At 59.9% G+C, this 57,074-nt stretch carries 50 protein-coding genes and 1 pseudogene (2 of these 51 only partly in view); 23 read left to right on the top strand and 28 right to left on the bottom strand.

Going from position 1 to position 57,074, the window contains the following annotated elements; translation table 11 throughout:
- The 4 genes in view from ccmI to FHT76_RS10070 are tightly spaced (each overlapping or abutting the next) and all read left to right on the top strand, a layout consistent with a single transcriptional unit that may run on beyond the window.
- A protein-coding gene (ccmI, locus tag FHT76_RS10085; protein ID WP_183751790.1) for a c-type cytochrome biogenesis protein CcmI crosses the window boundary here: on the top strand, positions 1–359 show its 3' end. The gene continues 763 nt to the left of window position 1, outside the view; the window shows 359 of its 1,122 coding nt (coding positions 764–1,122); its start codon lies beyond the left edge, outside the window; the stop codon is at positions 357–359.
- On the top strand, positions 356–808 hold the full coding sequence (gene ccmE, locus FHT76_RS10080) for a cytochrome c maturation protein CcmE (RefSeq protein ID WP_183751788.1): 453 nt from the start codon (positions 356–358) through the stop codon (positions 806–808). The genes ccmI and ccmE overlap by 4 nt, the downstream gene beginning before the upstream one ends.
- Positions 805–2,793, top strand: coding sequence for a heme lyase CcmF/NrfE family subunit (locus tag FHT76_RS10075; protein ID WP_183859564.1), 1,989 nt, complete (start codon positions 805–807; stop codon positions 2,791–2,793). Before ccmE ends, FHT76_RS10075 begins: the two co-directional genes overlap by 4 nt.
- Complete coding sequence (locus tag FHT76_RS10070) at positions 2,790–3,245, top strand: cytochrome c-type biogenesis protein (protein WP_183859562.1); 456 nt, start codon at positions 2,790–2,792, stop codon at positions 3,243–3,245. Before FHT76_RS10075 ends, FHT76_RS10070 begins: the two co-directional genes overlap by 4 nt.
- Position 3,246: 1 nt before the next feature.
- Here FHT76_RS10070 and FHT76_RS10065 read toward each other — a convergent pair whose 3' ends face one another.
- Positions 3,247–4,425 carry an MFS transporter gene (locus FHT76_RS10065; protein ID WP_183859560.1) on the bottom strand — a complete coding sequence of 393 codons (1,179 nt, stop codon included), beginning with the start codon at positions 4,423–4,425 and terminating at the stop codon, positions 3,247–3,249.
- A 220-nt stretch (positions 4,426–4,645) separates the two neighbouring features.
- Between FHT76_RS10065 and FHT76_RS10060 the strand changes: the two genes are divergently transcribed.
- The 4 genes from FHT76_RS10060 (at position 4,646) to FHT76_RS10045 (ending at position 11,526) form a co-directional block, all read left to right on the top strand.
- Complete coding sequence (locus FHT76_RS10060; RefSeq protein ID WP_183859558.1) at positions 4,646–6,208, top strand: Do family serine endopeptidase; 1,563 nt, start codon at positions 4,646–4,648, stop codon at positions 6,206–6,208.
- Between the two features lie 68 nt (positions 6,209–6,276).
- Complete coding sequence (locus FHT76_RS10055; RefSeq protein ID WP_405049258.1) at positions 6,277–7,032, top strand: response regulator transcription factor; 756 nt, start codon at positions 6,277–6,279, stop codon at positions 7,030–7,032.
- Positions 7,029–8,432 carry a HAMP domain-containing sensor histidine kinase gene (locus tag FHT76_RS10050; RefSeq protein ID WP_183859556.1) on the top strand — a complete coding sequence of 468 codons (1,404 nt, stop codon included), beginning with the start codon at positions 7,029–7,031 and terminating at the stop codon, positions 8,430–8,432. The genes FHT76_RS10055 and FHT76_RS10050 overlap by 4 nt, the downstream gene beginning before the upstream one ends.
- Before the next feature lie 136 nt (positions 8,433–8,568).
- On the top strand, positions 8,569–11,526 hold the full coding sequence (locus tag FHT76_RS10045; protein ID WP_183859554.1) for a bifunctional [glutamine synthetase] adenylyltransferase/[glutamine synthetase]-adenylyl-L-tyrosine phosphorylase: 2,958 nt from the start codon (positions 8,569–8,571) through the stop codon (positions 11,524–11,526).
- On the opposite strand, the gene FHT76_RS10040 is transcribed toward FHT76_RS10045, so the two are convergent.
- Entirely contained in the window at positions 11,523–13,841 is a 2,319-nt protein-coding gene (locus FHT76_RS10040) for a PAS domain-containing sensor histidine kinase (protein ID WP_259126790.1), read from the bottom strand. The genes FHT76_RS10045 and FHT76_RS10040 overlap by 4 nt on opposite strands.
- A gap of 182 nt (positions 13,842–14,023) precedes the next feature.
- Complete coding sequence (gene pepN, locus FHT76_RS10035; protein ID WP_183859550.1) at positions 14,024–16,672, bottom strand: aminopeptidase N; 2,649 nt, start codon at positions 16,670–16,672, stop codon at positions 14,024–14,026.
- 349 nt (positions 16,673–17,021) lie between these two features.
- On the opposite strand from pepN, the gene FHT76_RS10030 reads away from it, so the two are divergent.
- Both FHT76_RS10030 and FHT76_RS10025 read left to right on the top strand, forming a co-directional pair.
- The gene (locus FHT76_RS10030) at positions 17,022–17,951 is read left to right on the top strand and encodes a DMT family transporter (protein ID WP_183751768.1); all 930 of its coding nucleotides are present in this window, start codon (positions 17,022–17,024) and stop codon (positions 17,949–17,951) included.
- 210 nt (positions 17,952–18,161) lie between these two features.
- Positions 18,162–19,013 (top strand): hypothetical protein, encoded by an 852-nt coding sequence (locus tag FHT76_RS10025; protein ID WP_259185583.1) that lies wholly within the window; start codon positions 18,162–18,164, stop codon positions 19,011–19,013.
- A gap of 91 nt (positions 19,014–19,104) precedes the next feature.
- Here the strand turns inward: FHT76_RS10025 and FHT76_RS10020 are convergent, their stop codons facing one another.
- The 6 genes from FHT76_RS10020 to FHT76_RS09995 form a co-directional block, all read right to left on the bottom strand.
- Positions 19,105–19,296: a hypothetical protein gene (locus FHT76_RS10020; RefSeq protein WP_016553323.1), complete on the bottom strand. Its 192-nt coding sequence runs from the start codon at positions 19,294–19,296 to the stop codon at positions 19,105–19,107.
- A 149-nt stretch (positions 19,297–19,445) separates the two neighbouring features.
- On the bottom strand, positions 19,446–20,315 hold the full coding sequence (locus FHT76_RS10015) for a uracil-DNA glycosylase family protein (RefSeq protein WP_183859546.1): 870 nt from the start codon (positions 20,313–20,315) through the stop codon (positions 19,446–19,448).
- Between the two features lie 59 nt (positions 20,316–20,374).
- Positions 20,375–21,667, bottom strand: coding sequence for an Hsp70 family protein (locus FHT76_RS10010; RefSeq protein ID WP_183859544.1), 1,293 nt, complete (start codon positions 21,665–21,667; stop codon positions 20,375–20,377).
- A gap of 168 nt (positions 21,668–21,835) precedes the next feature.
- A complete protein-coding gene (locus FHT76_RS10005; RefSeq protein WP_183859542.1) occupies positions 21,836–24,952 on the bottom strand; it encodes an efflux RND transporter permease subunit in 3,117 nt (1,038 codons plus the stop codon).
- Positions 24,949–26,229 (bottom strand): efflux RND transporter periplasmic adaptor subunit, encoded by a 1,281-nt coding sequence (locus tag FHT76_RS10000; protein WP_259185581.1) that lies wholly within the window; start codon positions 26,227–26,229, stop codon positions 24,949–24,951. Before FHT76_RS10000 ends, FHT76_RS10005 begins: the two co-directional genes overlap by 4 nt.
- Positions 26,230–26,439: 210 nt before the next feature.
- Positions 26,440–27,228, bottom strand: a complete 789-nt coding sequence (locus tag FHT76_RS09995; protein ID WP_183859538.1) for an SDR family oxidoreductase — start codon at positions 27,226–27,228, stop codon at positions 26,440–26,442.
- Between the two features lie 247 nt (positions 27,229–27,475).
- On the opposite strand from FHT76_RS09995, the gene FHT76_RS09990 reads away from it, so the two are divergent.
- On the top strand, positions 27,476–29,140 hold the full coding sequence (locus FHT76_RS09990; protein WP_183859536.1) for an electron transfer flavoprotein-ubiquinone oxidoreductase: 1,665 nt from the start codon (positions 27,476–27,478) through the stop codon (positions 29,138–29,140).
- A 9-nt stretch (positions 29,141–29,149) separates the two neighbouring features.
- Positions 29,150–29,665, top strand: coding sequence for a GNAT family N-acetyltransferase (locus FHT76_RS09985; protein ID WP_259185580.1), 516 nt, complete (start codon positions 29,150–29,152; stop codon positions 29,663–29,665).
- A gap of 85 nt (positions 29,666–29,750) precedes the next feature.
- Here the strand turns inward: FHT76_RS09985 and FHT76_RS09980 are convergent, their stop codons facing one another.
- Positions 29,751–30,656 (bottom strand): DMT family transporter, encoded by a 906-nt coding sequence (locus tag FHT76_RS09980; protein WP_183859532.1) that lies wholly within the window; start codon positions 30,654–30,656, stop codon positions 29,751–29,753.
- Positions 30,657–30,801: 145 nt separating this feature from the next.
- Here FHT76_RS09980 and FHT76_RS09975 point away from each other — a divergent pair, with 145 nt between their 5' ends.
- Complete coding sequence (locus tag FHT76_RS09975) at positions 30,802–31,275, top strand: Lrp/AsnC family transcriptional regulator (RefSeq protein WP_183859530.1); 474 nt, start codon at positions 30,802–30,804, stop codon at positions 31,273–31,275.
- 31 nt (positions 31,276–31,306) lie between these two features.
- On the opposite strand, the gene mgtE is transcribed toward FHT76_RS09975, so the two are convergent.
- Together mgtE and FHT76_RS09965 are read right to left on the bottom strand one after the other, a co-directional pair.
- Positions 31,307–32,683, bottom strand: a complete 1,377-nt coding sequence (mgtE, locus tag FHT76_RS09970) for a magnesium transporter (RefSeq protein WP_259126795.1) — start codon at positions 32,681–32,683, stop codon at positions 31,307–31,309.
- 282 nt (positions 32,684–32,965) lie between these two features.
- The gene (locus FHT76_RS09965; RefSeq protein ID WP_259126797.1) at positions 32,966–33,979 is read right to left on the bottom strand and encodes a zinc-binding alcohol dehydrogenase family protein; all 1,014 of its coding nucleotides are present in this window, start codon (positions 33,977–33,979) and stop codon (positions 32,966–32,968) included.
- Between the two features lie 104 nt (positions 33,980–34,083).
- Between FHT76_RS09965 and FHT76_RS09960 the strand changes: the two genes are divergently transcribed.
- The gene (locus FHT76_RS09960; protein WP_183751740.1) at positions 34,084–34,482 is read left to right on the top strand and encodes a helix-turn-helix domain-containing protein; all 399 of its coding nucleotides are present in this window, start codon (positions 34,084–34,086) and stop codon (positions 34,480–34,482) included.
- Here FHT76_RS09960 and FHT76_RS09955 read toward each other — a convergent pair.
- The gene (locus FHT76_RS09955) at positions 34,456–35,670 is read right to left on the bottom strand and encodes an MFS transporter (protein WP_183751738.1); all 1,215 of its coding nucleotides are present in this window, start codon (positions 35,668–35,670) and stop codon (positions 34,456–34,458) included. The genes FHT76_RS09960 and FHT76_RS09955 overlap by 27 nt on opposite strands.
- Before the next feature lie 313 nt (positions 35,671–35,983).
- On the opposite strand from FHT76_RS09955, the gene FHT76_RS09950 reads away from it, so the two are divergent.
- Entirely contained in the window at positions 35,984–36,928 is a 945-nt protein-coding gene (locus FHT76_RS09950; protein ID WP_183859522.1) for a diacylglycerol kinase family protein, read from the top strand.
- Positions 36,929–37,011: 83 nt separating this feature from the next.
- On the opposite strand, the gene FHT76_RS09945 is transcribed toward FHT76_RS09950, so the two are convergent.
- Complete coding sequence (locus FHT76_RS09945; RefSeq protein ID WP_259126799.1) at positions 37,012–38,394, bottom strand: glutamine synthetase family protein; 1,383 nt, start codon at positions 38,392–38,394, stop codon at positions 37,012–37,014.
- 52 nt (positions 38,395–38,446) lie between these two features.
- On the opposite strand from FHT76_RS09945, the gene FHT76_RS09940 reads away from it, so the two are divergent.
- Positions 38,447–39,814 carry an aspartate aminotransferase family protein gene (locus FHT76_RS09940; RefSeq protein ID WP_259185579.1) on the top strand — a complete coding sequence of 456 codons (1,368 nt, stop codon included), beginning with the start codon at positions 38,447–38,449 and terminating at the stop codon, positions 39,812–39,814.
- A 9-nt stretch (positions 39,815–39,823) separates the two neighbouring features.
- On the opposite strand, the gene FHT76_RS09935 is transcribed toward FHT76_RS09940, so the two are convergent.
- Positions 39,824–41,320 carry a glycosyltransferase family 39 protein gene (locus FHT76_RS09935; RefSeq protein WP_183859516.1) on the bottom strand — a complete coding sequence of 499 codons (1,497 nt, stop codon included), beginning with the start codon at positions 41,318–41,320 and terminating at the stop codon, positions 39,824–39,826.
- Positions 41,313–42,329 (bottom strand): glycosyltransferase family 2 protein, encoded by a 1,017-nt coding sequence (locus tag FHT76_RS09930; protein ID WP_183859515.1) that lies wholly within the window; start codon positions 42,327–42,329, stop codon positions 41,313–41,315. Before FHT76_RS09930 ends, FHT76_RS09935 begins: the two co-directional genes overlap by 8 nt.
- A 69-nt stretch (positions 42,330–42,398) precedes the next feature.
- Here FHT76_RS09930 and FHT76_RS09925 point away from each other — a divergent pair, with 69 nt between their 5' ends.
- Positions 42,399–43,361, top strand: a complete 963-nt coding sequence (locus FHT76_RS09925) for a lysylphosphatidylglycerol synthase domain-containing protein (protein WP_183859513.1) — start codon at positions 42,399–42,401, stop codon at positions 43,359–43,361.
- On the opposite strand, the gene FHT76_RS09920 is transcribed toward FHT76_RS09925, so the two are convergent.
- From FHT76_RS09920 to FHT76_RS09905, 4 genes are read right to left on the bottom strand one after another with little or no spacing between them, the layout of a single operon-like run.
- A complete protein-coding gene (locus tag FHT76_RS09920) occupies positions 43,332–44,573 on the bottom strand; it encodes an RNA polymerase sigma factor (protein ID WP_183859511.1) in 1,242 nt (413 codons plus the stop codon). The genes FHT76_RS09925 and FHT76_RS09920 overlap by 30 nt on opposite strands.
- A 3-nt stretch (positions 44,574–44,576) precedes the next feature.
- Positions 44,577–44,936 carry a YciI family protein gene (locus FHT76_RS09915; protein ID WP_183859509.1) on the bottom strand — a complete coding sequence of 120 codons (360 nt, stop codon included), beginning with the start codon at positions 44,934–44,936 and terminating at the stop codon, positions 44,577–44,579.
- Between the two features lie 4 nt (positions 44,937–44,940).
- Positions 44,941–45,300 (bottom strand): YciI family protein, encoded by a 360-nt coding sequence (locus FHT76_RS09910; protein WP_183859507.1) that lies wholly within the window; start codon positions 45,298–45,300, stop codon positions 44,941–44,943.
- Positions 45,301–45,310: 10 nt separating this feature from the next.
- Positions 45,311–45,670, bottom strand: a complete 360-nt coding sequence (locus tag FHT76_RS09905) for a YciI family protein (RefSeq protein WP_183751713.1) — start codon at positions 45,668–45,670, stop codon at positions 45,311–45,313.
- A 149-nt stretch (positions 45,671–45,819) separates the two neighbouring features.
- Here FHT76_RS09905 and FHT76_RS09900 point away from each other — a divergent pair, with 149 nt between their 5' ends.
- A complete protein-coding gene (locus tag FHT76_RS09900) occupies positions 45,820–46,038 on the top strand; it encodes a hypothetical protein (RefSeq protein WP_183859503.1) in 219 nt (72 codons plus the stop codon).
- A gap of 9 nt (positions 46,039–46,047) precedes the next feature.
- On the opposite strand, the gene amn is transcribed toward FHT76_RS09900, so the two are convergent.
- Complete coding sequence (amn, locus tag FHT76_RS09895; RefSeq protein ID WP_183751710.1) at positions 46,048–47,544, bottom strand: AMP nucleosidase; 1,497 nt, start codon at positions 47,542–47,544, stop codon at positions 46,048–46,050.
- Positions 47,545–47,639: 95 nt separating this feature from the next.
- Positions 47,640–47,816, bottom strand: a complete 177-nt coding sequence (locus FHT76_RS09890; RefSeq protein ID WP_016553349.1) for a hypothetical protein — start codon at positions 47,814–47,816, stop codon at positions 47,640–47,642.
- 154 nt (positions 47,817–47,970) lie between these two features.
- On the opposite strand from FHT76_RS09890, the gene FHT76_RS09885 reads away from it, so the two are divergent.
- Positions 47,971–48,669, top strand: coding sequence for a glutathione S-transferase N-terminal domain-containing protein (locus tag FHT76_RS09885; protein WP_259126802.1), 699 nt, complete (start codon positions 47,971–47,973; stop codon positions 48,667–48,669).
- A 52-nt stretch (positions 48,670–48,721) separates the two neighbouring features.
- On the opposite strand, the gene FHT76_RS09880 is transcribed toward FHT76_RS09885, so the two are convergent.
- Positions 48,722–49,060: a DUF2147 domain-containing protein gene (locus FHT76_RS09880; RefSeq protein ID WP_183751706.1), complete on the bottom strand. Its 339-nt coding sequence runs from the start codon at positions 49,058–49,060 to the stop codon at positions 48,722–48,724.
- A gap of 437 nt (positions 49,061–49,497) precedes the next feature.
- Between FHT76_RS09880 and FHT76_RS09875 the strand changes: the two genes are divergently transcribed.
- Positions 49,498–49,764, top strand: coding sequence for a sel1 repeat family protein (locus FHT76_RS09875; protein ID WP_183859496.1), 267 nt, complete (start codon positions 49,498–49,500; stop codon positions 49,762–49,764).
- 141 nt (positions 49,765–49,905) lie between these two features.
- Here the strand turns inward: FHT76_RS09875 and FHT76_RS09870 are convergent, their stop codons facing one another.
- Together FHT76_RS09870 and FHT76_RS09865 are read right to left on the bottom strand one after the other, a co-directional pair.
- A complete protein-coding gene (locus FHT76_RS09870) occupies positions 49,906–51,018 on the bottom strand; it encodes a pyridoxal phosphate-dependent aminotransferase (RefSeq protein ID WP_259126804.1) in 1,113 nt (370 codons plus the stop codon).
- Between the two features lie 94 nt (positions 51,019–51,112).
- Positions 51,113–51,508, bottom strand: a complete 396-nt coding sequence (locus FHT76_RS09865; protein WP_016553354.1) for a hypothetical protein — start codon at positions 51,506–51,508, stop codon at positions 51,113–51,115.
- 289 nt (positions 51,509–51,797) lie between these two features.
- Here FHT76_RS09865 and FHT76_RS09860 point away from each other — a divergent pair, with 289 nt between their 5' ends.
- On the top strand, positions 51,798–52,244 hold the full coding sequence (locus FHT76_RS09860; RefSeq protein WP_259126828.1) for a host attachment protein: 447 nt from the start codon (positions 51,798–51,800) through the stop codon (positions 52,242–52,244).
- 37 nt (positions 52,245–52,281) lie between these two features.
- Here FHT76_RS09860 and FHT76_RS09855 read toward each other — a convergent pair.
- Positions 52,282–53,147: pseudogene (locus FHT76_RS09855) on the bottom strand (LysR family transcriptional regulator).
- A gap of 298 nt (positions 53,148–53,445) precedes the next feature.
- The gene (locus tag FHT76_RS09850) at positions 53,446–53,778 is read right to left on the bottom strand and encodes a hypothetical protein (protein ID WP_183753822.1); all 333 of its coding nucleotides are present in this window, start codon (positions 53,776–53,778) and stop codon (positions 53,446–53,448) included.
- Positions 53,779–54,107: 329 nt separating this feature from the next.
- Between FHT76_RS09850 and FHT76_RS09845 the strand changes: the two genes are divergently transcribed.
- The gene (locus FHT76_RS09845; protein ID WP_183751689.1) at positions 54,108–54,545 is read left to right on the top strand and encodes a glyoxalase superfamily protein; all 438 of its coding nucleotides are present in this window, start codon (positions 54,108–54,110) and stop codon (positions 54,543–54,545) included.
- A 63-nt stretch (positions 54,546–54,608) separates the two neighbouring features.
- On the top strand, positions 54,609–55,976 hold the full coding sequence (locus FHT76_RS09840; protein WP_259185578.1) for an MATE family efflux transporter: 1,368 nt from the start codon (positions 54,609–54,611) through the stop codon (positions 55,974–55,976).
- Positions 55,977–56,270: 294 nt separating this feature from the next.
- On the opposite strand, the gene FHT76_RS09835 is transcribed toward FHT76_RS09840, so the two are convergent.
- On the bottom strand, positions 56,271–57,074 hold the 3' portion of the coding sequence (locus FHT76_RS09835) for a helix-turn-helix transcriptional regulator (protein ID WP_183859488.1). The gene runs 30 nt beyond the window's last position; 804 of the gene's 834 nt are visible here — the last part of the coding sequence; its start codon lies off the right edge, out of view; its stop codon occupies positions 56,271–56,273.

Genomic DNA, 57,074 nt, shown 5'->3' with positions numbered 1-57,074 from the left:
CACCATGGCTGCCGCTGGTCGCCGAGCACGTTGCCAAGAATGGCGGCGCGGCACCGAACGCACTAGGCAACCCAACTGCGGCGGACGTTGCGGCTGCCGAGGGCATGAACGCCGGCGATCAGCAACAAATGATAAAGGGCATGGTCGAAAGCCTTGATGCCAAGCTTACCGAAGACCCGAACAATCTCGAGGGCTGGTTGCGGCTCGTTCGCTCTTATGCCGTATTGAGGGACAAGGATCGTGCGGTTGGAGCTCTGAAACGCGGATTGGCAGCGTTTCCCGCAAGCAGCGAGCAAGGCAAGAAGCTGCTGGCGGTGGCGCGAGAGCTCGACATCGCGACAGAAGGAATGACGGAATGACGCGCAAGCAGAAGCGCTTGGCAATCATCGCTGGCGGCATGAGTTTCATCATTGCCGCCGTGCTGCTCGTCATGTTCGCCTTCAGCCAGTCCGTGGCCTATTTCTATATGCCGGCAGATATAGCCAAGAACCCGGTGCCGCCGGGAACCCGGATTCGGCTCGGCGGTCTAGTCGGTGAGGGCAGCATCATCCGCGGCGCCGGATCGACGGTGCAGTTTGCCGTGACCGACGCGACCGGCGATCTCGTCCGGGTGCGATATACCGGCATTCTCCCGGATCTTTTTCGCGAGGGGCAGGGAGTGGTAACCGAGGGCCGCTTCGAAACCGGCAGCGACGTATTCACGGCCGATACGGTCCTCGCCAAGCATGACGAGAAATACATGCCGAAGGAAGTCGCCGACAAGCTGAAGGCGCAAGGCCTTTGGAAAGAAGGGGAAGCAGTGCAATGATCATCGAGATCGGCCACTACGCGCTCATCCTGGCGCTTGCGACAGCACTTGTCGTTTCCGTCGTTCCGATTATCGGTGCAAGGCGCCTTGACCGCGCGATGATGGATGTGGCCTCCGTCGGCTCCCTGGCAATGTTCGCGCTGGTGGCCTTCTCCTTCGCCGTGTTGACCTACGCTCACGTCGTCTCCGACTTTTCGGTGGCGAACGTCTGGGAAAATTCGCACTCGCTGGTGCCGTTGCTTTTCAAGTTTTCCGGGGTTTGGGGCAATCACGAAGGCTCGATGATGCTCTGGCTGCTGATCCTGGTGCTCTTCAGCGCTTTGGTGGCTGCCTTTGGGCGCAACCTGCCCGACACGCTGCGGGCGAATGTGCTTTCTGTGCAGGCGTGGATTTCGGTGGCCTTCATTCTCTTCATCCTCCTAACCTCCAACCCGTTCATGCGTCTGGATCCTGCACCGGCCGAGGGGAAGGATCTGAACCCTGTCCTGCAGGATGTCGGTCTCGCGATCCATCCGCCGCTGCTTTATCTCGGCTATGTCGGCTTCTCGGTTTGCTTCTCCTTTGCTGTGGCAGCTCTCCTCGAAGGCCGCATCGATGCCGCCTGGGCGCGTTGGGTGCGACCCTGGACGCTGGCCGCGTGGACGTTCCTGACGCTAGGCATCGCCATGGGTTCGTACTGGGCTTACTACGAACTCGGTTGGGGCGGCTGGTGGTTTTGGGATCCGGTCGAGAACGCATCGTTCATGCCTTGGCTTGCCGGGACGGCGCTGTTGCATTCGGCGCTTGTCATGGAAAAGCGCGAGGCCCTGAAGATCTGGACGGTCCTGCTCGCGATCCTGACGTTCTCGCTGTCCCTGATGGGCACCTTTCTTGTGCGATCGGGCGTTTTGACCTCGGTGCACGCCTTTGCCAGCGATCCTTCGCGTGGCGTCTTCATCCTGTGCATCCTGTTGATCTTCATCGGCGGGGCGTTGTCACTGTTCGCGTTCCGCGCGCCGCTGCTCTCGGCGGGCGGCCTGTTTGCGCCGATCTCTCGCGAAGGGGCGCTTGTCCTGAACAATCTCATTCTGACGGTCGCTTGCGGCACCGTCCTGACCGGCACGCTCTATCCGCTGCTGCTGGAGACGCTGACCGGCGATAAGATCTCGGTTGGACCGCCTTTCTTCAATATGACCTTCGGCTTGCTGATGGCACCGTTGCTGGTCATCGTTCCTTTCGGCCCGCTCATGGCATGGAAGCGCGGTGATTTGCTCGCTGTTCTGCAGCGGCTCTATCTGGTCGCGATCCTGGCCTTCATTGCGGCAGTCGCGTTCTTCTATGTCGAGCACGGCGGCCCTGTGCTTGCCGTGGTTGGGCTGGCCGCAGGGTTATTCCTGGTCTTCGGGGCGATTGCTGATCTTTGGTATCGGGCTGGCGTGGGCAAGGTCGCTGCGTCCGTTGCCTGGAAACGCCTGGCCGGCCTGCCGCGCTCGGCGTTCGGGACGGCGCTCGCTCATGCCGGGCTCGGCGTTGCGGTCCTCGGCATCGTCGCGGTCACCACCTTCGAAACCGAACATGTCATCGAGATGAAGCCCGGCCAGGGCGTCGAGGCGGGTGGTTACTTCGTGCGCTTCGACGGTATGAAGCCAGCCACAGGACCAAACTACAGTGAAGAGCGGGGCCACTTCACCATCAGCCGCGGCGGTGTCGAGGTTGCTGATGTCTGGTCGTCGAAGCGCGTCTACACGGCGCGCCAGATGCCGACGACCGAGGCCGGGATCCTAACTTTTGGGCTCAGCCAACTCTACATGTCCCTCGGCGATGTGACGAACGATGGCGGCATCGTGGTGCGCATCTGGTGGAAGCCTTTCATTCTCTGCATTTGGGGCGGCGCGGTGATCATGGCGACCGGCGGGTTCGTTTCGCTGAGCGATCGGCGACTGCGCGTCGGCGCGCCGAGCCGAAGAGCAAAGCCCGCGCGTCCGGCGATGGAGCCGGCAGAATGATCCGGGCTATCCTCCTCGTGCTGGCAGTGCTTCTTTCCTCCGTTCCTGCGTTTGCCGTCAATCCGGATGAGGTTCTTGCCGATCCGAAGCTGGAGGCGCGGGCGCGCGCGATTTCGGCGGAACTGCGCTGCATGGTCTGCCAGAACCAGTCGATCGACGACTCCAATGCCGAGCTTGCCAAGGATTTGCGCCTGCTGGTGCGTGAGCGGCTGACCGGTGGTGATACCGACGAGCAGGTCGTGAACTACATCGTCTCGCGATACGGCGAGTTCGTGCTGTTGAAGCCGCGCTTTGAAACGAAAACGATCCTGCTTTGGGGCGCGCCGATCCTGCTTGTTGTCGCAGGCGGCATCTCGCTGATCGTCTTCGCGCGGAAGAGGGCAGGCAGACCGACAGGTTCCAAGCTGACCGCCGAAGAGCAGGCCCGCTTGAGTCAATTGCTCGACGAATGACCTAGAGCCGTCCCCGGAGTCGGTTGCGCACTACGGACGCAACAAGCACTGCGGTAAACATCAGAACCACGCAGCCGGCCGCGATTGGCCCGGCCGACGGGGAGTATAGATCCATCACCGCGCCGACGGACGATGAGCCCGCAGCGCTACCGACGGCATAGGCAAGGGCGAAGGCCGCACTTCCCGCGACAAGCGTATCGCCGGCGTAGCGCTCGCCAAGGATCGTCAAGGCGCAGGTATAGAGCGAAAAGCTCGCCGCGCCCATGATGCCGAACATCACCAAAATCGCTGCCTGCGACTGAAGAAACGGGATCGCGATGAAGGTTAACCCCGCCAGCAAGCCGGAGCAGATGGCGACGCCGAAGCGCGAGGTCTTGTCGAGAAACCAGCCGACGACCGGTTGGGCAAGGGCGGTCGGCAGCGCAAGCACGGTCACGCTGATTGCGGCGAACGCCTCGGAATAGCCGAGGCGGACGAAATAGACGGGCATAGCCGCGATTGCGGCAATATCGGCGAATGCGAATGCGACCACCATGCAGATGAGCATTGGCGCGGTTCTGACAAAGGTGAAGAGCGCCCCCGATGCGGCCTGCTCGGGAAGCGTCCGGGCTCTCCGAGTGAGGATGATGGTCAGGAAGGCGACACAGGCGACGTAAACGGCAAGCAGCGCGAAGGCAAAACCCTGTTCCGTCCCGAAGATGGGGATCACGAGCGGGCCGGCTGCAAAACCGCCGCACATGCCCGCGCCATAGAGACCGGAAACGCGCCCGCGCAGGCGATCTGGGCAGGCGGTGTTCAGCCAGGCTTCGCTCAACATGAAAATCAGGCTGACGAAGAAGCCGAGACAAAAGCGGGCGATGCACCACACCCAGAAAATATCGAAAGTCGCGAAGGTGGCGAGGCTGATGGCACAGCCGATCAGTCCTGCGACGATCAGGCGATCGCCGCGCACCTTTCGCGACAGCCACGTCACCGCGAAAGTTGCAACTGCAAGGCCCGCCGCGAAACAACCGGCGTTGAAACCGATAAGGCTCGGCGAAACATTGCGATGCTCAAGGACAAGGGAAATCAAGGGATAAGTCAGGCCCTGCGCAACGGCAAACGCAGTGACCCCGAAGATAACGGCGGCAAGCGCGGCGGTATCCGGCGCAAAATCTTCCACCGTGACCACATGGGCCATTGTCTCGTCCTCCCCGGTTGTGGGAAGGAGGATTATCGGCTTCCCGCGCATTAGTCGAGGGCGAGAATGCTGCTGCCGATTGCAGCGCCTCTGTTGCACATTACGAATTTTTCATCGCTCGGACAGTTCGCAGTAAGGTGTGTCGTCCTATATCTTTGGTCATCAACCGATCCGATCACTAACGATCCTGTAGATGTTGAAGTCAAAGAAGGTGCCACTCATGTTCAAGAATATCAAAGCTCCGTCGCTCAATACCGCGCTGAAGGCTTCGACCGTCGCGGGTCTTGCCGCTGCGGTGCTTGCGACCGGTATTCCCCTCGAAATCACACGTTCTTATGCAGAGGCCGTAAAGGTTCAGGCGCCGTCCGTTCCGAGCTTCGCGAATGTTGTCGATGCCGTTTCGCCGGCAGTCGTTTCCGTGCGTGTCGAAAACCGTGTGAACCCGGTGTCCGATGACGACGCCAATGGCTTCGCGTTCGATTTCAACGGCCGCGGCTTGGATGATCTTCCGGATGCCCTGAAGCCGTTCTTCCGCCAGTTCGGTGAGCAGGGCCAGCAGGGCCGCCGCGGTCCGCAGGGCCATCATGGCCCGCAGGACGGCAAGGGTCGCCTGCGTCCGGTTGCCCAGGGCTCCGGCTTCTTCATTTCTGAAGATGGCTACATCGTCACCAACAACCACGTCGTATCTGACGGCGCGGCATTCGTTGCCGTCATGAATGATGGCACCGAACTCGATGCCAAGCTGATCGGCAAGGATCCCCGTACGGATCTCGCCGTCCTCAAGGTCGATGGGAAGGGCCGCAAGTTCACCTACGTCAACTGGGCTAATGACGACGGCGTTCGCGTCGGCGACTGGGTTGTCGCGGTCGGTAACCCGTTCGGTCTCGGTGGTACGGTGACCGCTGGTATCGTTTCGGCCCGTGGTCGCGACATCGGCTCTGGCCCGTATGACGATTATCTGCAGGTTGACGCTGCGGTGAACCGCGGTAACTCCGGTGGCCCGACCTTCAATCTCAATGGCGAAGTCGTCGGCATCAACACCGCGATCTTCTCGCCGTCCGGTGGCAGTGTGGGTATTGCGTTTGCCATCCCGGCGTCTACGGCCAAGGATGTTGTTGCTGACCTGATGAAGGACGGCCAGGTATCCCGCGGTTACCTCGGCGTCCAGATCCAGCCGGTAACCAAGGACATCGCTGACTCGCTCGGCCTTTCCGAGGCAAACGGCGCGCTCGTGGTTTCCGCTCAGGCTGGCACGCCGGGTGAGAAGGCCGGCATGAAGGCAGGCGACGTCGTGACGGCAGTCAACGGCGAAACCATCAAGGATGCCCGTGATCTCAGCCGCCGTATCGGTGCGATGACGCCAGGCAAGAAGGTCGAACTGTCCGTCTGGCGATCCGGCAAGGCCCAGTCTTTGACGGTCGAACTCGGAACTCTGCCTGCTGAACAGAAGGATGCTTCCGCTGATGACGGCGATCAGGCACCGGAAAGCCAGGCTCCTGCTTCGGAAAAGGCACTTGCTGATCTCGGCTTGACGGTCGGTCCTTCCGACGATGGCAAGGGCCTGCAGATCACCGGTATCGATCCGGACTCCGACGCTGCCGATAAGGGCATCAAGGAAGGCGAGAAGATCACCTCGGTCAACAACCAGGAAGTCTCGAATGCCGACGACGTCGTCAAGGTCCTGAACCAGGCGAAGAAGGATGGCCGCACGCGGGCACTCTTCCAGATCCAGTCGAAGGACGGCAGCCGTTTCGTTGCTCTCCCGATCAACGGCCAGGGTTAATCCTCCCAACCCTGACAGAGTGGGAGCCGCGCCTTCTGGGCGCGGCTCTTTTCGCCAATATCCCTGGGATGATTGCAATGACCTCTGTACAACAGGAAGAAGCTTTGAGCCTTGCCGAAACGCAACCGGCAGGTAATGTCGGCCGCATGAAGATTCTGATCATAGAAGACGACCTGGAAGCAGCGGTCTATCTCACCAAGGCGTTTCGTGAGGCTGGCATCGTGGCCGATCACGCAAGCGATGGCGAAAGCGGGCTCTTCATGGGCTCGGAAAACACCTACGATGTGATCGTCATCGATCGCATGCTGCCGCGTCGGGATGGTCTCTCCGTCATCAGCGAATTGCGCCGTAAGGGCATCCATACGCCCGTTCTCATTCTCTCTGCCCTCGGTCAGGTCGATGACCGTGTGACTGGCCTGAGAGCTGGTGGTGATGACTATCTTCCAAAGCCCTACGCGTTCAGTGAGCTTCTCGCCCGGGTCGAGGTGCTCGGTCGCCGCAAGGGCACACCGGACCAGGACGTTATCTATCGTGTGGGTGACCTTGAGCTCGACAGGCTTGCGCATGAGGTTCGCCGCGGCGGCAAGGAAATACCGCTGCAGCCGCGCGAGTTTCGTCTTCTCGAATATCTGATGAAGAACGCCGGCCAGGTCGTCACTCGCACGATGCTTCTCGAGAACGTGTGGGACTACCACTTCGATCCGCAGACCAACGTCATCGACGTCCACGTTTCGCGGTTGCGGTCCAAGATCGAGAAGGATTTCAGCCAGCCGCTTCTCAAGACCATTCGCGGCGCGGGGTATATGATCAAGGACGAGGGATGAACCGTTTCTGGTTTCTCTTCAAGTCCACGGCAGTCCGCCTTTCGGCACTCTACATCCTGCTTTTCGCCATCTGCGCCGCGACGCTGGTCTTCTATGTCACGGCAATGTCCGAGCGGCTTCTGACGAATCAGATCCGCGAAGCAGTTCAGCAGGAAGTCGATCAGGTGAAGCGGGCCTATGACGCCGGCGGTATGAACCTCCTCCTGCGCACGATGGAACGTCGGGCCCGTCAGCCGGGCGCCAATCTCTACATCATCGCCGGCCCTTCCGGAGATATCCTCGCCGGCAACGTCGCATCCGTGCAGCCTGGCGTGCTGGATGAGGAGGGGTGGACATCCTTGCCCTTCATGTACCAGCGCTACGCCGAGAGCGGTCTTAGCCGACGACACATGGCAGTCGCCAACATCTTCGTGCTGGACAATGGACTGCGATTGCTGATCGGCCGCGACCTCGGCGAGCCGGAAGCCTTCCGCGGGTTGGTGCGGCAAGCACTGATGATCGCGCTGGCGATCATGGGTCTCGGCGCTATCATCATCTGGTTCGGCATCGGTCGAAACGCCCTGAAGCGGATCGACCGCATGTCCGATGCGAGCAAGAAGATCATGGCCGGTGATCTCTCGCAGCGTCTTCCCGTCGGCGGCTCCGGCGACGAGTTCGATCGCCTGTCGGCCTCACTCAACGCGATGCTTGGGCGGATAGAGAAGCTGAACGAAGGCCTGCGGCAGGTATCCGACAATATTGCGCATGACCTGAAGACGCCGCTGACCCGGCTGCGCAACAAGGCCGCCGACGCTCTGGACACCACGGACGGCGAGGTTCGACGTGTCGCGCTTGAGGGGATCATCTCCGAGTCCGATCAGTTGATCCGCACCTTCAATGCCCTGCTGATGATTTCGCGCGTCGAAGCCGGTTCTGTCGCCGCTGAAATGTCGGCTGTTGACTTGTCGGCCATCGTTTCAGATAGCGCCGAACTTTACGAACCCGTCGCCGACGAGGCGGGGCTGGCACTGACGTCATCGATCGAGGCCGATATCGAGGTAAAGGGTAACCGCGAACTGATCGGACAAGCGATCTTCAATCTGATCGACAATGCCATCAAGTATTCCTCGGATCCGGACGGCCACGGCGATATCACGCTGAAGCTACTCCGCCGTGCCGACGGCATCTGCCTTTCCGTCGCGGATCGTGGCTCAGGCATTCCCGCGGAGAAACGGGAAGATGTGCTGAAGCGCTTCGTGCGGCTGGATGAAAGTCGCTCCAAGCCCGGCACTGGTCTCGGCCTCTCCCTGGTCGAAGCCGTTATGGAATTGCATGGCGGGAAGCTGGAACTCTCCGATACCGATCCGCAAAATCAGGAGAGGCGAGGTCTCACGGTTAGCATGATCTTTCCAGCGAAGTAACATCACCGGAGCACGACCGCTGCGGATCGAATTCGGTGTTGGCCATCGCCTCCGCAGGCCCTACCTTAGATCGTAATTGCCGGAAGTTGCTGTGATTCTCCCCGGCGTTTTTCCGATCTGGTCGCCAGGAGGGTGCATGCTGACGAGTTCCAGGCATAGCCTCGTTGATGTCGCCGAAGGGCTCTTGAAGCCGCTGAACAAGAGCGAACTTAAGCTCGCGCAGGCTGATCTCCAGCGGATCAGCAAAAGCGAGCCTAGCGTGGCCGAGATCCTTAAAGCGGACGGCGCCCTTCGCGACTTCATCACAGCCGCGCTCACCCTGTCTCCCTATCTGCGTGACATTGCGAATATCGACACCGCGATCCTTTCCGCCGCGATTTCGGAACCTCTGGAACCCGAGATCGAAGCGCTGATCGCTGAAGCGAGGGCCTGCTGGAAGCCGGGAGCAACTGGTGAGTTGCCGACCGAAGCCGACGTGATGAGCCGTTTGCGGATCATCAAGCGCAAGGTCGCGTTTCTTGTCGCCCTCGCGGATCTCGCCCGGATATTCGACGGTCGGGTGACCACCGCGTGGCTGAGCCGGCTTGCGGAGGCGTCAGTTGCTGCGGCGATCGACCACCTCCTGCTCGCGGCTCACGAAAGCCGCAAGGTCACGCTCAAGGATGTCGCCGCTCCGAGTGAGGGGTCAGGGGTAATCGTCCTTGGCATGGGCAAGCTTGGAGCCTCTGAGCTCAACTATTCCTCCGATATCGATCTGGTCGTGTTCTTCGACGAACAGGCAGGGATCGTCCCGGATCCCGACGACGCGATCGAGATCTTCCCGCGATTGATGCGACGGCTGGTAAGGATCATGCAGGAGCGCACAGCGGATGGATACGTCTTCCGCACCGACCTGCGACTGCGGCCTGATCCAGGCTCAACGCCGCTTGCAATCCCAGTCGACGCGGCGATGATCTATTACGAGGGCAGGGGGCAGAACTGGGAACGCGCCGCCTTCATCAAGGCGCGCGCCGTGGCTGGCGATATCCAGGCGGGCGAGCAGTTTCTACGCGGGCTCGTTCCGTTCGTCTTTCGCAAATATCTCGACTACGCGGCAATCGCCGACATTCACTCCATCAAGCGGCAGATTCATGCTCACAAGGGGCATGGCGCTATCGCGGTGAAGGGGCACAACGTCAAGCTCGGTCGCGGTGGAATCCGAGAGATCGAGTTTTTCGCGCAGACGCAACAGCTGATCGCCGGTGGCCGGATGGTGGCGCTGCGTTGCCGTGGCACCGAAGAGACGCTGGCTGAGCTGACAAAGGCTAAATGGATCGATGAGGACACGCGCGACGAACTGACCGAGGCCTATTGGTTCCTTCGTGACGTTGAGCATCGGATTCAGATGGTGCACGACGAACAAACGCATCTCCTCCCTGAGAGCGAGACTGATCTGAAGCGCATCGCCTTCATGATGGGGTTCGACGATACGTCGAGTTTCGCCGCCCGCTTGGTTGAGGTCTTCAAGACGGTCGAGCGGCGTTATGCGCGCTTGTTCGAACAGGAGACCAAGCTTTCCACGGAAACCGGCAATCTGGTTTTCACCGGCCAGGGTGATGATCCCGATACGCTGAAGACACTACGCAATCTAGGCTTCGAACGACCGTCCGACATCTCCCGGGTTATCCGCACATGGCACTATGGTCGCTACAAGGCGACGCAGTCCGTTGAGGCGCGTGAGCGGTTGACGGAACTAACGCCGCAATTGCTCCGCGTATTCGGCGAAAGTAAACGCGCCGATGAGGCGATCCTGCGCTTCGACAGCTTTCTCTCGGGCCTACCCGCAGGCATTCAGCTGTTTTCCCTCCTTGGCAGCAACCCGGCGCTGTTGTCGCTCATCGTCAACATCATGTCCTCGGCTCCGAAGCTAGCGGAAGTGATTGCCGCCAAGCCACATGTCTTCGACGGCATGCTCGATCCCGGTCTGATGGCGGAACTGCCGACGCGCGCCTACCTTGCCGAACGCATCCGCAGCTTCCTCGCGCCCGCGCGATACTATGAAGAGGTGCTCGATCGGCTGCGCATCTTCGCCGACGAACAGCGTTTTCTCATAGGCATCCGGCTGCTAACCGGTGCGATCCGCGGCGCCATGGCTGGCCGCGCCTTCACGCATCTCGCCGATCTCGTCGTCGAAGCGGCGCTCGATGCCGTCATGAGGGAGATCAGGACGGCTCACGGCGACTTTCCGGGTGGCCGCGTGGCGGTCGTCGGCATGGGCAAACTCGGCAGCTTCGAGCTGACCGCCGGTTCTGACATCGATATCATCCTGCTCTATGACTACGACGATGAGGCGGCCGAATCCACAGGCCCCAAGCCGCTCGATGCAACCCGCTATTTTACGCGTGTGACCCAACGGTTGATCTCGGCACTGTCTGCACCGATGGCCGAGGGTGTACTCTATGAGGTCGACATGCGCCTCAGGCCGTCGGGAAACAAGGGGCCCGTTGCTACCCGCATCAAGTCGTTCGAAAAATATCAACGGGAAGAGGCGTGGACCTGGGAACACATGGCGCTGACCCGGGCCCGCCTCGTGTGCGGTGACAGGGAACTCATCAGCGAAGCCGAACGGATTATCGCTGACGTGCTGCTTTCCAAGACCGACGCGCAGAAAATCGCCAAGGACGTATCCGAAATGCGGGCCTTAATCGAGCAGGAAAAGCCGCCGGCGAGTATCTGGGATCTGAAGCTTATTCCGGGGGGGCTGATCGATATCGAATTCATCGCGCAATATCTGCGGCTGGTGGCCTCCACGAGCGGCATCGCTATTGAGGACGATGATTTCAATACGGCGGGACAAGTGAAGCTCATCGGCGCTGAGCTGATGGACCGCGATGACATGGAACTCTGCCTCGCGGCGCTTTCGCTCTACACGGATATTTCGCAGCTCATCCGGCTCTGCATCGACGGCCTGTTCGACCCGAAGGAGGCACCGGCCGGCCTCACTGATCTTGTCGCCCGGGCAGGCGATTGCCCTGATATCAAGACGCTGGAGGGAGAGATCAAACGGCTCTCGAAAGCCGTCAGGAAGATATTCCAGACGGTAGTGAAGTCTTAGCGGCCGTCATTCGGGATGTGCAGGGAAATGACGGTGCCGATCGCTTCGCGCGACCGAATTTTCATCTTGCCCCCGTGCAGCGTCGTCAGCGACCGCGAGATCGCAAGGCCGAGGCCAGAGCCGCCTTTGCTCTTCGCGTACTGGTTTTGCACCTGCTCGAAAGGCTGGCCGATCTTGCCAAGCGCGGCGCGGGGGATGCCGATGCCGGTGTCTGCGATGGTCAGCATGACACCGCTGTTGGTGCGGCGCGTCCGCACGGCGATGCGACCGCCTTCGTTGGTGAACTTCACTGCATTGGAAAGCAGGTTAAGCAGGATCTGCTTCATGGCCCGGCGATCGGCGGTCAGGCGCATGCCATCACAAATGCGTTGTTCGACGAAGATGTTCTTCTGTGCGGCAGGGATTGCCGTGAAACGAAGGCTTTCCTCGATCAGCGGCGCAAGATCGATCGTTTCACACTCGAGCTTCATATGACCGGCTTCGATCTTCGACATGTCAAGAATGTCGCTGATGACGTTGAGAAGATGTTTGCCGCTGTCGTGGATGTCGCGGGCATATTCATTGTACTTCGATGAGCCGAGCGGGCCGAACATTTGGTCTTGAAGTATCTCCGAGAAGCCGAGGATGGCGTTGAGCGGCGTGCGAAGCTCGTGGGACATGTTTGCCAGGAACTCGCTTTTTGCGCGGTTGGCCGCTTCGGCGCGTTCCTTCTCGACCAGATAGTTGGAGTTCGCGACAGAGAGCGCGGCTTTCTGGCTTTCCAGAGTCTGGCGGGACGAGGAGAGGTCACCGATCGTTGCCATGAGCCGGCGCTCGGAATCGCGCAGGCGTTCCTGGTTGCGCTTCAATAGCGTGATATCGGTGCCGACCGAAACCATGCCGCCGTCGCGCGTGCGGCGCTCGTTGATCTGCAGCCAGCGTTCGTCGGCAAGCTGCACTTCGGTCGTCCGCGAGTAGCCCGAGCCATCCGCATCGGCGATGCGGCGTTCGATCACCGGACGCGCGGCGGCGGCGTTGACGACGCTGCGCTCGGTGCCGGGAACCAGGACGCTATCGGGGAGGCCATATGCCTGCTGGAAGTGCGCGTTGCACATGACAAGGCGGTCGTTCTTGTCCCAGAGAACGAAAGCTTCCGATGTGCACTCGATGGCGTCCGCCAGCCGCTGATCGGCCTCGGCATAACGCTGCGCGAGACGATGCTGCTCGGTCACGTCCATCGCAATGCCGATCATGTGGACGCGGCCAGAATTGGTGCGGATCACTTGGGCGCGGGCGCGCATCCAGACGTAATGACCGCCGGCGTGCCGCATGCGGAAGATCTGGTCGACCTGACCGGCATCGCCGCGAGCAATCGACCGGGCAATTTCGTAAACGCCGCCGTCATCCGGATGCATCAGGCGGGCTGCGTCGCTGAAGCACATCGTTCGGTCCGAGCCGGGAAGGCCAAGCATCTCGTACATCGAGCGCGACCAGTAGAATTCGCGGCGGTCGAAATCGAAGTCCCAGAGGCCACAGCGGCCACGCGACAGTGCCGTCTCGACGCGGAGATTCGACTCCAGAAAGATGTCGTCGGCGTCGCGGGCACGCTTCACCTGCATGTAGTAGGCGTAGAGAATGACGAGCAGAATCGACGAGATGCCGGCAAAGAGCGTTACATTGAGCGTAACCTCATCTCTCCAAAGCTGGCTGATCCGTTCAAGGGACGTCGCCGCGATGACATATCCGCCGGAGTTTCCGATGAGGGTGATTTCCGCATAGTGCGGAAGCCCGCTGATCGTTGTCTCGATGACGCCGGCGCGATCGCCAAACCGGCGAACTGCCGAGACTTCGGAGAAGAAATCACCGACGCTGGCACCGAGGTAAGCCGAGCCGGCGGCGGTTGCCGCAAACACCTTGCCGCTTGGCTGAACCAGCAGCACGAAGGCATCATCGTCCAGCCGGTCCTGCGGCAGGAAACGTGCTAGGCGCGCCTGCGCCTGCATCACATCCGCAGTTTCGAATATCTGGTTGGCGTCGGCGAAAGCCGCAGCAGCGGTTGCGGCGGCAAGCGCTGTGGAATGGCGGGCGGCGGCTTCCGTGCGCCCGTATTCGGAAACCATTCCGAAGAAGTGCGATGCCGCTACAACCGTAAGGAAGGCTACGATCAGGATCGGAATAATTCGCTTCAGGACGATTTCGACCTGCGATAGGTTGCGCGAGGACGAGGAGGAAACGGTGGAGCGTCGAGCTGAAAAGCTGTCCCGCCAGGCCAGGAGGCCGTCGAAATCGACACGCAGCCGTCCCTCGGCTGCGGTTGCCCGCCGCACGTTCATCATCTCTTCAGCCTTGATCCCTCGTGTGATTCGCAGCGCCGCTCGCTGGAACTAACTCAATGAATCACTGGTGATTCGCCTTGTCCAGAGGAAAAGGTAAAAATTTGTTAACTGATTCAAGATGCTGAATTTTCTATAGCGGCCAGATTGCCGCTGAGAGCGTCGCAGCGGCAGCCGACGGCAAATCATCCCTTTAGGGTGCGCTCGACGATGTCGCGAACGTCGGTCGAGAGCTCCGCGGTCCGTTCAATTTCCAACAGGGAGGCGCGGGCGTGATCCTGTCGAACTGGCTCCAGAGAGCGCCAGGAACGCATCGATGTCAGGATGCGGGCCGCCAACTGAGGGTTGCGCCGGTCGATGTCGAGGATCTCACGGGCTAGGAATGCGTAGCCTTCGCCGTCGGCCCGGCCAAAGCCGGTTGGATTGGCAAAGGCAAAGGTGCCGATCAGCGAGCGGACGCGGTTGGGATTGGTCCTCTTGAACAGCGGGTTCTCCGTCAGCTTTTGCACTCGGTCGAGCGTGTCGGCACCCGGTATGGTGGCCTGGACGGAAAACCATTTGTCGACCACCAGTGCGTTCTCTGAAAAGCGATCCTTGAAGGCCGACAGCGCTTCGGCAGCTTCCGGGCTGTCCGGGAAGCGATGCGCAAGAAGCGTCAATGCATGCAACAGATCCGTCATGTTGTTAGCAGCATCGAAAGCAGTCTTCGCGCGTGCCGGTGAGCTTTCTGCATATGACAGGTAGGTCAGCGCGGCGTTGCGCAAAGCGCGGCGACCGGCACTGGTCGCGTCTGGGCTGAAGGCACCCGGCGTTGTCATGGAGTCATAGAGCGCGAGGAACGTATCACGTCCGGCGTCAGCGACTTGCTTCATCACCGCCTGGCGCCCGGCATGGATCGCATCCGGATCGTTGTTGCCTCCAAGCTCGCGGGCGATATCGGCTTCGCTCGGCAGGGCCAGGGCTTGGGCGCGGAAGGCCGGCTCAAGGCTTTCGTCGGCGGCGGCGGCGACGAGCGTGTCGATGAAGGTTGTTTCGGAACTGACTGACTTTCCTTCTCGGGTATCACGTGCGGCGTTGAGCAGGTTCGGAAGCGCAAGACCAGTCAGGGCCTGCCAGCGCGCGAAATGGTCCGTCTCGTAGCGGGCAAGCAGCGCCAAATCGGCAGGCGACTGATCGAAATGGAGATTGATAGGCGCCGAGAAGCTGCGATTGATCGAGACTACAGGCCGCGTCTGGATGTCGTGGAATACTGACGTTTGCGTACGCTCTGTGAGATGCAGGACGCTGCTAGTATATTCCGCACCGTCGACGGAAGTCGGCGTGATCGCCGCTCCGTCCTCAGCGAAGAGCTGCAAGCTCAACGGTATGTGCATCGGCTTCTTGTCGGACTGACCGGGCGTCGCCGGGATCATCTGCTCCAACGAAAGGCTGAAAGTCTTCGCGACCGCATCATAGGCGCCCGATACCGTGACGAGCGGCGTGCCGGCCTGATGGTACCAGAGCGAGAACTGTGTGAGGTCGCGCCCGCTGGCGTTCTCGAAGCATTTGACGAAGTCCTCGATCGTCACGGCTTGGCCGTCGTGCCGGTCGAAATAGAGGTCCATACCCTGCTTGAAGGTGTCCCTGCCTAGCAGCGTCGCGATCATGCGCGTGACTTCGCTGCCCTTCTCGTAAACAGTGGTAGTGTAGAAGTTGTTGATCTCGCGATACTTCGTGGGCCGCACCGGATGAGCGAGCGGACCCGCATCCTCCGGGAACTGCTCGGATTTCAGGTGGCGGACCTCCGCGATGCGCTTGACGGGGCGTGAGCGCTGGTCGGCCGAGAATTCGTGATCGCGATAGACGGTCAGGCCTTCCTTCAGGCATAGCTGGAACCAGTCACGGCAGGTGATTCGGTTGCCGGTCCAGTTGTGGAAATATTCGTGGGCGATGATCGCTTCGATGTTGGCATAGTCCCCGTCGGTGGCCGTTTCCGGATCGGCCAGGACGTACTTGTCGTTGAAGACGTTGAGACCTTTGTTCTCCATGGCGCCCATGTTGAAATCGGAGACGGCGACGATCATGAAGATGTCGAGATCATATTCGCGTCCGAAGACCTCCTCGTCCCACTTCATCGAGCGCTTCAATGCGTCCATTGCGTAGGCGGCGCGCGGCTCCTTGCCGTGCTCGACATAGATTTTCAGGGCTACCTCGCGGCCGGACATCGTCGTGAATGTGTCTTCGATGACGCCGAGATCGCCAGCGACCAGTGCGAATAGATAGCTTGGCTTGGGGTGCGGATCGAACCAGGCGGCAAAGTGCTTACCTTCGCCATAGCCGGCGCCACCGAGGAAATTGCCGTTCGACAGCAGCAGCGGATTGGCGGCCTTGTCGGCAATGATGTTGACGGTGAACGGCGCGAGCACATCGGGGCGGTCGGGAAAATAGGTGATGCGCCGGAACCCTTCGGCTTCGCACTGGGTGCAATAGATACCGCCGGTGCGATAGAGACCCATCAGTTGGGTATTGGCCTCGGGGTTGATGATCGTGGTGATCGTCAGTTCAAAGGGCTCGGATGCCGGCAGGGCGCGGACGGTCAGCCTTTCAGGCGTGACAGTGTATTGATCTGCCGGCATTTCCATCTGGTCGAACAGCAGCCCGGAGAGCGTCAACTCATCACCGTCGAGTACCAGCGGCGCCTTGGGATCGACGCCTTCTCGGCGATGGAAAATCAGTCGCGCCTCAACCTTGGTTTCAGTGGGATCGAGTTCGAAGGTAAGATCCACGCGTTCCAGAACGAAGTCGGTGGGCTGGTAGTCTGCCAGATTGATGACCTGGCCGGTATCTGTACGCATGGTGTTCCCTGAAGGCCTTGAGCGGGTGAGTGCTTCGTATGCAGAGTAAGTACTCCGCCACAAATTTTGACGGGCATGATTACATTAAAGTCTGAACCAAACTTAAAGCGAAATCGCGGCAAAGGAAGATTTGAAGGCGCTGGAACCGGCTAAATTTGGGCGAATCGACAAACGGGATTTTGAGGTCACTACGGGCGCGAGCGCGGCGTCGCAGGGCATTGGCTTCATGGGAGGTTCGCAAGTTTTCCAATTTTCTGTCTGTTCATTCAATGCGACGGCTGTCACAGTCTCGGTGCGTCGAGTCTGGCGCGTCCTCCTGCATCAAACTAGCAATCCAAGAGTTCAAGACATGCGATCGGCTATCGGAAACCCGATGAGGGGCATTGCGTTCAAGGTCGGTTCGGTCATCGTCTTCCTGGCAATGCAGACCTTCATCAAGCTTGCCGGCAGCGACATCCAACCGGGGCAGGTGACCTTCTGCCGTTCGTTTTTCGCGCTGTTTCCGATCATGGGATACCTCGCCTATCAAGGGCAGTTGCGGTCGGCGTTCTACACGGCCAATCCTATCGGACATTTGAAGCGGGGAACGCTCGGCATCATATCGATGGGGCTAGGGTTTTACGGGCTGTTGCACCTGCCACTGCCGGAAGCGATTGCACTCGGCTATGCAATGCCGCTGGTCGCGGTGATTTTTGCGGCGCTGTTTCTCGGGGAGACTGTCCGAATTTACCGCTGGAGCGCAGTACTTTTCGGTATGGTGGGCGTGGCCATCATATCTTGGCCGAAGCTCACGCTCTTTCGCGAGGGGGGCATTCACGCCGAACAGGCGATCGGGGCGATCACCGTTCTGCTGGCCTCGGTACTCGGCGGCATGGCGATGATTCAGGTGCGGCGATTGGTCGAGGAAGAAAAAACGGCAACAATCGTTCTCTATTTTTCGATCACAGCCACGGTATTCTCACTCGTAACGGTTCCGTTCGGCTGGCAGGTTCTTGATATGAGGCCGCAATTGTTTCTCGTTGCGGCCGGCTTTTGCGGTGGCATAGCGCAGATCCTGCTGACCGAGAGCTATCGGCATGCGGACGTCTCGACGGTTGCGCCATTCGAGTACACATCAATCGTCATCGGCGGCGTTGTTGCCTATTTTGTGTTTGGTGATGTGCCGAGTGGCGCCACGCTGCTTGGCACGGCGATTGTCGTCGCTGCGGGGATATTCATCATCTACCGCGAACACCAGCTCAATCTGGAGCGAAGGGCGGCGCGGCAAGCCGGTTCATGAGGACCTTCGTCTCAGCATTGCGGCCGCCGAGCTGAGATTTTCTCGCCATGCGCGAGAAATTCAACGAAATAGTGAACGCTATTCGAACGCTTATCGTACGTTATGAACTTGACGAAGCTTCATTTATTCGCGAATGCGCATGTTACGAAGTGACCGTCCTGCCTTGTCCTGAGCAGTGACGACGTCGAATGAGCATGCGTCGGGAGAGAAATGCCTTTCAGTGCAGAAGACTTGGTCGCGAACCCGAAATTCATTGACGCCATCCGCTTTCACGCGGGGCGCATGCGCGGCATGTTCGACGCCGGTCCGCGAGTGGCGCGACTGCTCGCGTCCCAACAGCGCTGGTTGCTGACGCAAACTGCTTACGCCCTTGCAATGGAGCGAGATCCTGCGGACTCGACGTCTGGCTTTACCGCTGTCCGGCTGACGCGCGAGATCACCTCCCGCAAGGTAGCGAGCCGTAACACTGTGTTGAGCTTCATCGACGAACTCTTCACGTACCGCTTCATCGCCTACGAGCCTGGTGCGGAGCGACGGCGGCCCCGCCAGTTCGAGCCGGCGGAAATCAGTCATCAGGCAATGTTTGGGTGGCTGCTATCGAACCTGGGGGGGCTTGATCTGCTCGATGGTGGGAGCCGGGTGGCGCATGTTGAAGCCCGTCCGGAATTGATTCGGATTCTTCAGCCGCGGATCGCGCGCAACTGCCTTCAGGATTCGCGATGGAGGGAGCCCGCGGAGCATGTGGCGCTTTTCCTGTGGAACGATGCTGGCGGGCTGATCGTCGACCACTTTGTTTCACGTATCGATCTGGCGGGAGATGATACGGAGCGTTTGGTCATTGGTCATGTTGACAGCCGCGCCCTGGCAGCCGATTTCCTGATCTCGCGCACGCACCTACAGCGACTTCTTGCGAAGGCAGCACAGCAGGGATGCCTCGGATGGGAGGCTGGCGCCAAAAGGCCCGGGCTTTGGATCTCGCGCTCGTTCCTGGGGCAGTACAGCCAGTGGCAGGCCATCAAGTTCGCGTATGTCGATGAGGCGTTCCACTGGGCGACGCAGTAGACACAATAAGTCGCGACCTGCTGCGAAGGGCTAACGAAAAGCCTCGTCGTCAGACAGCAGTGCACGAGGCCAGCAGATGCCAGCCTCGACCTTAGTACTGCTGAAAATCCGCAAAGATCGCGGCGGGACGGGCGATGCGTCCGCTCGCACCAGTGCCGCGAGCAACCATTTGCTCGTTTGTGGCAAAGCCGATGCGGCTGTAGCTTTGCGTTGTGCGGCCCTGCTCGGTGGCAAGGCGAAGGGTTTCAAACCCACAGTGGATAGGACGAAAACGTGTAGTCATTGCCTTGGTTCCTGTTGATTCCTCCCAAGACACATTGAAATATTGCACTGCAGCATGAGCTTTTCAATGGATTAGAATGAACAACAGGTATGTGAAAATCGCATGGGTTGTTTCATAAAAGATTTAGATTTGCCTATTTTGAAAGCATATTAGAGTTCGGCAAGCTTGGCGTGAAAAGCTAAAAGATCGTTCCAGGCCAATCGCTTGTTGACTGGTGCCGTCAGTAGATCCTGCGGATGCAGCGTAGCAATCGCAGGGATAGTGCGGTTTTCGGCCGCGATCTCCCGCCATTGTCCGCGCAGCCCGTGAATCGTGTCACTCTCGCCGAAAAACACCCGCGCTGCAAAATTGCCAAGCACGAGAATTGCCTTCGGTGCGGCAAGCGCAATTTGGCGCTCGATGAACGGGCGGCAGATATCCATCTCAGCGGTGGACGCAATGCGATTGCCCGGGGGGCGCCAAGGAATAACCTGCGTCAGCAAGATGGCATCCCGCTGTAAGCCGATCGCCGCGAGCATTTTGTCCAGCAGTTGCCCCGGTCGGCCGGCGAAGGGTTGTCCTTCGCGGTCATCGTCGGCCCCAGGTGCCGAACCGATCACCATGATCCCACTTGTCGCGTCTCCGCTGGCGAAGATCGTCGAGCGGGCGCTGTGCTTGAGATTGCACCCGTTGAATGCCTCGATTGCCGTTTTCAGCTCCGGCAGCGAGCGGGCGCTCTCAGCCGCAAAGCGTGCCTGCTGCACGGCCTCGCCGTCGGGAATCGAAGGTTGCGGCCGCGGCGCGGGGCGCTCCGGCTCAGGGGTGCTCTTCTGTGCCGTTTGAGCAGTGGCACGCGGCGAGGCCTCCCGTGATTCGGACTGCGTGCCGGCGGCTGCGTTCCGTCGTGCCGCCTTCATCGCATCGAACTCGGCAAAGCGGTCGACAGCTTCCTCCTCAAGCAGCCATTCCACGCCGGCTTCCGCATGGAAATGCAGGAGCGCCGCGAGTTCGCCTGGAGAAAGTTCGTTGACGGAGATCATGACGCCAACCTTAGCGAAGCGAAGGTGTCAATGAAAGAGCACGCGGGCCGCAAGCCGAGCTATTGCACCGTCCATTGCATGATGTCGTCGCGTTCGCCGATCAGTGCCAGGCCGTGCGCGATGGACAGAAGCTCACCGCCGGTCTCGATCCGGCCCTTGTCGAAGCGTTCGGTGAAGATGCGGCGCACGGCGGGCACAAACGACGTACCTCCGGTGAGGAACACCTTGTCGATCATATCAGACGTCGTGTTTGTCTTTTCCAGGACGTCATCGAGCGCACCTTCGATCCTTGCGAGGTCATCCGCAATCCAGCTTTCGAAGTCAGCCCGTCGGATCGTCCGGTGACCACCGCGACCGAGAGGTGCAAAATCAAATGCGGCCTCGTCCGCGGCCGACAGCGCCATCTTCGTCGCCGATACGGCCTGATAGAGCGGATAACCCTCGTCGTGGTCGACCAAATCGATGAAGGTCTCGAGCTTTTCGGGCTCAAGGGCTGTGCGCACCAGCTTCTTCAGATCCTCGAATTCGCGTGATGTCTTGAAGATGGAGAGCTGGTTCCAGCGGCCGAAGCTTGAATAGTAGTTGGTTGGAACTTCAAGGATCTTGTCGAAGCTTTTGAAATGACTCCCCTTGCCGATCTGCGGGGCAACGATGTTGTCGATCATGCGGTAGTCGAAATGATCGCCGGCGATCCCGACACCCGAATGACCGATCGGGGTGGCGGTCAGCTTGCCGGCCACGGTTTCAAACCGGATAAGCGAATAGTCGGTCGTACCGCCGCCGAAGTCGGCAACGAGAACCGTGGCGTCGGACTTGAGATTCTGCGCGAAGTAGAATGCGGCAGCGACGGGTTCATACACGTAGTGAACCTCCGGGAAGCCGAAGCGCGATAGCGCCTCGTTGTAACGCTCGGTCGCCAGCGCAGGATCGGGATTCGCACCGGCGAAATGCACGGGACGACCGGTAACGATCCGTTTGACCTCGGACGGCCAGCTGTCGCCGGCATAGTTGCGCAAGCGCCTGATGAACACCTCCATCAGATCCTCGAAGCTGTGACGCTTCGCATAGATCAGCGTGCCCTGGAACAGTGCGCTTGCCGCAAAGGTCTTGATCGACTGGAGGAACCGACAGTCACCAGGATTGTCGATGAATTGCCGGATTGCCGCGTGGCCGGCCTCGACCTTCAGGGCGGACGCGCCGAGTTGCCGATCCTTCATGAAGGACAGGGCGGTGCGCATACTGTCGTCGCTGCCGGCGGCACTGGTGAAGGCCATCGAATGTGTTGTCTGCCCGTCGGCCGTGGCCAATACCGTGTTCGTTGTGCCGAAGTCGAATCCCAGCGCCTGAGCCATGCTCGCACCTCATCTTGCCGATTGTGTTTTGAGATCGGAGGCCAGCCTCCGCAAAGGCGCGGAAATGGCGCGCCCGAATTCAAGGAGGCGCGTGATGCCACAGGGGGCGTCGTTATTCAAGGCTTGCAACGAAAAATGCTGCGGGCGCCATTGGCGCCCGCATTTCTGTTACTCGGCGGCCAACGCCTGAGGTATCTCTTCCTCGTGCTCGGTCTTCTTCTTGCCTCCGAGGCTGAGCAGCCAATCGTTTAGCCTGCCCATTTCGACGAAGATGACCGGGGTGATGAACAGCGTCAGCGCTTGCGACACTATAAGACCGCCGACGACGGCAATGCCGAGCGGCTGACGCAGTTCCGAGCTTGCGCCGGTCCCCAGCGCGATCGGAAGCGCGCCGAGGAGGGCGCAGAAGGTCGTCATCATGATCGGCCGGAAGCGTCGCACGCAGGCTTCGTGGATCGCCTCCGATGGCGACATGCCGTTACCGGAACGCAGGTTCTCAAGCGCCACGTCGATCATCATGATTGCGTTCTTCTTGACGATGCCGATCAGCATTAAGAGGCCGATGAGCGCGATGATCGAAAGATCGAAGCCCATCACCTTCAGCGCCAGCAACGCGCCGAGTGCCGCAGCCGGTAGGCCGGAAAGGATCGTCAACGGGTGGATGAAACTCTCGTAGAGGACACCCAACACAACGTAGATCGTCAGTACCGCCGCCAAGATCAGCAGCGGGGTGTTGCCCTGGGACTGCTGGAATATCTGCGCGGTGCCGCCATAGGACGTGAAGACGTCCGCTGGCATATTGATATCCTTCTTGATCTGGTCGATCGCAGCTGTGGCGTCGCCGAGCGCTTCGCCCGCCGGCAGGTTGAAGGAGATGGTCGTCGAGACCAGCTGACCGGTCTGGTTGATCGTCACCGGCCCCGTCGTGCGCTGCACCTTCGCGAAGTTCGACAGGGGAACCAGAGCGCCGCTGTCTGAAGCGACGCGGATTTCCTGAAGCTTCTGATCGTCCCACGGCTTACTCGTGTCGTATTCCACGATCACGTCATAACTGTCGCCGGTCGATTGGATCTGGGCGGCGGTGTATCCGCCAAACGATTCCTGCAGGGTCGTCCGCAATTGCCCATCGGTGATGCCGAAGGCCGCCGCCTTCTCCGTATCGACAACGATATTGGCTTGCAGTGCGTTGTTCTGCGCGTCCGAAGCGACGTCAGTGAAGCGCGGATCGGCATGCATCGCCTGCTGGATCTTGTTCGCCCAAACGTTTGTCTGATCAGCGCTGAGCGCCTGAACGACCAGCTGATATTGGCTCGCGGTCTGGCGGCCGCCGAAGCGGAGGCTCTGCTGCGGCGTTATATACGCTTGAAGGCCGGGGATCTTCCCGATGCTCGTCCTCAATTCCCGCAGTGTCTGGTCAAGCGGCGGACGCTGATCCTTGTCCTTGAGCTCGACGTACATGGTGCCGTTGTTGAGTGGACTGCGCGCATTGCCGCCGACGATCGACATGACATGGTTGACGGCAGGGTTTTGTTTCACGAGTTCCGCCGCCTGGTTCTGCAATGCCTGCATCGCGGGATAGGAGATATCCTGACGAGCGCGCGTCGAGATGTTCAGGCGACCGATGTCTTCGGTAGGGAAGAAGCTCGATGGCAGCGTCATGAAGAGATAGACGGTCAGGCCGATCGACGCCACGAACAGGGTGAGGATGGCGGGACGATGCTTCAGGCACCAACCGACCGATCGCTCGTAGCCTCTGAGGGTTCGTTCAAAGCCGGCATCGAACCAGCGGATGAAGAAGGGCGGCCGATCGTGGCCGCTGCCTAGCCGCGACGCCAGCATCGGTGTCACCGTGAGCGAAACGATTGCAGAGGCAACAATCGCGATTGCAACGACCATGCCGAACTCATTGAAGATGCGGCCGACGACACCGCCCATCAACAGGATCGGGATAAAGACGGCTATCAGAGACACCGACATCGAAATGATGGTGTAGCTGACTTCGCCGGCACCTTTGATCGCCGCGTCGAGAACCGGCATGCCTTCCTCGACATGCCGGAGGATGTTTTCCAACATGACGATCGCGTCGTCGACGACGAGGCCGACCGCAAGCGTCAATCCGAGCAGCGAAATGTTGTCGATGCTGTATCCGAGCACGTACATCATGCCGAAGGTGGAAATCAGCGACAGCGGCACGGCGAGCCCGGGAATGATCGTCGCCGTCAGATGGCCTGTGAAGAGGTAGATGACCAGGACGACGAGGCCGATCGTCAGCATCAGAGTGAACTTCACGTCGCTGATCGCATCTTTGATCGGCTGGGCGGAGTCGTTCATGACCTTTGTTGAAACAGAGGCGGGAATCTCTGCGTGCAGACCCGGCAGCTTCGCTCTGATTGCGTCGACGACCTCCACGGTATTGGCATCGGGCTGGCGTTGAATGGCGAGGATGATGCTGCGGTTGCCGTCATACCAGCTGCCGGTATTTTGGTTCTCGACGCTGTCTTGCACGTCGGCGACATCGCCGAGGTGGATCGGCGCGCCGTTCGGGTTGGCAATGACGAGTGTCCGGAATTCATCGGCATTGGTCCGCTGCGTATTCGCATTGATCGTCATGCTCTGTGTATCGTTTTGCAGAGAGCCGACAGGAACCTGACTGTTGGCCGCGACCAGCGCCTTGTTGACGGTATCGATACCGATGCCGCGGTTGAGAAGCTTGTTGGGATCGACTTCAACTCGCACCGCGTAGGTTTGCGCGCCGAAAACCGAAACCTCAGCGACGCCGGGAAGCGTCGAAAGGGACGGGGAGATGATGTCCTCGGCGATCTCGTCGAGCTTGCTACGGGGCATGGTGTCGCTCTGCACCGCAAGCAACATGACCGGCGCGTCGGCAGGGTTCGTTTTCCGATAGCTCGGCGGAGTCGTCATGTTATCCGGTAGCTGGCGGGTCGCGTGCGAGATCGCCGCTTGAACGTCTGCCGCCGCTGCATCGATGTTGCGGTTGAGGTCGAACTGCAGAACGATGCTGGTGTTGCCGAGCGAGTTGGTGGCACTGATCTCGCTGATGCCGGGAATGGTCTGGAACTGCTTGATCAGCGGCGTGGCGACCGACGTTGCCATCGTCTGCGGCGAAGCGCCGGTCAGCGCGGCCGACACATTGATCGTCGGGAAATCGACCTGCGGCAGTGCTGCCACCGGCACGAGCTGATAGCCGGCAAGGCCGGCAAGCACGACGCCGATGGCAATCAGCGTCGTTGCGACAGGACGTCGGATACAGAAATTCGGTATCATTCTTCCGTGCCCGCTGTAATGATTTCGGTCTTGCCTGCGGCTTGATCAGCCGAAGCAACGTTCAATGCCTTGTCGTCGAATTGTTCCTTGACCGGCTGCTGATCGACGAGCTGCGCCTGTCCTTCGATGATGACGTGGTCGCCTTCCGAGAGGCCATCCGAGATTGCCGTGAAGCCGCCGTTTGCTCGCGCCACGGTGACAGGCGTCACGCGTGCCTTCCCATCGCGGGCGACAATTGCGAAGAAGCCGTCCGCACCGGGGCTCACCGCAACGGTCGGGACTACGACCTGCTGTTCGTTGTTGTTGAAGTGGACCACAATGTTGACTGACTGTCCGGGCCACAGCGCACCGGAAGCATTCTCGAACTTTGCCTTGGCAAGGATAGTGCCAGATGCCGGATCCACGGTGTTGTCGTAGAAGCTGATATGGCCCTGGCGCGGTTTTGCCTTGTCGGACTGGGGAACTGTGCTGACGTCCACTGGCCCTGCGGCGAGGGCAAGCTTCAGTTGCCGGAGGTCGCGCTCCTGCAGGTGGAACTTCACATAGATCGGATCATATTTTGCGATCGTTACGATCGCCGAGCCGGCGTTCACGAAGGCGCCAGGGCTTACCGAGATATCGCCGAGGCGCCCGTCGAACGGAGCGCGGATATCCGTATGCTCCAGCATTACCTGATCGGCGGCCAGTCCTGCTTTGTCGGCCTCGACAGTAGCCGCTGCCGTGTCGCGTGCCGCCTTTGCCTGATCATAGCTCTGCTGCGTGCCGGCCTTTGACGTCAGCAAGTCGTTGGCGCGTGCCAGCGCGGTTTCGGATTCCGCCAGGGTTGCCTGGTCACGGACGACCATGGCGCTGTCCTTGTTGACCGTTGCCTGGGCGGTGCGGGCATCAAGCTCGACGATCAGATCTCCCCGTTTGACGGTGGCTCCATCCGACGCGAGGATCTTTGTAACAATGCCCTGTTCCTGGGCGGCGATCGTCGTGTTGTCATCCGCGTCGGCCCAGCCAGAAGCCGTTACGTCCCGGGGCAGGGTAGTCTTCACCGCTGCGACCGTCTTGACCAATGTTGGTCCGCCGTTGCGATTGCGGCCTTTGCCGCCGTTCTTCTGATCACCGGACTTCTGCGATGCATCGCCTGTCGTTTGGCGACCACCATCGGCGGTATCGGCCTGTTGTGACTTGGGTAAAAATTGCGAAAGATAAGGGATGCGCTCCCTGTATTGCCATGCGCCGACGCTGGCAGCAGCGAGGATGCAGACCGTGACAAATAGTTTCTTCATAAGCGAGACCGGGTTGGTGCAAATTGCGCGGAAATCGAGGCTCTATTGAACCACGCTTATTACGGCGCAAAAAAGACACAATTGCCGAACCGACCATCACTAAGTGGTTATAATGGCTTAAATTTTTGTAATGAAAGAATGTGCTGAATGACATTTATTGAGCATCGGCGATGTGCCGCTGCCCGCGCTTTTGCAATTTCTTCTTTTCGATCAGACGGATCGCGCCGCCCCACCATCGCAGCGCACAAGACTGCCGGTGATGTAACTCGCCTGCTGGCTGCAGAGGAAAGCGGCGGTTGCCGCAAACTCTTCGACCGTTCCGTAGCGGCCGACGGGAATCGCAGCTTGCTTTGCGGCGCGGATTTCTTCGAGGCTTTTGCCAGTCCGTTTGGCGGCGGCTCCATCGAGGTCATCGGTCCGGCTAGTCAGAATGCTCCCGGGAAGTAGGAGATTCGATGTGATTCCAAAGCGCGCGACCTCTGTTGCCAGCGTTTTGCTCCAGCCGGCGAGGGCGGGGCGTAGGGTGTTTGAAAGGGCCAGATTGCCAATGGGCTCAATGACACCCGATGATGCGACGGTGAGGATACGTCCCCAGCCCTGTTCCTTCATGGATGGCAAAAGCACATTGGTGAGGGTAATGACCCGCAGAACCATCGAAAAGAAATAGGTTTCCAGCTTCTCGGACGTCATATCCTGCGTCGTCCCCGGAGTTGGGCCGCCGGTGTTGTTGACTAGAATATCGACCCCGCCAAGCTTGGCTTGTACCGCGGCGGTCACTGTTTCCACGAAATTCTCATCGGAAAGGTCAGCCCAGATCCAATCGGCTTTGCCGTTTCCTTCAGCATTGATGGCGCGGCAGTTCGCCTCCAGCGTCTCGCCGCTGCGGCCACACAGGAGAACGTGTGCTCCCTCACGCGCCAAAGCCACGGCGATGCCATGACCCAATCCGCGCGACGACGCCAGCACCAGCGCGCGTCTACCCTTGATGCCGAGATCCATGCCAAATTCCTCCAATCGCTCCTCTCTCTATACGGCGCTGCGACCGGAGACGAAAGCGGTGTCGGTCATTTGTTTATCATTTGACGTTTACGTAAACGGTATATAATTATTTGATCCTAGAAATGCTGTTGCGCGAATTGGGGGATTCGCTGTCGTTTCCCGGCTCGACAATACGCCCCTGTTTTGACAAGAGATAACCCCATCAAGGGGAATATGGCCGCAATGTCGGCCAAGCGGAGATGGATGCATGACCGATACGACTGAGCTGCCCGAACGCGAAAGCATGGAATTCGACGTGGTGATCGTCGGTGGTGGTCCTGCGGGGTTGTCGGCTGCGATCCGTCTGAAGCAGGTCAATCCGGAGCTGTCGGTCGTCGTGCTCGAAAAGGGGGCTGAAGTCGGCGCGCACATTCTGTCGGGTGCCGTGGTCGATCCTATCGGCATCGATCGTCTGCTGCCCGGCTGGCGCAACGAAGCCGACCATCCGTTCAAGACCGAGGTGACAGACGACCACTTCCTAGTGCTCGGTCCGGCCGGCTCTGTGCGTCTGCCGAACATCCTGATGCCGCCGCTGATGAGCAACCATGGGAACTATATCGTCTCGCTCGGCAATGTCTGTCGTTGGCTGGCCACCAAGGCTGAGGAACTCGGCGTCGAGATCTATCCGGGCTTCGCCGCAACCGAAGTCCTCTACAATGACGAAGGTGCGGTGATCGGTGTTGCCACCGGCGACATGGGCATCGAGAAGAACGGTGAGCCCGGCCCGAACTATACCCGCGGCATGGCACTGCTTGGCAAATACGTTTTGATCGGCGAAGGCGTGCGTGGTTCGCTCGCCAAGCAGCTGATCGCCAAGTTCGATCTGTCGAGGGATCGTGAGCCGCAGAAGTTCGGCATCGGCATCAAGGAACTCTGGCAAGTGAAGCCTGAGCACCACAAGCAGGGTCTGGTGCAGCACTCCTTCGGCTGGCCGCTCGGCATGAAGACCGGAGGCGGCTCCTTCCTTTACCACCTCGAGGACAATCTTGTCGCCGTCGGCTTTGTCGTCCACCTGAACTACAAGAATCCCTACCTCTATCCCTTCGAGGAATTCCAGCGCTTCAAGACGCATCCGGCCATTCGCACCACTTTCGAGGGCGGCAAGCGGCTTTCCTACGGCGCGCGTGCCATCACCGAAGGCGGCTATCAGTCGGTGCCGAAGCTTAGCTTCCCTGGCGGCGCGCTGATCGGCTGTTCGGCGGGTTTCGTCAACGTGCCGCGCATCAAGGGCAGCCACAACGCCGTGCTGTCGGGCATGATGGCGGCGAACCGCATCGCGGCGGCGATCGCCGCTGGTCGCGCCAATGATGAGGTTGTCGAGATCGAGAACGACTGGCGTTCAAGCGACATCGGCAAGGACCTGAAGAAGGTGCGTAACGTCAAGCCGCTGTGGTCGAAGTTCGGCACGGCGGTCGGCGTCGCACTCGGCGGGATCGACATGTGGACGAACCAGCTCTTCGGTTTGTCGATCTTCGGCACGCTGAAGCACGGAAAGACCGACGCGGCCTCGCTGGAGCCGGCCTCGCAGCACAAGCCGATCGCTTACCCGAAACCCGATGGTGTCCTCACCTTCGATCGTCTGTCCTCGGTGTTCCTGTCGAACACCAATCATGAGGAAGATCAGCCGGTGCATCTGCAGGTCAAGGACATGGCGCTGCAGGTCTCGTCCGAGCACGACATTTTTGCCGGTCCCTCGACCCGCTACTGTCCGGCCGGTGTTTACGAGTGGGTAGAGAAGGACGGTAAGGAAACCTTTGTCATCAACGCCCAGAACTGCGTCCACTGCAAAACCTGCGACATCAAGGATCCCAACCAGAACATCAACTGGGTGCCGCCGCAGGGCGGCGAGGGCCCTGTTTACCCGAATATGTAAGAGGCCGGCATGGGCAGCGCCTGCGTCATACGTCAGGCGCGTCTCGATGAACTGCCGCGCTTGACGGAGGTCGAAATCGACGCCTTCGCAACGCTGGCGGAGGCGCTTGGCGTGGTCGGGGAAGCGCACACGCTACCGCTGGATGTGCTGCGAGGGTCGCTCGATGCGGGCCTGCTGCTCGTTGCCGTCGATGATGGTGATCGTCCGGTCGGTTTTCTAGCGGCGGAGGAGATCGAAGGTACGCTCTATGTCATCGAACTGGACGTCTGCCGGGAAACGCAGCGTAAGGGAATTGGGCGGCGCTTGATGGGGGCTGCGGTCGAGATCGCCGAGGCGCGCCGGCTGCCGGCTCTGACGCTGACAACGGATCGCTACGTTCCCTTCAATGCTCCCTTCTACGCCTCCCTCGGCTTTACGTTGCCGAAGGTGGAGGCCGTGCCGCAGTTCCTGCAGAAAAAGCTGGATCACGAACTCGCTGTCGGGATGGATCCGGAACGGCGGGTTGCCATGATTCTTGCGCTTTGAAGCGGCAATCACCAGCGCAAAGAGGCAATGCATTGCCAAAAACTGGAAACAGGTCGGCGGAGTGACCGCCGACCCGTGGGCCGAGCTATCGGCGCGAAGCGATGCCGGTCGAGAGTGCCACGCCGAGGCCTGTGATAACGGCAGCTGCAATCTCTGCGATACCGATCTCCTCCCCAAGCAGCAGGCCGCCGCCGATCGTTGCGAGCACCGGTGTGATCGCCGTAAAGGCGGCAGCCTGTGTGCCGCCCAGTGCATGAACAGCAAGCCCATAGGCGACAGTCGCAACAAGGCCGGACAGGATGCCTTGGCTCAGGATCTGCAGGCCGACTTCGGTTAACGGAGCGCTGGCGATCGAGGTGCCGAACATGACCGCGAAGCCGACATGGATCAGGAAGGACCAGATGGCGATGAGCGCACTGGCCTGCAGTGCCGTCAGACCGGAGCGGCGGAAGGCATGAGTGTAGCTTGCCCAAAGAATTGCTCCCATCGGCAAGAGGACAAAGCTGCTCCAGGGTAGAGCCGCACCGGCGAGGCTGCAGACCAGCAAGATGGCCACGCCCGCAACGATTGCGACAAGACCGAGTGCACGCATGGGGTCCGGCCGTTCCCGGAAGACAAGGACGCCAATGAGCGCGGTGGCGAGCGGCATCGAGCCGCCGAGCAGGATACCGGCAGCCGAAGCCGGCGTGGAGTGAATGGCGGACGTGGTCAGCTGGAAGAACGCCGCGCCCGCGCCGGCGACCATCGTGACGAGCAGCCCGACCGGCACGCCCTTCGGCAGCAGTCCCGTCTTCAACCAGACAGGCGCGAGAACCAATGCCGGAATGCCGTAGCGGATTAGACCAATATCGATCGTGGTAAGTTGCGTTGCTGCGCTGTGGCGGGTTGCGAGGATCCATGCAGCCCAGATCAGAACCGTGACGACGGCACCGGCATATCCGACCGTCGTCGAGGTGGCCTTTTCGTTGTTGGCAAAGGTTACGGCACTCATCGATGTCTCCTCTCATGATCGTCCGGAGGTGGCCCGGTTGAGAGAAGATTAGGCGGAAATGGTCAGGCATGTCCTTGCTATCTCTGCCCTCAGAAGGTTAGCGTGAGCAACTATCTGCCAAAATTCCATAAGGATTTTATCGAGCATGCCAAATCTGGATAAATTCGATCTGGCGATCCTCAAGTGCCTGCAGGAGGATGCGCGAGCGACCAACGTGGATATTGCCGAAAAGGTCAATCTCTCGCCGTCGCCTTGCCTGCGTCGCATCCGCAACCTCGAAAAGACGGGCGTCATTCGCGGCTACCGCGCCGACATCGATCGCAAGGAAGTCGGCCTCGGCCTGACGGTTTTCGTCGAACTCAAGGTCGCCCACCACAGCCGCGAGAACGCGCGGGCGCAGGAGGCAGCGTTGCTCGCCATCCCGGAAGTGGTTTCCTGCTTTCTGATTTCTGGAACGGCAGACTTCCTGGCGGAGGTCGTGGTCGAGGATCTGGCGGCCTATGAGCGGCTGCTGACCGACACGCTGCTGACCTTGCCGAATGTCAGCGACATCCGCTCGAACTTCGCCATTCGAAGCATGAAAACCCACGGAGCGCTGAAGTTGCCGGAGCCGAAATAAGAAACGGGGCCGATCAGGCCCCGCTTCATGCTTACAGCAGCGTCCCGCTGAGGATCAGCAGCGCGACCGAGAAATAGATCACCAGCCCGCTCACATCGACGAGCGTCGCGACGAACGGAGCCGAAGCGCTTGCCGGATCAAGCCGCAGCCTCTGCAGCACGAAGGGCAGCATCGAGCCAGCCAGCGAACCAAAAGTGACGATGCCGATCAATGCAGCGAAGATCGTTACACCGACAAGGACCCAATGCTCGCCGTAGTCATAGAGTCCGATATTCTGCCAGAGCAGAATGCGGACGAAGCCGACGAGGCCAAGGATCGCCCCGAGCACGATGCCGGTCGGCAGTTCGCGCAGCAGCACACGCCACCAGTCGGAGAGCTTGAGCTCCCCGAGCGCCAGCGCCCGGATGATCAGCGACGTTGCCTGCGACCCGCTATTGCCGCCCGAGCTCATGATCAGCGGCACGAACAGGGTCAGCACGATTGCCTTCTCCAGTTCGCCTTCGAAGTGCTGCATGGCGCTTGCCGTCAGCATTTCGCCGAGAAACAGGGCGCAGAGCCAGCCAGCACGCTTGCGGATCATCCCGGCGAAGCCGATCTTCATGTACGGCTTGCCAAGCGCTTCCATGCCGCCGAACTTCTGGGCATCTTCTGTCTGGTCGGCGATCATCGTGTCGATCACGTCGTCGACCGTGACGATGCCGAGCATGTGGCCGTCATCGCTTACGACGGGCAGGGCGAGCAGATTATGCTTGCGGATCAGCCGGGCGACATCTTCCTGCGTCATCAGCGGATCGGCACGCACAACCCCTTCCTTCTGCGCAACAGTCAGCACGGATGCACCGGGATCGCCGGTGATGAGGCGGCGGAGCGTGACGACGCTGGTCAGCACGCGGCTGACGGCATCGAGCACATAGATGGCATAGACTGTCTCCCGCGACCGCTCGACCTTGCGCACATGTTCCAGCGTCTGCTCGACCGTCCAGGTGTCCGGCACGCTGACGAACTCCGTCGTCATGATGCTGCCAGCCGTGCGGGGCGGGTAGGCCATCAGGTGCTGGACGGCGAGACAGGTCGTGCGGTCGAGCCGCAAAAAGAGATGGGCCCGAGCTTCCTCGTTCATTTCCTGAAAGAGGTCGGCAACACGGTCGTTCGCAAGAGCGTTCAGCAGCCGTGAGGCGTGCTCGACCGGCATGTCGGCAAGGATTGCTGCTGCGTGATGCAACTCGGGTCGGCCCAGGATACGCACGGCCTTTTGCTGCGGCAGCGTAACCAGGATTGCTGCGGCTTCGGATATTTCAAGTGTGTTCAGCTGCTCGACACGCTCCGCCGTGGTGATCGGTCCGAGGTGATCGCTGCTGAAGAAACGAGCGGCATGGCCCGCCCGCAGTGGGAAGCGATTGATGTTCATAAGCTCGCCTTTCCGTCGATCCGCCGTAGCGTCCAACGGGCGAGCCCGACAGAGTCAGGTCAGCGCACGAGGGCCGCGTACGGCAAAGGCAATCGACTGCTACTGTCGCTTGGCATCGTGATGATGGCTCCGTTGATATCCGCGGAAAACGGGCGTAATCCGCGTAAGGCTGTAGGTGGTCTCAATCGGCAAAAAAGTCAAGCGCTTGAGGTGCTTGGTGCCAGAATGCCGCACCCTCGGCGCGGCACCCGTTTGGCACTCTCCGCCGGTCGATGACCGGTGTTAAAAACCTTCCAGGACAAGTTTTCCTTTCGTCCGTCCGCTTTCGATCATTGCATGCGCCTTTTTCAGGTTGGTGGCGTTGATCGGGCCAAGTGTCTCGCTGAGCGTCGTGCGGATCTTGCCGGCATCGACCAGCTCGGCGACCTTCTCGAGCAGCTTGTGTTGCTCGATCATGTCGGGGGTGCCGAAGAGCGGCCGTGTGAACATCAGCTCCCAATGGATCGATGCGGCCTTGCGCTTGAACGGCATGATGTCGAGCATCTTCGGATCATCGATCAGAACGAAGCGGCCCTGCGGCGCGATCACTTCCACGATCTCCTTGATGTGCTGGTCGGTGTTCGTCGTTGAGAACACAAAGCCGGGATCGCCAAGGCCAAGCGCTGCGACCTGTGCCGCGATCGGCCGCGCATGATCGATCACGTGGTGAGCGCCGAGTTCCTTGATCCATGCGCTCGTCTCGGGACGGGACGCCGTCGCGATGACGGTCAGGTCGGTCAGGGCGCGTGCGATCTGGATTGCGATCGATCCGACGCCGCCGGCGCCGCCGACAATGAGAACGGCACGAGCGGCCCCAGGAACCGGATCATGCACTCTCAGCCGGTCGAAGAGCGCCTCGTAGGCGGTGATCGACGTCAGGGGCAAAGCGGCAGCCGACGCGAAGCCAAGGCTCTTCGGTTTATGCCCCACGATCCGCTCATCGACGAGATGGAATTCGGCATTGGTGCCGGCCCGGCTGATCACACCGGAGTAGAAGACCTCGTCGCCTACCTTGAAAAGCGTCACTTCTGGGCCGATTGCCTTCACGACGCCGGCAGCATCCCAGCCAAGCACCTTCAGTTCCTCACTGGTCGGCGCCACGCCGGCGCGCACCTTCACGTCGACCGGGTTGACGGAAACCGCCCTGATCTCGACCAGGAGGTCGCGGCCTTTCGCTTCCGGGACTGGCAGATCGACGTCGATCAGAGAGGTCTCAGCGGAAATAGGCTGGGGAACCTTGTAGGCGACTGCGCGCATGGGAAACTCCTGTGTTCGTTTGCACAGAGGCTAGATGCGTCTTATGTTCGATACCTGCAAGAATGCACAAATTCTGTACGTAGTACCAAAAAGGATACTGTCAAATGTCGCTTCCCCGCGCCAAGCTGACCCGCAATTTTCCGGGTTGCCCGGTTGAGGCGACATTGAGTTTTCTCGATGGAAAGTGGAAGGGGGTGATCCTCTTCCATCTGATGGGCGGGACGTTGCGCTTCAATGAGCTGCGCCGCAAATTGCCCTCCGTCACTCAGCGGATGCTCACCAAGCAGCTGCGTGAACTCGAGGGCTCGGGCCTTGTTTCGCGGACGGTCTTTGCGGTCGTTCCGCCGCGCGTCGACTATGCGTTGACGCCACTTGGCCTGACGTTGAAGCCTGTCATCAAGGCGCTTGCCGTCTGGGGTGAGGAAAACGTCTTCTGCCTGCCCGATGGTCGCTATCTTCGGGATGTCTCGGCCGACTCAACGACTGCGGCGATCAAGGCTTAGGGACGCAGCGAACACAAAGATGCCGATGAACGACAGGATCGCGCCGACATAGCCGGTCGCGGCGAACCCGTAGCCCCCTGCAATCACGAGGCCGCCCAGCCAGGCGCCTAGCGCGTTCGCAATGTTGAACGCCGAGTGATGCGATGCCGCGGCGAGCGTCTGGGCATCGGCGGCGACATCCATCAGGCGGGTCTGAACGGCAGGACCAGCGGCAAAGCCGCAGCCGATGCAGAAGACGCAGAGCGCCAGCATGAACGGATTGGCGGCGGTCAGGGAGAACAAGGTCAGCACGACGATGTTGAAGACGAGGCTGCCGCCGATCGTGCCCATCAGCGATTTGTCGGCCAGCCAGGAGCCGACGACATTGCCGACATTCATACCGATGCCGAAGATGATCAGCATCACGGCGACCATGCTCTCGGGCAGCATGGCGACCTGTGTCGTTGTGGGCGCGATGTAGCTGAACATGGCAAACATCCCGCCGAAACCGACGGATGCCGTCGCAAGCGTTAGCAGTACTTGTGGGCGCTTGAAGGCGCCGAGCTCGCGTTTGAAGCTTGCGCCTTCGGCGACGCGGTCGCGCGGCACGTAGTACCAGATCAGGGCGACCGTCAGAAGGCCGATGATACCGACGATCGTAAAGGCAAGGCGCCAGTTGAGTGACTGCCCGAACACGGTCGCAAGTGGTGTCCCGAGCAGGGTCGCAACCGTCAATCCGAGCATGACGCGACCGACGGCGCGGGCGCGCTTGTGCGTCGGCACCATCGAGGCCGCCACGATCGCTGCAACACCGAAGTAGGCTCCGTGCGGCAAGCCGGTGATGAAGCGCATCAGCGTGAAGCTTTCGAAGGTCGGCGCCATCGCGCTCAAGATGTTGCCGATCGCAAAGATGCCCATCACCAGCAGGAGCAGCGAGCGGCGGGCCATCTTCGCGGCAAGCACGGCAATGATGGGTGCGCCGACGACGACGCCCAGTGCATAGGCGCTGATCACGTAGCCTGCCTGCGGCGTCGTGACCGCGAAGGTGTCGGCAACGTTGGGCAGGAGGCCCATGATCGCGAATTCGCCGGTGCCGATACCAAAGCCGCCGCAAGCAAGCGCCAATTGCACGAGCGCGATAGCCATTGGCGACGGGGCGGTGTCTACCGGATTGACGTCGATGGAATCGTTTACGGCGACCTGGCTCAAGAGGCACTCCTTGGCATTCGATGCGTGACGTACGGACAAGGCGCGGGCGCAGCCAGAACCGGTCGGCCAGAGATGAAGGGAAATGGAGGCATCCTCCACTATCCCATCTATCGATGATTGACCGCCAGGCGTCGAGTGCATTTTCTGCAGTGCAGCGTCGCCCGATATGCATACGTCCCTTGCAAATTCGGCGGTGCTGCTACCGATCTCGGCGTTCGTAAAACAGGCTTTAGCTTGAAATCGTGGGTGTAAGAACCATCTCTTAGCAGCGCTGGACAGGTCGTCGCTTCTTGCTGCGGACAACGGGAACCATATGAAACTTATTGGCTTTTTCAATCGCGATGGCGGGACTTTCAGGACCACCGATATGGAAGCCTATGAAAACCGGGCCGAAGCCGTGTTCAGGGAGGCCGGCCACGATTTCAATGCGATCGTCTTTTCCGGCAAGGAGATCGTGCCAGCCATGGAACGGGCCGCCCGCCGTGACGATATCGATGGCATCGTCGCCGGTGGCGGCGACGGGACGATTTCCGCGGCAGCTTCGATAGCCTGGAAGAATGGAATTGCACTTGGCGTCGTGCCGGCCGGGACAATGAACCTCTTCGCACGCTCGCTGCGCGTTCCGCTCGACATTTGGATGGCGTTGGAGACGCTGGCCTTTGGCGAAGTCGATCACGTCGACATCGCCAGCGCGAATGGTCGGCCATTCATTCACCAATTTTCAGCCGGACTTCATGCGCGCATGGTGCGCTATCGAAATTCCTATACCTACCGCTCGCGTTTTGGAAAGATCGGGGCAAGCGCTCGTGCCGCTCTTGGCGTCGTGTTCAATCCGCCCGAATTCGAGGTGGAGTTTGCAGCGGGGGGCGTCTATGAGCGTCGCCGAGTTTCCGCGGTGTCGATTTCGAACAACCCCTTCGGTCAGAACGCCTTGCTCTATGCAGACTGCCTCACCAGCGGCGAACTGGGGTTCTATACCGCCAAGCCGCTGAAACCGATCGGCGTCGCGCGTCTCGCGGTTGACCTCTTGCGAGGCAAGGTGAGGGAGAACGCAGACGTCATGGTCATGCATCCCGCGGAGGTGCATTTGCACTTTCCGAAGCTGCCTTCAAAGGCGAACTGCGTGATGGATGGCGAATTGCGTCCGCTAGAGCGTGACGTCACGCTGAAACTGCATCCCGGCGAACTCAAGGTATTGGTCCGGCAAGGACTTGCAGCGCAGGTTGATGAGGCCGAGCGACGCGAGATTGCTCCCTAGCAGTTGCAATCATCTGCCGGATTCGGGTCGGCCGCCTTGCGGTCGGTTCAAATGAACCCTCGGCCCGCTTCCAGGGGTGACCATTACAGACGAGACAGGTAGGTGCGGTAGTCGAAATCCGAGACTGTGCGCAGGTAGGTGATGGCCTCCTTGCGCTTCGTGTCGCCGTAGAGTTTCTGATAGGGCTCGCCGAATATGTCGGCGATGAACGGCGAGAGACGGAAAGCGTCGACTGCCGTCAGGAAGTCGTGCGTCAGTTGTGCCGTGTGTCCAGGTGTATGGGATGGCGTCGTCTCCTCGCCGGGGTCAAGCTCGAAATCGATGCCGAGCAATATACCCCCGAGGATAGCGGCAAGCAGCAAGTAGGGATTTGCATCGGCGCCTGCCACGCGGTGTTCGATACGAGCGGCTGGGCCGTTCAGATCGGGTATGCGGACAGCGGTGCCTCGATGGCCGTATCCCCAGGTGAGGTCGACGGGAGCGAACGAGCCGGGCTGGAAGCGGCGATAGGAGTTGGCAAACGGCGCAAAAACGAGCTGCGCCTCGCGCATGGTTTGAAGCAGGCCGGCGCAGACGGATTTCAGCTTGCGCGGTTCACCATGTTTGGCATCCAGAATATTCCGTCCGTCCTTGTCGATGACGCTGGCATGTACATGAAGGCCGGAGCCGGCATGATCGGAGTATGGCTTGGCCATGCAGGTGGATTTCAGCCCGTGCTTGCGTGCAGCCTGTTCCACAATGCGCTTCAGATAGATGCAGTCGTCGGCTGCCGCGAGCGCGTCTGGTCGATGCAGCAAGTTGATCTCGAACTGTCCGGGGCCGAATTCCGCCGTCGTCGCATCGGCCGGCAGCCCTTGCGCCTTTGCATAGGCGCGCACGGTCTGCAGATAGTCATCGAGCGCATCAACAGCGCTCATGTCGTAGAGTTGAAAGCCGTTCGCTTCCCCTTGATAGGTGAGGCTGACCGGCGGCGAGGGGCGGCCAGTCTCACGCCAGTTCGGATCGACTACGTAGAACTCCAGCTCAGTCGCCACAACCGGTGTGAGGTCGCGCTCATCATACCGCTTCAGCACTGAGGCAAGAATCGCTCGAGGGTCCATGAAGCTTGGCGTGCCGTCGAATTCATGCATCGTTGCAAGGACCTGCATTGACCCTTCCGGCGCCCATGGCATTGGCGTCAGGCTGCGTTCGTCCGGAATGCAATTGCCGTCCGGGTCGCCGACGGAAAGCGAGAGGCCAGTGATGTCATCGTTGTCATCGCCCCAGATGTCGAGCGACTGCGTGGAGGAGGGAAGGCGGACTTCGCCGGCCCAGATTTTGTTCTGGGCGTCGAGTGGAATCTGCTTGCCGCGCAGGTCGCCATTCATGCCGACGAGCAGGAGCTCGATGCGCGCGTTACCGCTCGCTGCTGTACCGTGATCCGTGTCCTCTGCCATGATCTTGAAAATCCCCTCGGAGAAGGCCAAGCTCGTAGCCTATTGAGATGAGGCTTTCAATTCCGAAGGTGTTTTGCAAATCATGTCCGATACTTACGCACGCTCAAACCTCGCTGCCATCGACGCGGCGCATCACCTCCATCCTTTCTCGGACATGCGGAAGCTGAATACTGACGGCACGCGCATCATCCAACGCGGCGAGGGTGTCTACATCTGGGATAATCAGGGCAAACGGTATCTGGACGGATTTGCCGGATTGTGGTGCGTCAACGTCGGCTATGGCCGCAAGGAAATCGCCGACGCCGTCGCACGGCAGATGAACGAGCTGCCCTACTACAACACGTTCTTCGGCACGACGACGACACCAACGACGCTGCTTGCCGAAAAAGTCACATCCTATGCCGGGCCGCATTTCAATCACGTGTTTTTCACCGGTTCGGGTTCCGAGGCAAACGACACATGGTTCCGGATGGCGCGCGTCTATTGGAGCGCGGTCGGCAAACCCTCGAAGAAGGCCGTCATTGCTCGTAAGAACGGCTATCACGGTTCGACCGTCGCGGGCGCTAGCCTCGGTGGCATGAAATACATGCACGAACAGGGCGACCTGCCGATACCGGGCATCGTCCATATCGGACAGCCTTATTGGTACGGCGAGGGCGGTGACCTCTCACCGGCTGAGTTCGGCCTCAAGGTGGCCCGCGAGCTGGAAGTGAAGATCGACGAACTCGGCGAGGAGAATGTCGCGGCCTTCGTGGCAGAGCCGATCCAAGGGGCTGCAGGTGTCATCATCCCGCCGGCGACCTATTGGCCGGAGATCGCCCGCATCTGCAAGTCACGCAACATCCTGCTTGTTTGCGATGAAGTGATCTGTGGCTTCGGCCGTCTCGGGGAGTGGTTCGGCCACCAGTATTTCGGCGTCGAGCCTGATTTGGCGCCGATCGCCAAGGGGCTTTCGTCGGGCTATCTTCCGATTGGTGGCGTCCTCGTCGGTGACCGCATCGCTAAGGTGCTGATCAACGAGGTCGGAGACTTCAACCACGGCTTTACCTATTCCGGCCACCCTGTCTGTGCCGCCGCAGCCCTCGAAAATCTCCGTATCATCGAGGATGAAAAGCTCGTCGAACGCGTTCGAAGCGACATTGGCCCCTATTTTGGCAAGGTCTGGGGAGCGCTTGGCGAGCACCATCTCGTCGGAGAGGCCGTCAATGTCGGCCTCATGGGAGCGCTTCAGTTGACAGCCGACAAGGCAAGCCGCACCCGCTTCGAAAAGCCGGATGCGATTGGCGCGCTGGTCCGCAATCATGCTCTCGCAAGTGGACTTGTCCTGCGCGCCACGGGAGACAGGATGCTTGCTTCGCCGCCGCTTGTCATCACCCACGAGGAGGTGGACGAAATGGTGCGCATCGCGAAGATCGCGCTTGATGCAGCATGGCGGGAACTGCGCAGCTAAGCGCAGACGTCAGCGAGGATAAATCCAGGCGTAACCAAAGAGGCGTTGGTCCTGTGGTCGCCCGCCGATGTATCCGATGCTCGTGTTCTTCACGGTGACTGTACCGTATTGCGGACCAAGGTTTTGTTGGATCCACTCAACCAGTTCCGGCGGCGGCGTGGTGGTCTCCCGGGATGGGAGCCAAACAGCGAGGATCGGCTTGTCAGCTGTCCACTCGTAGTCAACAAGCAGATTGCCAAAGAACGTGCATAGTGTCGGAACATCGGGCAGTTGCAGGCGCAGGTTTCCTGAAGCGAGCCACCCATCGGTCAACACCAGCCCCGGGCGCTTGCCTTCCTCCGCGACGATCTTGCCGACAAACTCTTCGTAAGGCGCGTTGTAGGCCTCAGGTCGACCGAACAGCGTCGGTGCGTGCGCTCGGACTAAAATAAGCGACGGGACGACGATCATCACCGCGAGCGGGACGATAAAGAAGCGTTTTGCGAAGTCTTCCGGCCGAATATCCCGTGCCTGCATCTTGAGGCAAAAGGCGATCGGCATCAGGAAGAGAAGGGGCAGCACCCACCTGTCGCGCATGGATGTTATGCCGATGGCGAAGACCAGCAGTAGAACCTGCAAGCCAATCACCAGGAATATGGTGTCGAAAAAGTGAGCCCAAACGGTGGTCGGTCGCAGGCTGCGGAGAAACTTTTTGCCGAAGATGATTGCATAAACCGCGACGAGCGGCGCCAAGATCACCAGGACCTGACCAAAGAACTCGGTCGGCCCCTTGATCAGCTTCGCGAGCGCACTGGTCGGCGCTTCTTGTGCCATGGTATGGAGCGTGCGGGTTGCGGCCAGGCCGAGATTGTCGATCAGCCAAAGGCCATGTGGCAGGAAGATGAGGCCCGCAATCGCCACCGACAACAGGAAGCGCCAGTCGAGTAGTCGCCTCAGTCCGACCGGATGCAGGAATACCGCAACCAGTGCTGCGAGCACGACGAGAGTGAAGTTGTACTTCGTCAGCATGCCGAGGCCAAGCGTGACGCCGATCATCGCGTAGGAAAGCAGCGACGGTGCCTTCAGCGTCTTGATGATGCTGTAGAGCAGCAGGTTGATCATCAGCATCTGGGCGACCGTATGGGTCAGGTCCCTTTGAGCTTGCCAGAAAACCTGCGGAATCGCGAACAGCGAGAGCGTCGCGATGGCGGCAAACAACCGATCGTCGAGTACGAGTTTTGCGAGCTTGTAGTAGCTCAGGAAAAGAAAAAACAGGATCAGGTTCTTGGCTGCGGCAATCGTTACGACAGACAGCCCAAACGCCGACACGACGATGGCCTGAAACCAGTTGTAGAGCGGCGGCTGAGTGTCGTATCCAGCCACGAGCCATTGAGAGAAGAACGCTTGTTGGGATTCATCCACTCGCAGCCCGTTTGGCACGAGCAGGCGAACGACAAAACTGATAACAAAATATGCCGCCAGCAGTAGGACAACAGTGTCCGGCTTGCGAGCCAGCAGACTACGCATTCTCACTTCCATCGAAGATCTGGCGGACGATGTAGTTCGGTGACGTGTCGTCGCGGTAGTAGGTACGGGCGATCATTTCGGCGAGGATGCCGGTCGTAATCAGCTGGACCGAGGAAAGCATGAAGACGATGCCAACCATCAGCAGCGGACGTGTACCAATATCGTCACCCATGACGAACTTGTCGAAGAGCAGGTAAAGCATGACAAGGACTGAGATTGCACCGAGGCCAAGACCTAGCGAGCCGAAGAAGTGACCCGGCCGTGCCTTGTACCGCATGAAGAACATGACCGAGAGCAGATCGAGGATCACGCGGAATGTTCGTGAGATGCCGTACTTGGACTGGCCGTGCTGACGTGCATGGTGCGTTACGACCATCTCGCCGATACGCGAGCTCGGTACGACGCCGGCAACCCAGGCCGGGATGAAGCGGTGCATTTCGCCCATCAGCTTCACCTGTTTGATGACCGAGGCACGATAGATCTTCAGGCTGCAGCCGTAGTCGTGAAGCTTCACGCCGGTAATCCGGCCGATGAGATAGTTGGCGCACCATGATGGGATCTTGCGCAGCAGAAGACCATCTTGCCGGTTCTTGCGCCAGCCGACGAGAAGATCAAGCTGGCGGCGTTCGAGTTCGGCGACCATCGACGGAATGTCTTTCGGATCATTCTGCAGGTCGCCGTCCATCGTGGCGATAAGTCGCCCGGTCGCGGCGTCGATGCCGGCCTGCATTGCGGCGGTCTGGCCAAAATTGCGCTGCAGCTCGACAATCCTCAGGGTAAGCCCCTCGCGGCCGATATGCTTGCGTGCATTGGCGAGCGTTGCGTCCGTGCTGCCATCGTCGATCAGGATGAGCTCCCAGCCATCAGCGTAATTTGCCATTGCCAGGCAAATGCGATCGATCAGTGGGCCGACGCTCTCCTCCTCGTTGAAGACGGGCACCACCAGCGACAATTCGACCGGCCGTATCGCTTCCGCGAGGCCTTGACGCGAGTCTACCGTTGTCTGCACGTTTGATTTCTCCTACAAGGCGCACGGCCGCAGGCGGCTTTCGCCGCGATAGTCAGGAAAGCCTACTATATGAAGTTTCCGGTTGTTGCCAGCCGACAATCCTGGTTTATCCGCAATCGAATGACGTTGCTGACGATCGCAATCGTCGTGGCTTATGCTCTTTTCATCCAGTGGTTCTGGGGCTGGCCGGTCATTCTCGGACAATGGGCCGAGGTGGGGGTAATCCCGGTTGTCGGCGCTCTGGTCATGCTTACCAGCACCTACTTCCTCCGGACCTGGCGCATTTACGATTATTTCCCGCGCGAGACGGCGGGTCGTTTCAAGGTGCTTTTCCGCATTACGCAGATCCACAATCTCCTGAACATCATGCTGCCGTTTCGAACTGGCGAGACGAGTTTTCCGGTGTTGATGCGCACCGAGTTCGGCATCCCTCTGGCGCGTGGCACCTCGGCGCTCCTCGTCATGCGTCTGCTTGACTTGCACGCCTTGCTGGCGGCAGCCGGCATAGGCTTCGCAATCGCATCACCCCACAAGGTGATTGCGTGGATGATATGGACAGCGTTTCTGGCGATTCCAGTCGTTGCTTTTACTCTGAGGCGGCCGCTGCTTCGGCTTGCCGGCAGGCTCCTGCCAGTCAAGGCTCAGAAACTCGTCATAGAAATCGAGAGGGGCCTTCCCATCGACGCGGCTGCTTTTGGGCGTGCTTGGGCGATGACCGTCATCAACTGGCTCGTGAAGGTTCTGGTGCTCGCCTGGGCGCTCAGCTTGATGGGCGTCTTGCCGATGGCCGCGAGCTTCGGAGGGGCGCTTGGCGGCGAGCTTTCCTCGGTGCTCCCAGTGCATGCTCCAGGCGGCGTTGGGACGTATCCCGCTGGGATCACAGCCGGGGCTGTCGCCCTTGGCGCATCCGGCGAGAAGACAGCCCTCGCTGCCTTGGCACAAGCAAGCATCAACGCACATCTGCTGATCATCGTTTCGGCCCTGACCGGCACGGCGATCTCGCTACCTCTGGGCCGCACCCGAAAGCTCTGAGATGCGGTTTCTCAGGAAGGCCTGCTCCGGCGCCTGCTGGCACAGGCGCAACGCCGCCTCATAGGCCGCAATTGCGGCCTCCTTCCGGCCGAGCCGCCGCAGCAAGTCGGCGCGGGCAGAGTGCGCGAGGTGATAGTTCTCCAGTTCTCCAGCCTGCAGAATCGCATCGACCAACTGCAGTCCCTTTTCTGGTCCTTCGACCATCGCCACCGCAACGGCTCTATTAAGCTCAGCAATCGGCGACGAATGGGCAGAGAGCAACAGATCGTAGTAGCCGACGATGCGTCGCCAATCTGTCTTCTCCGGCGCCTCGGCCCGGGCGTGCTCCGCGGCAATGGCTGCCTGCAGCGTATAGATACCGACCTCTCCATTCCGCATGGCACCGTCGAGACGTCCAAGACCTTCACGAACCTTTTCATGATCCCAAAGGCTGCGATCCTGATTGGCAAGCAGAATGAGACTTCCCCCTGGGCTTCGCCTGGCGGCACGACGCGAATCCTGCAGGAGGAGCAGGGCAAGCAGCCCCGAGACGTCAGGATGTGGCAGGAGCCCCGCGAGCAACCGCGCAAGGCGGATGGCTTCCGAGGTGAGATCTGCCCGGACGATCTCATCGCCCGAGGACGCGGAATAGCCCTCGTTGAAGACGAGGTAGATGACATGCAACACCCGGTCCAACCGTTCCGGCAATTCGTCCCGTTCGGGGACCTCGTAGGGAATTTTCGCCGACCGGATCTTGTTCTTCGCACGAACGATGCGCTGCGCCACAGTCGGGGCGGGGACGAGAAACGCGTGGGCGATCTCCTCGGTCGTAAGCCCGCATATTTCTCTAAGAGCCATCGCCATCTGCGCGTCAGCTGGTATGGCTGGATGGCAGCACGTGAAGATCAAGCGGAGCATGTCGTCTTCGATCAGTTCCACGTCGCCGATCTCCGTTTCGTCGAAAGACCCATAGAGGCTGTCCTCGATGTCCTTCACCGACATATCAAATCGTGACCGGCGCCTGATATGATCGATCGCGCGAAACCGCCCCGCCGAAACCAGCCAGCCGAAGGGGTTCGCCGGTACGCCATCGCGTGGCCACGTCCGCGCGGCGGCTGCAAACGCGTCGTGCAAGGCTTCCTCGGCCCTGTCGAAGTCGCCGAGGAGACGGATGAGGGTCGCAAGCACCCGGCGAGACTGCGTCCGGTAGATATCCTCGATCAGATGTTCCAACCTTCACTCCCGCAGTGTCAAAATCCTCACGGGGCGGACTTCCACAGTTCCAATTCGGGCGCAGGGAATTCCAGCGGCAATGGCTATTGCCTCACTCATATCAGAGGCATCGATGACGTAGAGACCGGCCAGATGCTCCTTGGTCTCGACATACGGGCCGTCCGTCATGCTGATCTCATTGTTGCGCACCCGAAGGACAACGGCCTTGTCGGGCGTTTCGAGGGCATCGGCGTGGATCAGCGTCCCACGATCGCGCAAATCTTCGTCGAAGCCGAAGTGAGCACGAACGACTGCCTCCGTTTCAGCCACCGTCTGGCGACCATCTACATCAGCTGAATTGTAGATCAGGCAAACAAAGCGCATAGCATCATCTCCCGTCCTTGATGGAATAGCCGGGACGGATCTCGATCGAGGCATACCTCAGTATCGGAAGCGTGGAGACGATCGTCTTGGCTTCTTCCATATCCGCAGCTTCGATCAGTACGAAGCCACCGAGGTGTTCCTTGATTTCGGCGAAGGGGCCGTCGGTTGCGGTGGTGACGCCTTGCTTGCTACGGACAGTGACGGCCGTTTCGGGCGCGCGCAACGCCAATGCGGCCTGGAAGACCCCTCGCTCCTCCCAATGATTGTCGCTTGCGATGCACTCCTGCGTGAGCGCATCCCACTCTTCCTGCAGGACGAGTTTGCTCTTTTCCGTGTCGAACCAGATCTGGCAGAGATATTTCATGACGTCTCCCTCATTTGTGAACTGGAATGTCGTAGATCGGCCTGACTTCGATCGATCCGAGTTTCGCAAGTGGAATGCCGGCGGCGACGCGAATGGCATCATTCAGATCTTTTGCTTCGATGAGAATGAAGCCGCCGAGTTGTTCTTTTGTTTCCGCAAAGGGACCGTCCGTCACAGACATCTCACCGTTGCGAACGCGGACAGTCATGGCGCTCCTTGGCGATTGCAGAGCGTGGGCGGCAAGCATGTGCCCGCTCGCGATCAGATCATCGTCGTAGGCAAGGGACGCCTTGTCGAGGTTCCTTTTCTCGTCGTCGGTCATGGTCTCAAGCGTCACAGGCTCGAACCAGACCTGGCAGAGATATTTCATCGTTGGCTCTCCGTTGGCTGCGTCAATCACTAGACGGCCAGCCTAGGGCGATTTCGACAGCAAGCGAAAAAAATCTTTTTGGGGGAGGTCGCGTCGAAACGAACCGGCCAGCTTCGACAAAGTGTCGTCAACAACAAGGAGTGACGACGATGAATCTTTTCGAGATTGCACTGGCGAACTGCATCACGGCGACTCGCCTACAGGACAAGCGTCAACGCCTCGGTGCGACGACGTCAACGAAGCGGAGCATAATCACCCGGCTCACCGCGATTGCTGTCGTTCTTTCAGTCGCTATCCTGGCGCTGGATACCGCCGGCGAACGTTACGAGCAGCAACTCGCCATCGCGGTTGCCGCCACGCGCCAGTAAGGAAACGGCCTATTGGAAGGCCGTTTCGAAGAAGCTTCTGAGTTTGCGTGAATGCAGCGCTTCCGGCGGCATTGCTGCGAGCTTCTGGATCGCCCGAATGCCGATCTGCAGATGCTGGTTGACCTGCGTCCGGTAGAAGGCAGTGGCCATGCCCGGCAGCTTCAATTCGCCGTGCAGCGGCTTGTCCGATACGCAAAGCAAAGTGCCGTAGGGCACGCGGAAGCGGAAGCCGTTTGCAGCAATCGTGGCCGATTCCATATCGAGCGCGATGGCACGTGCCTGGGACAAACGCTTCACCGGGCCACGCTGGTCACGCAGCTCCCAGTTCCGGTTGTCGATCGTACCAACCGTACCGGTGCGCATGATCCGCTTCAGCTCGAAGCCCTCGTAGCCGGTAATCTCTGCGACGGCACCCTCAAGCGCGACCTGTACTTCTGCGAGCGCCGGGATCGGCACCCAGACCGGCAGGTCGTCGTCCAGAACGTGGTCCTCGCGCATATAGGCATGCGCCAGGACATAATCGCCGAGACGCTGGCTGTTGCGCAGACCAGCGCAATGGCCGAGCATCAGCCAGGCATGCGGACGAAGCACGGCCACGTGGTCGGTAATCGTCTTGGCATTGGACGGGCCGACGCCGATGTTGATCATCGTGATGCCGGCATGCCCCTTTTTCTTCAGATGGTAGGCGGGCATCTGCGGCAGGCGTGAAAGCGCAACGTCCGTCTCCGGCCGACTGGATCCGGCATGCGTAATAATGTTGCCGGGCTCGACGAAGGCCGTGTATCCATCGCCACCTTCGGCCATCAGCTTGCGTGCCCAGAGGCAGAATTCGTCCATGTAGAACTGATAGTTCGTGAACAGCACGAAATTCTGGAAGTGCTGGGCGCTGGTCGCGGTGTAGTGCGAAAGCCGGGCGAGGGAGTAGTCGATGCGCTGAGCCGTAAAGGCAGCAAGCGGCGAAGGTTCGCCGGGCGGCGGAATGTATTCGCCGTTGGCGATTTCATCGTCCGTCGTATTCAGATCCGGCGTGTCGAACAGATCGCGCATCGGAATGTCCAGGAACGCTGCAGCCGATGCCTCGACATGCGCGCCCTCGCCGAAAGCGAAATGCAGGGGAATAGGCGTCGCCGATTCCGAGACGACGACCGGTACGTCATGGTTCTTCATCAGCAAGCCGAGCTGTTGCTTCAGATAGTGACGGAAGAGCTGCGGCCGCGTGATGGTCGTCGTGTAGATCCCGGGAGCGGTGACATGGCCGTAGGAGAGCCGCGTATCGACGTGGCCGTAGCTGGTCGTCTCGATGCTCACCTGCGGATAGAAGGCACGATACCGCGACGTGATCGGCGCGCCCTTGGCAAGGCTGGCAAAGCTCTCGATCAGGAAGTTGGTATTGCGCTCATAGAGTTCCGTCAGCACATCGACAGCCTTGACCGGATCGTCAAAGGTTTGCGGAACGAAGGGGGACGGGGACAGAATGTCGAGGGGTGAAGAGATTCGTTTGCTCATGCGCCATTATAGGGTGTTGTTTTTAACAAGCAAACGACGCATCGGAGGGGGCTGCACAGGTTTGAGGCGCGGCCGATGTCACTCGCGCCGATGGATTAGCGGATTGTCCTGCAGAACGGGGTGCTGGTGTCGAAGCACGTATAGTTGGCTCCGAAGTGAGACTGCGCACCGCCGCCTGCGTTGCGGCTGACGGCCGCTGAGAAGCTGACGGCGAAGACCGCAGCAAACAGTGTAATGATGGTGAAACGTCTTGCCAAAATGAGCATATCCATGACTTTGCCCCGGTATCGCCTTAGCGTTGAGACAGTTTTGCCACGCTATGGCTGAACCGGTGCTGAGATCCCGGTTCATCCGCCGTTCAGGAAGTCGGCGAGCTTGAAGCGTGGCTACCACTGCTTATCTCTTGAGTCCCCAAAGGAGATTTTCATGACGGCACCGATTGAGCTTTATTACTGGCCCACCCCGAATGGCTGGAAGATCAGCATCATGCTCGAGGAACTCGGCGTTCCCTACGAGGTCAAATACATCAACATCGGACGCGGCGAGCAATTCGCGCCGGAGTTTCTGAAGATCGCGCCAAACAACCGTATGCCGGCGATCATCGATCCGGATGGTCCTGGGGGTGATCCGATCTCTGTGTTCGAATCCGGCGCTATTCTCCAGTACCTCGGCCGCAAGTTCGGGAAGTTCTATTCGACGGACGAGCGCATACGCGTGCAGATCGAGGAATGGCTTTTCTGGCAGGTGGGCGGCTTAGGCCCAATGGCCGGACAGGCGCACCACTTCCGCGGTTATGCGCCGGAGAAGATCGAATACGGCATCAACCGCTACACCAACGAAGTAAACCGCCTGTATGGCGTGATGAACAAGCGGTTGGCGGATCGTGAATATCTCGCCGGCGACTATTCGATTGCTGATATGGCCAGTATCGGCTGGGTCATTCCCTACGAGAAGCAGGGGCAGGACCTCAATGAGTTTCCTCACCTCAAGCGCTGGTTCGATACGATGATGGCGCGTCCGGCGGTGATCCGCGGGACGGCGGTCGGCAAGGAAGAGCGCGAACGCAGCAACCTTGCCGAAGACAAGGAAGCACAGAAGATCCTCTTCAATCAGCGCGCCCGATGAAATAAGAAGCGCCCGGCCATCGTCCGGGCGCTTCTTTTCGCGATTCATCTTGCTACAGGCGCGTCCAGGTCTGGGATTTGCAGAGCACGTTGAGGACGCAGCCCTTCATTTTCAGTGAGTTTCCGAGAACGTTGCCCGATCCGCTGTAGGTCTTGTCGTTGGCGGGATCGGTGATCTGGCCGCTGTAGCTCACGCCGCTGCCTGCAAGTGTTCCGATCTTCTTGCCGGCATATTTGCCCGTCTTCAGCACGATGCAGTAGCTGCCGCCGCAGGATGCAATATGCGCCGTGTCACCGGAAGCCGTTTTCCAATTGCCGACGATCGGTTCGTCTGCAAAGGCCGTCCCGGTAGCAAGCGCCAACGCTCCAGCGAAAATAAGCGTGCGGATCATTCGTTCCTCCCTAATGTCCCGGCGGGAAAATATATGACGCGAACGTAAACGTAAATCTGTTTCTTGTGGTTCGCGACAACCGCGTTTGATGAGCCAGAGGCGACAAAATCTTCCGTTTCAGACATGCGATGCTGATTTCGTGGTGAACGGAAGGTTGATTTCGAGATCTGAATATTCCGTAAAATTGTGTCGAAAATCCTTAATCGGCAGGCATCGCGATGTTTAACAAAAATCCAATTTTACCAAGTGTTTGCACTTTGTTTGTTTCAAATTAATCATGCATTTTAGGCGTTTTTTGAAAAGGTATTGGCATAGTGGAGCTATCAAACGAGCGGGGCAAACCCGCCGAACCGAAGGGCACTTAAAGCCGCGATAGACGGCAAGGCCCGGAAGGTAAAACAGGGTAAGTCGACAACAGGCTAAACAGGGATAAACCGATGGCACGCTTTGAAATGCACAATGCTGAAATGGCCACCATGGGTGGCGAAAACAACGCCGATATCTTCTGCGAGATGGGTCTGATGTATGCGACCGGTCGCGGTTGCGCCGTCGATCTGGTCGCCGCGCACAAGTGGCTGAACATTGCGGCGATCAAGGGCAACGACCGCGCCGCCGAGCTTCGCGCCGATGTCGCCGCAAACATGGACAAGATGCAGATCGTCGAGGCGCTCCGGGCCGCTCGCGAGTGGATGACGATCCACTAAAAACCGGCTGGCCGCCAACACGCGAGCGAGAATCAATAACAACCTCAAAAGAGGGGCGGCGGGAGCTTTTTGAAGAAGTCGATGCCACGAACATGAACCGCGACCGGCAGGAACAAGGCCGGCGCGGTTCTTTGCTTTGCGCTAGCCCAGCGCCTTGAGCACTTCCGGTAGTGCTTCTTCGAAAAGCGCCATCTCGGCTTCCGGTCCGACACTGACGCGGATGCAACGATTGAGTGGAGCAACACCCGGCATCCGGATGAAGACACCATGCTGCATCAGCCCGTCGACGATGGCGCGGGCATAAGTGCCGTCGCGTCCGGCGTCGATAGCAACGAAGTTGGTCGCGGACGCAAGTGGAACCAGGTTGTTCGCCTTGGCAATTGCGGTGATCCGGTCGCGTGCCATGCGGATGTTGCTCACGACTTCGGCAAGATAGGCCCGATCCTTGAGTGCCGCCAGAGCCGCCACCGTCGCCAGCCTGTTCATCCCGAAATGATTGCGGATCTTGTCGAACGCGCGTGCGGTGCCTGGTGTCGAGATGACATAGCCGACCCTGGCGCCAGCTAGGCCGTAGGCCTTCGAGAATGTCCTCGTGCGCACGATATTGGGAAGGTCGATGAGCGCCTCGATCGCTGGCAGAGATCCGGCCGGCCCGGTTTCGCTGTAGGCCTCGTCGAGGACCAGCATCGTGGTTTCCGGGAGCGCGCGGGCAAAGGCGACGATGCTATCGGCATCCCACCAGCTTCCCATCGGATTGTCCGGGTTGGCGAAATAGACCAGAGGCGCGTTCTCGCGCTTAGCGGCCTCCAGAAGGCCGTCGAGGTCTTCGCGATCGTTGACATAGGGCACGGTGACGAGCCGGCCGCCGAAGCCGGCAACGTGGAAGTTGAAGGTCGGATAGCCACCGAGCGAGGTCACGACAGGCGCCCCAGGCTCGATCACGAGCCGCACGATCTGACCGAGCAATTCATCGATGCCGCCACCGATCGCGATGGAGTCGATTCCGACGCCCAGATGCCTGGCGAGTGCCTCCCTGAGTGCATAGTTTTCGGGGTCGTTGTATTTCCAGATATCACCAGCCTGCTCGCGCATGGCGGCAAGCACGGATGGGGCTGGGCCGAAGCCGTTCTCGTTGGCGCCGATACGCGCCTTGACCAAAAGGCCGCGCTGGCGCTCGATCGCTTCTGGACCGACGAAGGGAACGGTGGAGGGAAGGGCGCTAGCAAGCGGCGTGAAGCGCGAAAAGGCGGACATGCTGGAGCAGTTTCCTGGATGCTGTGGAAAATCGGACCGAGAATAGGCTCTGCTGCCGCCAAGGCAAGAAACATTATTCCGCGGTGAACGCGATTTACATGCGTACAGCTCCGCGGGCTTCGAGTGCTTCCACGTTGCCGGCCATGAAATCCGCACGCACGACGCGACGTAGAACCTCCGGCTCGATTGTATTGATGAACCGCACGCCAATGCGCTCGTTATTGCGATAGACCTCGGCGCAACCAATCCGATAGGCAAGGCCAAGAATACTAAGGTAGTAGTGCTTTGGCAGGCCCGCTGTGGATGAAACGACAAACGTGGCACCCCCGCGCGAGATGTCGATGATCTCTGCGCTGCGGATGGAGATACCGGTAAGGCAGGGCCGCACCGCGATGATACGCGCAGGGCGTCTAACACTGAACTGTTCCCAGCGCGTCTCGTAAACCGCAGATTTTACGGTCGCAAGGTGCGTGGCGCGAAGCATCGACATTTCCGCGTGTCTCCCTGGAACCAAGGTCGTCCCGGTCCTCTTCGACTGGAGCTTCACACGAATGCTTTGCTCAATTGTCAAGGAACCAAATACAATTTTAACGACGCAGTCGTTTTCCGGGCGTCCCACCTTGGAAGACGCGAATTCAGATCGAGCGGCCAGGGCTGCGAGCACCGCGATGCGCCGCAATTGTCGTAAAAAAGTCATCGAACTCTTTTCGACTCTGCACGTTTTTCTGATTGTCGGGGGCGCCGATGGCGCTTCAAAATTACAAAGCGAGGAAATCACAATGACTGATGTCAGAGTTCCGTCGAAATCGTGGGTGGTCGTTTGCGATGGTGCCAAGGCATTGATCCTGCAGAACGCAGGCGACATAGAATTGATGAACCTCAAGGTTGAGGAAACCTTGAGCCAGCCCAATGAGCCGGATCGCGAAATAGGAGCCGACAAACCGGGTCGAACGCACGCGGCCAATGGGCAGAGCGTTAGTGCCGTCGAGCAAACAGATTGGCATGAGCAGGCCGAGGCACAGTTTCTGAAACAGGTTGCCGTGAAAATGGACCTGTTGGTGCGCGAAAAGAATGCTCGCAACATCATTTTGGTCGCGCCGCCAAAGGCACTCGGCACCCTGCGGAGCAGCCTGACACCTCAAGTTCAGGCTGCGATTTCGGCTGAAGTGCCGAAGGACTACATCAATCTGCCTGTCGACCAGATAGAGCGACACCTTGCTGCTTGAGACACTATCGCCAAACCCGGATCTGCGCCGGCGGCTTCTATGGTCCCGGCGCCTCACCGGCAAAGAGCGTTTCGTTCTCGGAAAAAAGCCCGACCAGTCGGTCAATGACGGTGCGCACTTCCGGGCGTTGACGCTCGTCGTCGTGAGCCGTGACCCACATCTCGTAAGTCAACTCTTCGATAAGCGGCCCAGCGCGAACGAGGCTCTGGTCAGAATCCCCGATGAAGCACGGTAGGACGCCGCGTCCGGCACCGCCGCGGATGAGATAGAAGAGCATATGCGGCGTATTCGTCCAGCCGGTGATCCAGTAGTCCGGATGCTCGAAGGTCCACTTGTCGGCCGGCGTGATGGCGATGTCTGTGCCGAGTGAGATCCAGTTGCGGTTGCGATCGTCGAAGCTGCGCGCCTGGTAAACGGCATGTGCAACGCCGACGGATCGCCGAATTGCAACGTTGCCGGTGTCGGGGCGGTCATGGCGAATAGCGATGTGGGCCTCGCGGTAGGTGAAGTCGACGCCGCCGTCGCAGGTCTTGTAGCACATCCGAAAGGCGTCCTTCGGCGTCCAGATGGCTGCAAGGTGGGAGGCGACAAAGCGTGACTCCAACTGTCGGCGGCCATCGAGACGATGGGAAGCGTCAACACTTCGCCTCGCCAATCCGCAATGGATTGGGCTGCGTCCTGCATCAAGCGAACCCGCTCGAGAAGCGCAACTCCGTCGTTTGCCAGCAGGTATCCCGTCGGTCCGCGGTTGAAGAGCGCGCGTCCCGTCGCACGCTCCAGTGCCAGCATGCGACGGCCTATCGTCGGTGCGCTGAGGCCGGTTTGCGTTGCCGCAGCCGAAAGCCCACCGCCAGTCGCCACATGGAAGAACAACTGCAGGTCGTCCCAGTTCGCATCTTTCATGGATGAAAACCCTCTTTCTCCCATGCATCTACATCGAGAGTGCGGGGAGACTTAGCTCAGTCACATCAGCAATAGATGGAGGCCCGAGCAATGGATCTCAACTGGGTGGTTCTCTGGAGTGTCTTTCAGGATCGCAATCGAAAAGTTCACCGGGATCGGTTTAGCGATCCGCTCGAAGGCCCGGAATGGCAGAGCCTTCAGCTGATCGTGCGGCTCTTCGTTTGGCGGGCCGCGAGACGCAGTGCCACCAGGACAGCGGCGTTGTCGCGAGCGGAATGCGAGAGCGGTCGCACGCCGGCTACGCTTCGAAATTCAGTCGCAAGACGTGATGCAGGAATTCCGGGTTGATCAGCATGTTGAAGCTAATTGTCACGAGGTCGCCCTCGCGCTTGACGACCGTCGAGCCGATCTCGTCGTGAATGCCGAGGATCTCGAGGAAGAAATGATTCGGCACCTCGAGGTTAGGGTTGACCTCGATGACCGCGCCCGCAAGCGTAATGGTGCGGATCAAGCAGCGGACCTGCGTTCCCGTGCTGAGGTGGTGTCCGACAAAGATGATCTTGCCGGGGCGATCGAGCGAAAATTCCCGGTAGGCCTGTTCGGGCTGCGGGTGTTCTGTGTCGAGGTGCATCTGAAAGGCCACGGTAGCCTCCGCTTGTTGTACGCTTCGAGATTAGCGCAAGATTGCTGACAACTTCTGAACAATCTCCCTACAATCTGAAGCTTATGCCTGTCTGGAGAGCAAAATGGCTCATTCTTGGGCAAGACGGGCCTGCTTGACAGTCCGTCGCCCTTCAAGCATATCGGACATGGCTCGAGGCGCCGGCCGCTCGCGGACGAAAAGTCCATGGTGAAGTCCTCGGCAAGATTCAGTCACAGCCATTTGGTGCATGCTGACTGCAGGCAATGCGAGCTCCCTTGTAACGGTCGAAATGGCATGCCTTCCGAAAGGCTGAATCCGTGACCACTGCATATCCAACGATCGAAGAACTGAAATCGCAGGCGAAGCGTCTTCGTCAGGCGATGGAAACACGCGGCACCGCGATCTCCCACAGCGCCGCCCTTGAGCTTGTCGCGCAACAGCACGGCCTGCGTGACTGGAACACGCTTTCCGCGCTTGCGACGCGGCCAAACGAAGAGCCGATCGCCGCGCTTTCCGTCGGCGCCCAAGTCCGCGGCCGGTATCTGAACCAGGCGTTCAGCGGCAAGATCCTGGCGCTTTCGGCGCACGGTGGAGGGCTCCACAAGATCACCATCCACTTCGACGAGCCTGTCGATGTCGTGACCTTCGAGAGTTTCTCGGCGTTCCGGCAGCGCATCAATGCACAGGTCGACGGCAACGGCGTGTCGCCGCGCAAGACGTCGAACGGCGTTCCCCACCTCGTTCTCGACATCTGAGCCGTTCCCGGTTTTCCGTCCCACACGGCCCGCAGCCGCGTGCCGTAGCTCTTCGGTATCCCTATGAAAAACAATGCTGAAAAGAACACGTTTCTGACCGCCCCGCTTGCCGTCGTCTTCGCGCGGACGGCAGCGCCGATCATCATGATCACCACGATCAATGGGCTCTTCGCCGTGGTCGACGCCTACTTTCTCGGTGCCTATGTCGGGCCGGCAGCGCTCTCGGCAGTCACGCTCATCTTTCCCGGGCTGATGATGGTCATCGCCCTGCAATCCCTCGTATCGAACGGCATGGCAAGCATCCTTGCGCGCCAGCTCGGTGCAGGAGACAGGCCGACCGCGCGCCGGACGTTTGCCACTGCGCATCTCCTGGCGATCGCAGTCGTGGCCGCACTCAATCTCGTCTATTGGAGTATCGGCTGGCGGATCGTCGAGGCGGCCGCCGAAGGCAACGCGACGGTGGCCGCGAACGCCACGCTCTTCATGGCGATCATGATCGGCTCGGCGGTCATCGCCTTCTTCCTGTCGCTGAACATCGATGCCCTGCGCTGCGAAGGTCGGATCGCCTTCATGACCGCCGTGACGCTCGCCGCATCGCTCCTCAACATCGCAGCCAACTGGTTTTTCATGGCGGTGATGCAGTGGGGCGTTGCCGGTTCCGCGATCGGCACCGTCTCGGCGCAAGCGATCTGCCTTGCCGCAATCCTCGCCTATCGCTGGCTCAAGGCAGACGCCTTGCGACCGGCAGGTCGCGGCGCGGCTGGCGAATGGAAAACCATCCTCGCATTGGGCATGCCCATGAGTCTCGGTTTCATCGGGATTTCGTTGAGCTCGGCCGCGGTGATCTTCAATCTTTCGCTCTGGGGCAGGTCCGACTACGTGGCGACGATCGGCGCCTACGGCATCATCACGCGGATCATGACCTTCGCCTATCTGCCGCTGCTCGGCCTCAACGTCGCCTTCCAGACCATCTCAGGCAACAATTTCGGGGCAGGGCTCTCCGATCGAGTTGGCCGCAGCCTGCGGATCGCGATGGTCTCGGCGCTCGTCTATTGCGCATCCATCGAGCTGGTCGTCGAATTGCTGGCCGGACGGTTCGGGGCGATCTTCGTTAGCGATCCTGCTGTGGTGAGCGAGGTGGCGCGCATCCTGCCCTGGAGGGTCGGCTGCTATTTCCTCTTCGGCCAGATGATCGTGCTCTCGGGCTATTTCCAGTCGATCGGGGATGCAAAGCGCGCGGCGATCTTCGGCCTCTCAAGGCCCTATCTCTTCACGCTGCCCCTGACTTTCCTGCTGCCGCATCTCTTCGGCGAGATGGGCATCTGGATGGTGCCGGTCTATGCGGAATTGTGCATGCTGCTGCTCGCTGCCTGGGTGCTTGTTCGCTTGGCGAAAAGCAGGGGCTGGCGCTACGGCCTGCTTCCCGCCTGAAAGACGAGAGCCGCGCCTCATGGGCGCGGCTCTCCTGTTCACTCATTGTTGCTCGCCTGGCCGTGGTCGCTGCAGCATCGGCTTCCTTGAGCGCCTCGGCGCATTCCTGGCAGCACACCTCGACGGTCTTTCCGCCGAGCTTGACACTGATGACATCCGGCCCGAGTTCGCAGTCGCAGGCGGCACAGGTGGTTTTCTTCACGGCAATGATCCTCCGGTTTCATGTCCCATTTGGGACCGGACCATCAGAGCACTTTCGCCGCGGCCGCCGCTGTCGAATTCTTTAGCAACTTGTCAGCGCCGAAGCCGCGCCGCGCGCTGGAATTCCGCGGGCGTCTGACCATAGTTCTGGCGGAACGAGGAGGTGAAGTGGCTGTGGCTGGAAAAGCCCAGTTCCAGGCCGAGCGCCGTCAGGTCGTCGTATTGTCCGAGCAGGTCGAGCGCTCTGGCAAGGCGGAGCCGCAGTTGGTAGCGGTAAAGCGGGGTGGCCTCGACCTGCTGGAAGACCTGCGTGAGATAAACCGGCGAAACGCCGACTTCGCTGGCAATTTCGGCAAGCGTCCACCGCCGCGCGAGATCCGAGGAGAGAGCGAGCTTTGCCCGGTCGACAAGCTTCTGCCGCCCGACGCTGGCACCTGCTGCATGTGATGTTCGTTCTCCGAGCGACCGGCGGACGAGCGTCAATGCCAGCGTTTCGGCTTCCAATGTCTCGGCAGCCTTGCGATGCAGGCCGTGACGCAACAGCGCCACGAGCGCCTGCGCCCGTGGGTCGATCCGCCGCCGCTGCCGGCGGAAGCCGAAAAGCTCTCCCGGCTGCATCTGATCTTTCGGCGCCAGCTCGGCAAGCAATGCTTCGTCGATGGATAGGTCGATACAGGCATCGCCGCCTTCGACTGGGTGGCTGATCCGATAGCCTTGCGCGGTATTGAAGAACAGCATCTGGTTCGCCTCCGCCACGGTGTCGTTGCGCCCGACGTGACGCATGAAAACACCGCGGTAAGGATAGACCAGGCTCGTCCTGTGGGCGCATTCCTCGTCGCTTTTATGCCGGCACGCGCCATTACAGATGACGTCACGGATCGTGACCGTCTTCGTCTT

Source organism: Rhizobium sp. BK176 (genome assembly GCF_024808055.1).
The sequence above is the reverse complement of the archived record's forward strand: the minus strand, read 5'-3'. Positions and strand labels throughout refer to the sequence as shown.

Bases quoted from the DNA above. Each gene is read 5' to 3' on its own strand.
- ccmE (WP_183751788.1), top strand. From the start codon at position 356: ATGACGCGCAAGCAGAAGCGCTTGGCAATCATCGCTGGCGGCATGAGT.
- FHT76_RS10075 (WP_183859564.1), top strand. From the start codon at position 805: ATGATCATCGAGATCGGCCACTACGCGCTCATCCTGGCGCTTGCGACA.
- FHT76_RS10070 (WP_183859562.1), top strand. From the start codon at position 2,790: ATGATCCGGGCTATCCTCCTCGTGCTGGCAGTGCTTCTTTCCTCCGTT.
- FHT76_RS10065 (WP_183859560.1), bottom strand. From the start codon at position 4,425: ATGGCCCATGTGGTCACGGTGGAAGATTTTGCGCCGGATACCGCCGCG.
- FHT76_RS10060 (WP_183859558.1), top strand. From the start codon at position 4,646: ATGTTCAAGAATATCAAAGCTCCGTCGCTCAATACCGCGCTGAAGGCT.
- FHT76_RS10055 (WP_405049258.1), top strand. From the start codon at position 6,277: ATGATTGCAATGACCTCTGTACAACAGGAAGAAGCTTTGAGCCTTGCC.
- FHT76_RS10050 (WP_183859556.1), top strand. From the start codon at position 7,029: ATGAACCGTTTCTGGTTTCTCTTCAAGTCCACGGCAGTCCGCCTTTCG.
- FHT76_RS10045 (WP_183859554.1), top strand. From the start codon at position 8,569: ATGCTGACGAGTTCCAGGCATAGCCTCGTTGATGTCGCCGAAGGGCTC.
- FHT76_RS10040 (WP_259126790.1), bottom strand. From the start codon at position 13,841: ATGATGAACGTGCGGCGGGCAACCGCAGCCGAGGGACGGCTGCGTGTC.
- pepN (WP_183859550.1), bottom strand. From the start codon at position 16,672: ATGCGTACAGATACCGGCCAGGTCATCAATCTGGCAGACTACCAGCCC.
- FHT76_RS10030 (WP_183751768.1), top strand. From the start codon at position 17,022: ATGCGATCGGCTATCGGAAACCCGATGAGGGGCATTGCGTTCAAGGTC.
- FHT76_RS10025 (WP_259185583.1), top strand. From the start codon at position 18,162: ATGCCTTTCAGTGCAGAAGACTTGGTCGCGAACCCGAAATTCATTGAC.
- FHT76_RS10020 (WP_016553323.1), bottom strand. From the start codon at position 19,296: ATGACTACACGTTTTCGTCCTATCCACTGTGGGTTTGAAACCCTTCGC.
- FHT76_RS10015 (WP_183859546.1), bottom strand. From the start codon at position 20,315: ATGATCTCCGTCAACGAACTTTCTCCAGGCGAACTCGCGGCGCTCCTG.
- FHT76_RS10010 (WP_183859544.1), bottom strand. From the start codon at position 21,667: ATGGCTCAGGCGCTGGGATTCGACTTCGGCACAACGAACACGGTATTG.
- FHT76_RS10005 (WP_183859542.1), bottom strand. From the start codon at position 24,952: ATGATACCGAATTTCTGTATCCGACGTCCTGTCGCAACGACGCTGATT.
- FHT76_RS10000 (WP_259185581.1), bottom strand. From the start codon at position 26,229: ATGAAGAAACTATTTGTCACGGTCTGCATCCTCGCTGCTGCCAGCGTC.
- FHT76_RS09995 (WP_183859538.1), bottom strand. From the start codon at position 27,228: ATGGATCTCGGCATCAAGGGTAGACGCGCGCTGGTGCTGGCGTCGTCG.
- FHT76_RS09990 (WP_183859536.1), top strand. From the start codon at position 27,476: ATGACCGATACGACTGAGCTGCCCGAACGCGAAAGCATGGAATTCGAC.
- FHT76_RS09985 (WP_259185580.1), top strand. From the start codon at position 29,150: ATGGGCAGCGCCTGCGTCATACGTCAGGCGCGTCTCGATGAACTGCCG.
- FHT76_RS09980 (WP_183859532.1), bottom strand. From the start codon at position 30,656: ATGAGTGCCGTAACCTTTGCCAACAACGAAAAGGCCACCTCGACGACG.
- FHT76_RS09975 (WP_183859530.1), top strand. From the start codon at position 30,802: ATGCCAAATCTGGATAAATTCGATCTGGCGATCCTCAAGTGCCTGCAG.
- mgtE (WP_259126795.1), bottom strand. From the start codon at position 32,683: ATGAACATCAATCGCTTCCCACTGCGGGCGGGCCATGCCGCTCGTTTC.
- FHT76_RS09965 (WP_259126797.1), bottom strand. From the start codon at position 33,979: ATGCGCGCAGTCGCCTACAAGGTTCCCCAGCCTATTTCCGCTGAGACC.
- FHT76_RS09960 (WP_183751740.1), top strand. From the start codon at position 34,084: ATGTCGCTTCCCCGCGCCAAGCTGACCCGCAATTTTCCGGGTTGCCCG.
- FHT76_RS09950 (WP_183859522.1), top strand. From the start codon at position 35,984: ATGAAACTTATTGGCTTTTTCAATCGCGATGGCGGGACTTTCAGGACC.
- FHT76_RS09940 (WP_259185579.1), top strand. From the start codon at position 38,447: ATGTCCGATACTTACGCACGCTCAAACCTCGCTGCCATCGACGCGGCG.
- FHT76_RS09935 (WP_183859516.1), bottom strand. From the start codon at position 41,320: ATGCGTAGTCTGCTGGCTCGCAAGCCGGACACTGTTGTCCTACTGCTG.
- FHT76_RS09925 (WP_183859513.1), top strand. From the start codon at position 42,399: ATGAAGTTTCCGGTTGTTGCCAGCCGACAATCCTGGTTTATCCGCAAT.
- FHT76_RS09915 (WP_183859509.1), bottom strand. From the start codon at position 44,936: ATGCGCTTTGTTTGCCTGATCTACAATTCAGCTGATGTAGATGGTCGC.
- FHT76_RS09910 (WP_183859507.1), bottom strand. From the start codon at position 45,300: ATGAAATATCTCTGCCAGATCTGGTTCGACACGGAAAAGAGCAAACTC.
- FHT76_RS09905 (WP_183751713.1), bottom strand. From the start codon at position 45,670: ATGAAATATCTCTGCCAGGTCTGGTTCGAGCCTGTGACGCTTGAGACC.
- FHT76_RS09900 (WP_183859503.1), top strand. From the start codon at position 45,820: ATGAATCTTTTCGAGATTGCACTGGCGAACTGCATCACGGCGACTCGC.
- amn (WP_183751710.1), bottom strand. From the start codon at position 47,544: ATGAGCAAACGAATCTCTTCACCCCTCGACATTCTGTCCCCGTCCCCC.
- FHT76_RS09890 (WP_016553349.1), bottom strand. From the start codon at position 47,816: ATGGATATGCTCATTTTGGCAAGACGTTTCACCATCATTACACTGTTT.
- FHT76_RS09885 (WP_259126802.1), top strand. From the start codon at position 47,971: ATGACGGCACCGATTGAGCTTTATTACTGGCCCACCCCGAATGGCTGG.
- FHT76_RS09880 (WP_183751706.1), bottom strand. From the start codon at position 49,060: ATGATCCGCACGCTTATTTTCGCTGGAGCGTTGGCGCTTGCTACCGGG.
- FHT76_RS09875 (WP_183859496.1), top strand. From the start codon at position 49,498: ATGGCACGCTTTGAAATGCACAATGCTGAAATGGCCACCATGGGTGGC.
- FHT76_RS09870 (WP_259126804.1), bottom strand. From the start codon at position 51,018: ATGTCCGCCTTTTCGCGCTTCACGCCGCTTGCTAGCGCCCTTCCCTCC.
- FHT76_RS09865 (WP_016553354.1), bottom strand. From the start codon at position 51,508: ATGTCGATGCTTCGCGCCACGCACCTTGCGACCGTAAAATCTGCGGTT.
- FHT76_RS09860 (WP_259126828.1), top strand. From the start codon at position 51,798: ATGACTGATGTCAGAGTTCCGTCGAAATCGTGGGTGGTCGTTTGCGAT.
- FHT76_RS09850 (WP_183753822.1), bottom strand. From the start codon at position 53,778: ATGCACCTCGACACAGAACACCCGCAGCCCGAACAGGCCTACCGGGAA.
- FHT76_RS09840 (WP_259185578.1), top strand. From the start codon at position 54,609: ATGAAAAACAATGCTGAAAAGAACACGTTTCTGACCGCCCCGCTTGCC.